The organism is Sphingomonas sp. (assembly GCF_031361285.1).
Taxonomy (GTDB): domain Bacteria; phylum Pseudomonadota; class Alphaproteobacteria; order Sphingomonadales; family Sphingomonadaceae; genus Sphingomicrobium.
This window is the reverse complement of record NZ_JANMCO010000102.1, coordinates 1-46,847: the sequence shown is the minus strand read 5'-3', so window position 1 is coordinate 46,847 and position 46,847 is coordinate 1. Positions and strand designations below refer to the sequence as shown.

Here is a 46,847-nt window from a genome sequence, read left to right as displayed (position 1 = left end):
GAGAATGCGAAGGGCTATTACGGCCGCCGCAAGAACACCATCCGCATCGCCCGCCAGGCCGTCGAGAAGGCCGGGCAATACGCCTATCGCGACCGCAAGGTGAAGAAGCGCAGCTTCCGCGCCTTGTGGATCCAGCGGATCAACGCCGCGGTCCGCGCCGAGGGGCTGACCTATGGCCAGTTCATCCACGCGCTGAAGCTCGCCGGCATCGACCTCGACCGGAAAGTCCTGGCCGACATCGCCATGCACGAAGGCGCGGCGTTCTCGGCGATCGTCGCCCAGGCGAAGGCGGCGCTGCCCAAGGAAGCCGCCAAAGCGGCTTAAACTTCCAGGCCACGAGACAAAAAAGGGCGCCCGGAGCAATCCGCGGCGCCCTTTTCGTTGACGTATGCGTGTCTACTTTGGGTGGGAAGCGAACGTTAGCCCGAGACGTTTTCGGCGACTGTGAGCAGCACGAAACACGCCACCGTCGCCGCACAAAAACCTAAATATGCAATCAGGTAGTTTCGCCGCGACCCACCGAACGACCTTCGCCAATAGGCGAACGAAAATACGGGAGCCCACAACAGCAGGCATGAGACGACGAGAATGACCAAGGCTTCTGGGAGGTTAAGGGTTAGATGGCCCATTGTTCGAATGTGCGCCGACTCTGGAACGTCCGCAATGGGTCGAAAGCGGACAGTAGGTTAGTCGAGCAGCTCGTAGGCCGGGAGGGTTAGGAATTCCTCAAACTCTGGCGCCGTCACCATCCGGCGGAACAGCGCGGCGGCTTCCTCGATATTCGGCACGTCGGCGAGGATGTGGACTTCGGTGTCGAACAGGCGGTCGAACAATGCGCGGGTGAAACGCTGGCCGTTCGACAAGGGCGCTTCGAACCGCAGCCATTGCCACAATTGCGAGCGGCAAATTTCGGCGGTCGCGGCGTCTTCCATCAGATTGTAGAGCGGCACCGCGCCTTTGCCGCCGAGCCAGGCGGCGAGATATTGGACGCCGACGCGGATGTTCTCGCGCGCGCCGGCTTCGGTCCGGTCGCCGGTGTGCAGTTCGAGCATTTCTTCACGGCCGGGGATGCGATCGGGGAATTTCGACAGCTGGTTGGGGCCGGTCATCACCGCGAAGGCTTCGAGTGCGACCGGCACCAGTGCGGGGTGGGCGACCCAGGTGCCGTCATGGCCGTTGCCGACTTCGCGCTCTTTGTCGGCGCGGACCTTGTCGAGCGCAGCAGTATTGGCGGCCTCGTCGCCCTTAACCGGGATGAAGGCCGACATGCCGCCCATCGCGAAGGCGCGGCGGCGGTGGCAGGTGGCGATCAGGCGCAGCGAATAGGCCGCGAGGAAAGCCTTATCCATGGTCATCGCCGAGCGATCGGGGGTCAGCCGGTCGGCGCTGCGGCCGAGGCGCTTGATGTAAGAGAAGATATAATCCCAGCGACCGCAGTTGAGGCCGACGATATTGGCCCGCAAGGCATAGAGGATCTCGTCCATCTCGAACGCCGCGGGGATCGTCTCGATCAGCACCGTCGCCTTGATCGTGCCGCGTTCGATCCTGAGCTTGCTCTCGGCGAAAGCGAAGACATCGCTCCACAGCTCGGCCTCGTGGCGGCTCTCGAGCTTGGGGAGATAGAAATAGGGGCCGGAGCCGGCGCTGAGCGCGGGCTTGGCGTTGTGCCAGAGGTAGAGGCCGAAATCGAACAGCGCGCCGGCGATTGGTTGGCCATCGACCGTGGCGTGGCGCTCGTCGAGATGCCAACCGCGGGGGCGGACCATCAGTACGGCAGGATTGTTGGCGATGGCATAATGCTTGCCGCTGCCGGGGTCGGTGAAGGCGAGCCGGCCGAGCCAGCGATCGCGGAGGTTGGCCTGGCCCTGAATGAGCTCGTCCCAGACTGGCGAGGTGGCGTCCTCGAAATCGGCCATGAACACTTTGGCGCCGCTGTTCAAAGCGTTGATGATCATCTTGGCATTGGTTGGTCCGGTGATCTCGACGCGGCGATCGAGGAGGTCGGCGGGAATGGCAAGAATGGTCCATTCGGAATCGCGGATATGCTGGGTTTCGGCAAGGAAATCAGGGAGTTCACCGGCATCGAAACGCTTCTGGCGCTCGACCCGCTTTTCCAGCAGCGCGCGGCGGCGGGTGTCGAAGCGCTTGTGCAGTTCGGCGAGAAAGTCGAGCGCGTCGGGAGTCAGGACCTGTTCGGCGCCGCGAACCGAGGACGGCGCGACGGCCAGCCGCGATTGTTCGATGACGTTGTTCACCCCCGCGCTTCTTGCGTAATCATATAGCGGGTGGTCGCCAACACCCGGTCGCGGAAGGTCAGCCGCTGCCATTCGGTGCGCGCCCGCACCGCGTCGGGGAACGGGCCGGAGATTTCTTCGGTCCCGGGCACGACTTCGTCAAATTGGCAGTTGCGATATTCGCCGCCGATGACCCAGTAACGTTGTCCCATCGTCCTGCTCCTTATTCCGCCGCCACGAACTGGGCGGCTTCGGTGGATTCGGTCAGCGCCACGGTCGACGCCTGGCCAGCCGAAATGGCCGTTGCGATCGCATCGAAATAGCCGGTGCCGACCTCGCGCTGGTGGCGGGTCGCCGTGTAACCGGCGGCTTCCGACGCGAATTCGGCCTGCTGCAGCTCGGAGTAAGCCGACATGCCGTGGTCGCGGTAACCGCTGGCAAGTTCGAACATGCCATGGTTGAGGCTGTGGAAGCCGGCCAAAGTGACGAACTGGAACTTGTAACCCATCGCGCCCAATTCGCGCTGGAACTTGGCGATCGTCTCGGCATCGAGCTTGGCCGCCCAGTTGAAGCTAGGTGAGCAATTGTAAGCGAGCAGCTTGCCTGGATATTGGGCGTGGACCGCTTCGGCGAAGGCACGCGCGTCGTCGAGATCGGGGTGGCTGGTTTCCCACCACAGCAAATCGGCATGGGGCGCGAAGGCGAGGCCGCGGGCAATGCAATGGTCGAGGCCGGTGCCGTCCTTCAAGCGGAAGAAGCCCTCGGCGGTGCGCTCGCCGGTCAGGAAGGGTCGGTCGCGCTCGTCGACGTCGCTGGTGATCAGGCGGGCGCTTTCGGCATCGGTGCGGGCGACGAGCACGGTCGGCACCCCGCAAACGTCGGCGGCGAGGCGGGCGGCGTCGAGGTTGCGGATCGCGGCCTGGGTCGGGATCAAGACCTTGCCGCCCAAGTGGCCGCACTTCTTCTCAGACGCGAGCTGGTCCTCGAAGTGAACCCCGGCGACGCCCGCTTCGATATAGGCCTTCATGATTTCAAAGCAGTTCAAGGGGCCGCCGAAACCGGCCTCGGCGTCGGCGAGGATGGGCGCGAACCAATCCCGTTTCGCACCGCCCTCCAGATGCTCGATCTGGTCGGCGCGGCTCAAGGTGCGATTGATCCGCCGCGCCAGCTCGGGGCCGGTGTTAGCGGGATAGAGCGACTGGTCCGGATACATCGCCCCGGCGGTGTTGGCGTCGGCGGCGGCCTGCCAGCCCGAGAGATAGATCGCGCTGAGTCCGGCGCGGACCATCTGCATCGCCTGGTTGCCGGTGACGGCGCCCAATGCGCGCACCGGCTCATCGGCCTGGAGCAGCTCCCACAAGCGGAGCGCGCCGCGCCGCGCCAGCGTATGTTCAATCGGAAACGACCCGCGCAATCGCAGCACATCCTCGACCGTGTGGGGCCGCTCGATGGCGGCGAACCGTCCGGTGGGGGCGCTAACAATCTGGCTGAAATCGGACATCGCTGGACCCCTTGGCTGGCTCGATGCCGCAGCTAAGCCCATCCAATTTTAAAAATATGCAGCGATAAAGGCCAAGCTGTCATTTTGTGACTTGTGCACTTTGTAAATATCTTCACAATCTCGCCATGACTCAACGCAAGCTCCTGCTCGGCGCCCGGCTCAAGCGCCTCCGCCGCGACCGCGGCCTCAACCAGAGCGCGATGGCCGAGCAGCTCGGCATTTCCCCCTCTTATTTGAACCATCTTGAACGCAATCAACGCCCAGTCACCGCCGGCATATTGCTGCGGCTGGCCGAATCGTTCGACGTCGATGTGAAAACCTTCGCGTCCGAGGGCGGTGAAGTGGCCGGCGCCGACCAGCTGGCCGAAATCTTTGCCGACGGGATTTTGTCCGACCTCGGCGTCAGCCGCGCCGAACTGATCGAGCTGTCCGACAATGCACCGACGGTCGCCGAGGGGATCGCCCGGCTCTACACCGCGCTGCGCGAGCTTCACCGCCAGCCGGCCGGTGAGGAAGGCGCCGATCCGCGGGTGCTGATCACGCCCGAAACCTGGGTGCGCGATTATATCCAGGCGCAGCGCAACCATTTCCCCGAACTTGAGGAGGGCGCCGAGACGCTCGGCCAGGGCCTGAGCGATCCGCTTTCGGTGGCCGAGCCACTGCGGCGCCGGCTGAAAGAGGCTTTTGGCGTCGACGCCAAGGTGGTGCCGCCGGAAATGCTCGACGATGCCAGCCAGCATTATGATGCCCAGCGGCGCACACTCCTCCTGTCGGGATTGCTGCGGCCCGAGAACCGCACCTTCGGCCTCGCCTATCAGCTCGCCTTGCTCGAGTTTGGGTCGCTGATCGACCGTATGGTCGGCGTCGCGCGGCCGCCCGACGCCGGCAGCCGCAGCCTGCTTCACATGAGCTTCGCCAATTACGCCGCCGGCGCGATCATGATGCCGTACGGCAAGTTTCTGCGCGCCGCCGAGGAGCATCGCTATGCGATCGACCGGCTGTGCGGCCAGTTCGGCGCCAATGTCGAGCAGGTCGCGCATCGCTTCACGACGCTCGGCCGGTCGGGTGCGCGGGGCGTGCCCTTTTTCATGCTGCGGGTCGATCCGGCGGGGAACATTTCGAAACGCTACGCCGGCGAAAGCTTCCCCTTCTCGCACTTTGGCGGCACCTGCCCGAGGTGGAATTTGCACGCCGCGTTCCAGACCCCCGGCCAGACCATCCGCCAGATCATCGAGACGCCCGACGGCCAGCGCTTCTTCACCATCAGCCGGACGATCGAAAGACCGATCCGCCCTGACCTGCGCGACGACAGCCTGCTGGCGATTGGCCTGGGTTGTGACCTCAAGCACGCTGGCCGGATCGCTTATTCGGACGGGCTCGATTTGCTCAACACCCCGGCAACCCCGGTCGGGCCAGCCTGCGCGATCTGCCCGCGGATGCAATGCGCTTATCGCGCTACCCCGCCCGCCGGGCGGATGCTGGCGGTGCACGAGAACCGCAAGACGATCTCGCCTTACCCGTTCATCCCGGCCTGAGCGCTCTTTCGTCGTTGCGAGGAGCCCCCGGGGTCTGGCTTCGCCAGCCCGAGGACGGGCTACGCGACGCGGCAATCAAGATATTTCACACGAAGGCACGAAGGCACGAAGAAGCGGTCCGCCGAGCTAAACCCCTTCGTGTCCTTCGTGCCTTCGTGTGAACCCAGCTTCTGGATTGCCGCGCTGCGCTCGCAATGACGGTGGGCGTCAGGGCGCGATGGGGTCGTGCTCGAGGGCGGGGCGGACCCATTTTCCAAGGTCGGCGGCGGCGGCGTAGGTCGATTGCAGGAAGTCCGCGAGCATGCCGTCCGGATCGCTCGACGCGCGCACATCGGCGTACGGCAGAACGAACTCGCCATAGGTGTCGTCATACTGGCCGGCGGCGATTTTCGCGGCGCGGAAGCCGGCTGGCTCGGGGTAGGCGTAGCTGTAGAAGAAGGACGCGATCGGCGTGACGCCACCGGCCCAGAAACCGGCGCTCGACACTTCGTGGCTATAGGCTTCGCGGGTGATGCGGTCGGGCAGGCCGGGGACGCCGCCGGGATGTTGCGGCGCGGGCCGGCCGGAAAAGCGAGTGACGGCTAAGTCGAAGCCGCCCCACCAGAAATGTACCGGGCTCGACTTGCCAATAAAGCCGGCGCGGAAATGATCGAACACGGGGAGCATCGCCGCCAGCGCCTCACGCAGCCGGTCGGCGGAGTCGCGGTCATAGGGGCGCGGGGCGCGGTCTTCGGCGAACGGCACCGCCCCTTCGATCTCGCTCGGCATACCGTTGAAATTGGACGGCAGGCCATTGCGGGCGAGCATGGCGACCAGCCGCGCATGCAGCGCCGCGATGCTGCCGGCATTCAAAGGCAATTCGTCGCGCGATTCGTCGCTGACCCACAGCACGATCGCGTGGCGGCAGAGGTCGAGCACCAAAGTGAAGGTGCGGCCGTCGCCGGCGGCGGTGGGCAAGGTCTCGAGCCCGTTGGCCCGCGGCTGGAGCGCAACGTGCCAGCCGTGGTTGGTCCAGGGCGCGTTGGCGATGCGGATCTTGCCGAGCATCTGCGCGGCGAGGTGCAGCAAAGCGAACGTCGGCGAATCGCGCGCAACGTCCAGCTGTGGCCAGGCTTTTGCGTCCATCGTCATCCTCCATACTCGTCATTGCGAGCATCGCGAAGCAATCCAGTCCTGTGCTGCTGGATTGCCGCGTCGCTACGCTCCTCGCAATGACGGGTTTCATTTTGCGGCGCAGCGCGGCTAGAGCCGCTGGTGATGACCCGTCCCTACAACCTCCCTGCATTCAAAGAGGCTGAAGAAGCGCGCTCACTAGAGGAGCTCGAACTCGTTCGTGTGCGAGCGCTCGGAAAAAACGGTGCAATCACCGCGCTAGTAAAGACGCTTGGGCAAATGACACCGGAAGAGCGGCAATCCAAAGGCATATTTTATCAAGCGATGAAGAGCGAATTCTCTCGACTTGTCAGCGAACGCAAAGCGGCGCTCGAAGCGGCCGATCTCGACCGCCGGCTGGCGACCGAGCGGCTCGATCTGTCGCTGCCGGCTAAGGACAGTCCACAAGGCACGATCCACCCGGTCAGCCAGGTGATGGACGAGCTGGCCGAAATATTCGCCGACCTTGGCTTCGCCGTCGCCGAAGGGCCGGAGATCGAGGAGCAATGGTATAATTTCACCGCGCTCAACATGCCCGAGAACCACCCGGCGCGGGCGATGCACGACACCTTCTATTGCGAGCCGCGAGACGGGCAGGCCGAGCCCCGGGTCCTGCGCACCCACACCTCGCCGGTGCAGATCAGGGCGATGCAGGCGCAAGGCGCGCCGATCCGGATCATTGCGCCCGGCCGCGTCTATCGCTCCGACAGCGACGCGACGCACACCCCAATGTTCCACCAGATCGAGGGGCTGGTGATCGACCGCAGGATCCATTTGGGCCATCTCAAGTGGACGCTGGAGACATTCTTGAGGGCGTTCTTCGAGCGCGACGACATCACCATCCGCATGCGCCCGTCCTACTTCCCGTTCACCGAGCCGTCGGCCGAGGTCGACGTCGGTTGGTCGATGGAAAAGGGCCGCCGCGTGGTCGGCGGGAGCGAAGGCTGGATGGAAGTGCTGGGCAGCGGCATGGTCCACCCGCGGGTGATTGCCGATTGCGGGCTCGACCCCGACGAATGGCAGGGCTTCGCGTTCGGCACCGGCGTCGACCGGCTGGCGATGCTCAAATATGGCATGGACGATCTGCGCGCCTTCTTCGACGCCGATTTGCGCTGGCTCAAGCATTACGGATTTAGGGCGCTCGACGTGCCGACGCTATCGGGCGGGGTCGGGGCATGAAGTTCACTTTGTCCTGGCTCAAGGAGCATCTCGACACGTCGGCGTCGGCGGCCGAGATCGCCGACAAATTGACCGCGATCGGGCTCGAGGTGGAAAGCCTGACCAACCCGGCCGAGGCATTGGCGCCGTTCAAGGTCGCCAAGGTGCTGACCGCCGCCAAGCATCCGCAAGCCGACAAACTCCAGGTGCTGACGGTCGATGCCGGCGACGGTCCGGTTCAGGTGGTCTGCGGCGCGCCCAACGCGCGGGCCGGGATGCTCGGCGTATTCGGGCCGCCGGGCGCGACCATCCCCGGCAACGGCATGGTGTTGAAAGTGGCGGCGATCAGGGGCGTCGAATCGCACGGCATGATGTGCTCGGTCCGCGAGCTCGAGCTTGGCGACGAGCATGACGGGGTGATCGAGCTTGCCGCCGACGCGCCGGTGGGGGCGAATTTCGCCGACTTTGCCGGGCTAAACGATCCGCTGTTCGACGTGGCCGTGACCCCCAACCGGCCCGACTGTTTGGGCGTCGACGGCATCGCCCGCGACCTTGGCGCGGCGCAAATCGGCCATTTCAAGCCCAGGAGCTACGCCGTCATCGAAGGCCAGTTCGCGCCCGAGCCCAAAGTCGTCGTCGAACCGGATTCGGGTTGTTTTGTTTTCTGGCGGCGAGTGATCCGCGGGGTCAAGAACGGGCCGAGCCCGGACTGGCTACAGCAGCGCTTGCGGTCCGTCGGGCTGCGGCCGATCTCGGCGCTGGTCGACATCACCAATTTCTATTCGATCGACCAGTCGCGGCCGCTGCACGTCTACGACATCGCCAAGCTGTCCGGCGGCATTACAGCGCGTCGCGGCAAGAAGGGCGACCGTTTCCTCGCCCTCAACGGCAAGGACTATGCGCCAACGCCCGAGGATTGCGTGATCGCCGACGCCAGCGGCGCGATCGGGCTGGGCGGGATCATCGGCGGCGACAGCACCAGCGTCGACGCCGGCACCACCGACGTGCTGCTGGAATGCGCCTGGTTCGACCCGGCGCGGATTGGCGAAACCGGCCGCCGCCACGGCATCAACACCGACGCCCGGGCGCGGTTCGAGCGCGGCGTCGACCCGATGAAACTGTCGAGCGCGATCGAGAGCGCTACGCAGATGATCCTCGAATTCTGCGGCGGCGAGCCGTCGGAGCCGCGGATCAGCGGCACTTTCCCCGACGACGGCTATCCCACGGTCGATAATGTCGTGGCTTATCGCCCGCAGCGGCTGGCCGATCTCGGCGGCATCGACCTCGACCCCGAAGCGCAAGCGGCGATCCTCGCCCGGCTCGAATTCTTCCGGCTCGATCCCGATGATGCCGAGGTGTGGCTCAACGACGCGCGGCGCCAGGCGATGATCGCGCGCGCCGGACCAACGGGGGAGCATTGGTTCATCCGCGCGCCGACCTGGCGGCCCGACATCGACGGCGAGGCCGACATCGTCGAGGAAATCGCCCGCATCCACGGCTATGAGTATGTCCCATCAACGCCGCTCGACCGCGCGCCCGGGGTGGCGCGGCCGACCGCGACGCGGGCGCAGCGGATCGAGCGGCAGGTCCGCCGCACCGCCGCCGCGCGCGGGCTCGACGAAGCGGTCACCTGGAGCTTCATTTCGGACGAGGAAGCGGCGGCGTTCGGCGGCGGTGACTGGCGGCTCCAAAACCCGATCAGCGAAGAGATGAAGGTGATGCGGCCGTCGCTGCTGCCAAGCCTGATCGCGGCTGCACGCCGCAACATGGATCGCGGGCAAGCGTCGGTGCGATTGTTCGAACTCGGCCGCCGCTATCTTGCCGACGTCGAGCACCTGACCGTCGCGGTGCTGCTGGCCGGGGACAAAAGCGCGCGAGCCTGGCAAACGGGCAAGGCGCAGGGCTTCGAGGCGTTCGACGCCAAGGCCGAAGCGCTGGCCTTGCTCGAGGCGGCGGGCGTGCCGATCGCCAACCTCCAGCTGTTCCCCGACGCCGGGCCGACCTGGCACCCCGGCCGCTCGGCGACTCTGCGGCTGGGGCCGAAGACCGTGCTCGCCGCGTTCGGCGAGCTGCACCCGCGTTTGGGGCCGCTGCTCGATGCGCCAACCGGCGCGGTGGCGGCGGAAATCTATCTCGACGCGGTCCCGGTTGCGCGCGACAGCGGCCGCGCCCGGCCCGCGTTCACGCCTCCGACGCTGCAGCCAGTCACGCGCGACTTCGCCTTCCTGGTCCCGGCCGACCTTGCCGCCGACCAGCTGGTCCGCGCGATCCGCGGCGCCGACAAAGCGGCGATCGTTGCGGCGCGCCTGTTCGACCGGTTCGAAACCAAGGACGGCCTGTCGCTGGCGGTCGAGGTCACGCTCCAGCCCGGCGACAAGAGCTTCACCGAGGATGAAATTGGAGCGATCTCCAAACAAATTGTCACGGCGGCCGAAAAGCTCGGCGCCCAGTTACGGAGCTGACGTTTCCAGCGCGTTGATCGCGGCGTGGACGCGCTGCTCGATCTCTTCGCGCCGCAAACCCGCTGGAATGACCTCGCCGATTTTGAAATGGATGGTGCCGCTGCGCTTGAGCAAGCCGCGGGGGAACAGACGCCCGCTGTCGAGCGCGACCGGCACCACCGGCAGGCCAAGCGCGCGGTACAAGCCAGCGAATCCGGCGCGCAGGGGCGGCGTCGTGCCCGGCGTGACCCGGGTTCCTTCAGGGTAAATGACGACGGGGCGACCGGTGGCCTTTGCCGCTTTCGCGTCGGCCAGCATTTCACGCAGCGCCTTGGCGCCCGCCTCGCGGTCGACCGGGATGACGCCATAACGTCGCGTCAGCCGGCCAAACAACGGCAGGTCGGCCAGCTCGCGCTTCAGGACGATGATCGGGATCCGCGCGACCAGCAGCATCTCGATGGTTTCGAACATCGACTGGTGCTTGACCGCGATCAGAAAAGCGCCTGGCGGGACGGTGCCTACGATCTCGGTGCGGATCCCGAACAGGTCTTGGGCGAGCCAATGGTGAAAATGCGCCCAGCCGTAGACTACCTTTAGCATCGGCGGCGTGCCGACCGCGCCGGCGACGATGCCGGCAAGCACGAATAGCAAGGTTCCCGGGTAAAAGATCAGCGCAAACAGCAGCGAGCGAAGAAATTGCATCAGATATCCAGCCACACCGCCAGGCGGCGCAGCACATATTTGTTATATTCGCCGAACAGAGTGAGGAACCGCGGCGAGCTGCGCACCGCGTCGGGCACGATGGTATATTTTTCGCCGAGAACCTGGCGGAAATCGTAGCGCGCGCGGCGCATGTGCCAGTCGCTGGTGATCAGCCGGAACGAGCGATAATGATGCTTCGCCAGCCAGCGCGACGCTTCCTCCGCGTTGGAGCGGGTATCGACCGATTCGCTACCAAGATCGACGCAGCAATTGACCAGTTTGGCGCTGCCGCCGAGGCGGCGGATCAAATCCTTTTTGGTGACGGCGGGATCGGCGCCGGCGACCAGCAGCCGCTTAACCTGCCCGGCCTTGAGAACATCGACACCATGCTCGATACGCCCGACCCCGCCGGTGATCACCACCGCGGCCTCGGTCCGCGCCGAATCATTGGCGGCGGGCTTGCCGAGCGTGATCGCGAACAGGATGAAGCCCAGCGCATAGAGCAACGCCACCAGTGAGGTGAAGCGGACGATCATGTCGCCTGCCGCAGCGTCGACAGCACGGCGGTGCGCGCCACCCAAGTGGCCAGCACCACCAGCACTAGTGGCAACATCCCAAGCATGACGAAGTCGAAGCCGTGCAACGGCGACCGGCCCATCATGTCGCCGGCGAACGCGGTTCCTCCGCCGGCTAGCAAGAGCAGCACCAGCACCGCGGCAAGCGCGCCGGCCAGCGCCCCGGCCAGCGAGTCGAGCGCGATCTTGCGCTGGAACAGGTTGGTGACCTGAACGTCGGTGGCGCCAATGCCGTGCATTACCTCGATCGTCGAGCGGTGGGTATCGAGCGCCCCCCGCGCCGCCAGCACCACCGCCGCGGAGGTCGCCGCCGCCATCAGCGCGACCAAAGACAGGGCCAGCCATTGCAACACCCAGATCGCGCGCAACAAAGGCTCGAGCACTTCACGATGGGCGATGAAGCGCGCGCCAGGCGCGGCGGCTTCGACCCGCGCGGCAATCGCGGCGAGGTTGGCGTTGGCGGCAATATCCAGGGTGATCAGCGCCGGCACCGGCAATTGGTCGTCGACACCCGCCGGACCGAGCCAGTTTTCCAGCGTCTTGCGCATTTCCGCTTCGGGCACCGGATCGGCCTTGATGACGCCAGGCGCGGACCGGGCGGCGGCGAGCGCGCGCGGCAGGCGGTCGCTGCCGGCCGGAATTTGCACCGCGTACCGGTTCTCGATCCCTTGCATGACCAACCCGGCGGCGTTGGACAAGGCCAGTCCCGCCGCCGCCACCGTCATCATGGCAAAGGTCATGATCGCGATCACGAATGGGGTCGGCCCGCGGAAACGCCCGCCGGGGAGCAAGCGACGCTCGGCGGGGGAGGCGAACAGCCAGCCGAGCATCAGCCTCGCCCCTCTGAGGCCGGATGGATTGGCGGCGGCGGATTGCGCAGCGAGCCGGTCGGATCGACCATCGAGCCATGCTCGAGCCGGACCATCTGCGCCCCAGGGGTCGCGGCGATCAGCCCGACATCGTGAGTCGCAACCACCACCGTGGTGCCGAGACGGTTGAGGGCGACGAACAGGTTCATCAGCCGCGAGGCCATTTCCGCGTCGACGTTGCCGGTCGGTTCATCGGCGACGAGGATTTCGGGCTGGCTGATCACCGCGCGCGCGATCGCCACCCGTTGCTGTTCGCCGCCCGACAGCGTCGCCGGCCGCGCGCTGGCCCGGTCGGCGAGGCCCACCCAGGCCAACATTTCGCGCACCGGGCCTTCGACCTCGACCTCGCTTTTGCCGGCGATCCGGAGCGGGAGCGCGATATTATCGAACGCCGACAAATGCCGGATCAGGCGGAAATCCTGGAACACGACCCCGATCCGGCGGCGGAAACCGGGCAGCACGTCGCGCGGCGCATCGGTCAGTTCCTCGCCAAACAAGCGAATGCGCCCGCGGGTCGGCCGCTGCGCCAGATAGAGCAGTTTCAACAGTGACGTCTTGCCGGCACCCGACGGTCCGGTGAGAAAATAGAAGACGCCGCGGCCGAGGCGGAAATCGAGATCGCGCAGCACTTCGGCGCCGGTGCCGTAGCGCAGCCCAACACTATCGAATTCGACTATGGCCGACAGCGCCCGTTCCCTTCCCGCTCACTCGCGGCTTGTCGCACAGCGTTCGCTGCCTTGCCAATGCCCGCGCATTCCTGTTTACCGGGCCGGATTACAGGGCGTTAGTCGTCCGAATAAGGGCTATTGCCGATGATCCTCACCTGCCCATCCTGCGGCACCCAATATGTGGTGAAGGACGGGGCGATCCCGCCACACGGTCGCCAGGTCCGCTGCGCGTCGTGCAAGCACAGCTGGCACCAGGACGCGGAACCGCCGGCCTTTGTGGAAGATGGCGAGGAGTCGCTCGCCGAAGCGCTGCAGATCGATCCAAGCAGCGGCCCCGAAGCCGAAGAACGTGCGTATGAAGAAGCGGCGCTGGCCGCCGAAATCGCCGGCGAGGCTGGAGAGGCTGGCGAGGCGCCCGCCGGATATGCGCCGATTTCGCCGCCGGACTTTGGCGATGAATTCGCGGCCACCGAGGAGCCGGAGGGAACGATCCGGGAGTCCGAGACCATCCCCGTCGAGTCGGAACTGGATGCCATCGCTCGAGAGGCGCAGGCCAATGGTGGCGAGCCGACGCCGGCGGTGGAACAACCGACCGAGGACGATGAATTCAGCCCGTTCGTGCTGCGCGAGCCCGATGAGCCGGAGTCACGCGGGCCGTTGTTCAAGATCCTGCTGGCGGCCTTGTTGATTGCCGCGGTGGCAGCGGCATTCTGGTTCCTGGCGCCGGCATCGTGGAAAGAGCGAGTCGGGATCGCCGATGCAGGCGAGACGCCGCTACAGCTGATGATGACCCACAGCGACCGCCAGAAATTGGCCAGTGGCAATGAATTGCTCGCCGTCAGTGGTCGCGTCATCAACCCGACCGACGAGAATCAGAACGTCCCGCCAATCCAGGCGCAATTGCGCAACCAGAAGGGCAAATTGGTCTATAGCTGGACGATCGCTCCGCCGGCGCGGATCCTGCCGCCGGGCGCCAGCGCGACGTTCAACAGCGCCGAGGTCAATGTCCCGGCCGGCGGCGACGAGCTGACCATCACCTTGGGCGATGCCAAGACCTGAGGCCTATTCGAATTCGACCAGCTTGACCGTTTGCACCGAGCCATCCGCCGCCCGAATGAGGGTTTCGCGCAGCTTTTTGGGGTGATCCCGGGCGATGTCGGAGAATCGTAGCGACGCGCTGGCGAGGATGGTCACTGTCGCTTGCGCCTGACGCCCGGGGGAAACCGGCGTCGGCGCTTGCGGCACTAGGGTTGCGGCAAGCGCGGCTAGAGCGACAATGACCATCCCGATGGCGTAACGCACCAGGGGCGATATGGTAAATGGGGTCTTAACCATGCGTCCCGAAGCGGGACGATCGGAGGCAGGGCAGGCGCCATTGCCTGCCCCCATGCCCTTTGCTAGACGCCGCGCCTCTCCAGTGGGTGGGTGTCCCATCCTGGCTTTTCATGACGTGCGGTCGTGGCGGAACTGGTAGACGCGCAGCGTTGAGGTCGCTGTGGCCGAAAGGCCGTGGAAGTTCGAGTCTTCTCGACCGCACCAGCCCCACAAAGTCTCGTTTATGCGAGGCATTATCAATCGGCCAACGACACGCCGTAAAGTCGTGCCAGACAACTAAGCCATGGGTGGCCATTCCCGCGCGACGACGTTTATTCGCGCGACGCGATCCTGGGGGGCGGCTCGACATGGATCGAGCCCAGCCGAACGATCGATTTTGCCGCGCTGACCGAGACGGTGACGTTGAGGTCGCGCGCCAGGTGCGCCGCAGCGGCGGAATCGCTGGACAAGCGGATGCGATAGTCGCCGTAGGGCACGCGTTCGAACAGGAAGAAACCGTCGAAGTCGGACTGGGCCGTGGCCATCACCTTGCCCGAAGCATCGACCAGCTCAAGCCCGAGGCCTTCGAAGCCGAGCCCGCCGCTTTTGACGATCGCGCCTTCGATATCACCACCGCCGACGAGGCCGATTTCGACCGAGGCTGGAACCCCGGGCCGCGGGACCACCACTTGCAGCGCTGTTCGCGGAACCAGCATCGGATCCGCAAGGCTGCTCTCATCAATGCCGACGGTCACCGGAGTGAAGGTGGCGAGGCCGCCGACCAACACCGAGCCTGTGGCATCCGTGGCTTTTTCCGACAGGCGGCGGCCGGTGGTGACCAAAGCGCCCTTTTCGAACGGCTCCGACGGGTCGTGGATGCCATTATCGTTGAGGTCGCGGTAAACCTGCGCGTTGACGGCGCCGGCGGCGGCCAGTGGCTGGCGCGACAATTTGAACCCGCCGCCCGGATCGAGCGAGAAGTTGAGGTTGAAGCCGACCGCCAGCGAGCCATCGGTGGCCGCTTCGCCGGTGACGGCGATGGCCATCGAATTCAACCGGCGGATATGCGTAATCCGGGCGTTGCCGCGATGGGCCGCCGCGTCATAGACTAGGCCGCCTTCCCAATCGACGGTGTCCGACGCCGACCAATAGGCCGACAGCTCCGCCGTGCGGAACCGCGCCTGGGGGGCGACATCAAAGCTGCTCGATCCGCGCAAACGGACACTGCCGACGCGGCCGGTGCCGATCAGAGCCACATTGAATTCGCCAGGCGGCGACGGTCCAGAGTGGAGATATTGTTTGCGGTAGCGCAAGTCGGTGGCGAGATTGAAGCGGTCAAGGTTGGCCGACAGCCGCGCCGCCGCCTCCAGCTGCTTGGTGCCGTCAAGCCGGTCGGTCAGGTGCAGATCGGCGTGCGCGGGCAGCACCGTGCGCCCCAGTCGAATCGGGGCATCGAGCGCCACGCGATAGTCGCGCAAGCTTGACGCGCGGCTTCCCTGCAAATGAAAATCATTCGCAGCAACGATCTCCGCGCTGACGTTGACGCTGCCAAATTTGGCCAAAAGCTGGGCCCGCGCGGCCTTTCCGCCCGAAGTTTCGCCAGCCACCCCGACTTCGATCATCGCCTGGCCGATTGAGCGCCGCACGGTGCCTTCGACAAAAGTCAGCCGCTGGTCGTCGATCAGCATCATGCGCGCCATCGCCCCGACCGAGGTGCGCTGGTCGAGACCATGTTCAATGGCAATGGCGGCTTGGGCTTTCGGCAGGCCGGTGCCATCGGGCGGGTGCTCGAAAGATATCAAATCGCGACCCGGTTGGTTGGCGCCGGCCCAATACCAGGTCTTGCCGGCCGGCACATTGTCCTGGCCGACGTTGATCATTTCCTCGCGGTTCCGGATCTGACCCTGGGGACCGTAAAGGACGATAGTAATTCGGTTCTCGCCGTAGAGAAGCTGAACGTCTTCAAAGTGATAGCGTTGATCGGAAGTCGGCTTGGCAAAGGCCAAAAGCTCGTCGTTGCGATAGATTTCCGCGTCCCAGCCAATGGGCAGGTCGCCCTCGAAGCGGGTGCGGTCAAACGCCGTCGGGGCGAACAACGGGCGATTGGTGACCACCACGCCGCGGCCGCTGGTCGACGACCCGGTCAACCGGCTGTCGAGCCCGGCGACATCGCCAAAGCCGAAATGCGTGGCCTTGAGCGGCCCAAGCAGCCCGCCTTCGGGGTCGGAGCGGTAAGCGCGCAGGCGCAAAGCGTTGGGAATGCCCTTCTGGGTCGTCGACAACTGCGCGTCATAAGACAGATGGGCGATCTCACCGGCGGCATAGACCGCGGTATGGCGATCCACCTTAACGCCGTCATGGGCGCGATAGGTAACGCCGCCGCTGACCACGAAGTCGAGCGCCGGCGCGCGCCACATGCGATAGGGCAGGCGCACCTGCGGCAACGTCGACAGGTCGAATTTGGCCGGTTTGATCTGGGCGGCGCGCAACTGGCGTTCGACCGCCAGCTCGACCGGCAATTTTGCCGCGGATTCGAGGAACACCGCCGAGCCCGAGGTCATCGGCTTGACGCCGATCCCGAACCAGCGGGCCAAGGCCGCGGTCTCGACGCACCAGCCCTGCGGCGTTTCGCGCACCGTCCCGGCGGCGATCGGTTCACTGGTGCCGCGATAGGTCGCGACCTGGGCGGCGAGGTCGATGGCGATGCGATTCTGCTCCTTGAACGCCCAGCCACTGGCCTTTTTGGACGTCAGGTCGATCTTCATCGGTACATCGAGCGTGCTCAAGAAGTCGCCGAAGACGATGCAGGTGCCTTCGGGCGTGGCGTAGGCGCGCACGCCATCGCCGAGCCGCAGCTGGCGGATGTGCACTTCGAGTAGGAACTGGTCGTCGGGATCGGCGGTCCAGCCGCTGGCCGCGGGTATCGACGTCGAGGCGCCGACCGCCGCCGTGCAGCCGAGCGCCGCCAGCGTCGCCAGCCGGCTCAGCCATTTGGCGCCGGGGAGCATATTATTAGCTCTCGAACCCCCGCCCGCCCTTAGCGCAACACCGCCTGGATTTCGGCGATCATATGCGAGCCATCGTCGTAGGTTTCGACATACTGGACCGTCACCGGGCCGCTCAATGCGCCCTTGAATGCCTCATCGACCGGGATCGACACCTTCCGGCTCGCCACTTCCTTATAAACGGCGACGGCTTTCTGGATGGCGATCGGGTTCTTGACCCCGGCCTTGAGCACGCGGACTTCGCCGAATGTCGAGCGGTCGCCCGACCGGCTGAGGTCGAGCGCCACCGCTGGCTTGCCGTCCCTGGTTTCGAGATGGACATTGGCGATCCCCGCCTGTGCCTGGAGATTGCCAAAGCGGACGATGACCGGGATGGTGACACCATAGATTGGGGTCAGGGCGAAGCTGACGCCCTTGGGGGCCGCGGCAAGTTGCGTGGCCGACACCGGCCGAGAGGGCGGTATCGCCCGGAACAGCAGATGGACTCGATATTCGCCATCCGGCAGCCCTTGCGGCGCCCGGGCCGACACCCGCACCGATTGCGGCTGGTGCGGTGCCAGCGTCACCCGGCGCGGCGCAAAGACGATCATGTCTTCGGCGAGCTTATCCTCGGCGGTCGGCTCGGCGACATCGGCCAGGCCACCGTCCGCCGTCATCCGGCGGAATTCGACCGAAATGCGGTAAGTGGCGGGCTCATCGCCAATATTGTTGAGAATGACCTCGGCGCCCTTGCGGCCGTCGAGCACCAGGCGGGTCGGCGCGACGAGCAAGTCGCCGATGCCGGCGCGGGCGGGCATGGCAACAGTCAAAAGAGACGCGGCAAGCGCAGTCGCGGCCAGCGTCGGCTTCGCAGAAAACATCATCGTGGCGATCCCCGGTTTTGCTCCGAAGTGGAGCGACCGCCTCGTCTTGCCTCCGGAATGGTTATTATTCGGTCAACCATAACGATTGAAATTCATCTGCCCCTCTGCCGTAAGTGCGCAACGAAAAGGGGCCGCCGTTGCCGGCGACCCCTCCATTTGGCCCACTTTGATGAGCGTTGACCCGATAAGATCAATAATCGACGGTCACGTTGAAGGTGCCCGAATAGACGCCGTCACCGGTCGTCGACGCGACCGTGATCGAACCGCCGAGGTTGAAGTCGTTGCCCGGCGCACCCGAGTTGGTGAGCAGGACCGATCCTGGGCTGCTGACGGTCATCAACAGCGTATCCAGGGGATTGTTGGCGTTGGTCAAAGTGACGTTGGGCGCGGTGATGGTCACCAGCTGGTTGTTGGTGCCGCGAACGTTGTAGCGCGCCGCCTGCACGGCACCCGAGCAGGTGACGTTGACGTTGGCGCAGCTAAGGACGCCCGCTTGCGAAACGCCGACAACCGCACCGCCCCACGCACCAGCGCCGGACAGCAGGATCGTGCCGAGATCGAGATTTTGCACCCAGGTCAGGGTCAGCGGCTTGACGATCTTGGCGGTCGCAGTCGCGTTCTGGTTGGGCGAAGTCGGAGCAGCGAACGCCGGCGTGGCGGTCAGTGCAAGGGCGGCAACGGCCGCAACGGTACGAAGAAGTTTCATATGTTTAATCCCCACTGGTCGAAATGTCAGCGGCTGTCCCGAGCGGTGGGTCATCCGTGGAGCCGTCATTAACCGCGTGCGCTTACGGCTTTGCTCAAGAAAATGGTTAACGGTCCGTTGGGGATTGGTCCTAACTGGGGCCTATCGTCCCGAGAGGCGGCTAGAGATACTCGACCGTAATGGGCACATCACCGCGATACTCGCCCTCGGCATCGCCGGAAATGTGCAAGCGGCCGCCGAATCGGAACGCCAGGGTACCAGCCGAATCGAGTTTGGCGCCGGCCGGCAGGTCGCTGACGATGTCTTCGATGGTGATTCGCGCGCCGCTGAGCGAATAGAGTTCGATCCGCGTCGGCAGCTCAACCCGCACCGCGCGGCCGGCTTCACCATGAACCAGGGCGCTGCCGACCATCGCCCGGCCGCTCATGTCGCCAATCATGCCGCTGACGCTGCGCTGGCCGTTGGGCAGCAGAGTCGCCGAACCTTCGCCGTCGCCAAGCATGATCAGGCGGTCGAAATCGAGGCTGGCCTCGATCTCCAGGCTGACCGGGCCGTCGCCCGACGGATCCTCCCGCGTCGTGGTCGGCGTATCGCACAGCCGGCATTGCGCCCCGGCCGGCGCGGCCAGGGTGGACATCCCCGCGGCGAGCGCAAGGACCGGCAAGAGGAGCAGTTTTCGCCTCATTGACCGTCACCCTATTGGGGACAGGCTAAAACAGGGTTAATCCCCGGCTAACCCAATTCCGACGATAGGTGGGCAATGATCACTTTATGGCTCAACCGGGGCATCAAATCCGCCGCTTTATCGTTTGCCAAAGATGACAGTGGCAAGACCGACAGCCCAGCATAGCTATTGTCGCCCGGTGTTCGGCTACCTATCCGCAACTTGATGCCGCCCATTCCCACTGCCCCCCGCCGGCCGTTCGTCACCGCGGCCAAGGTTCTGGCCTATACCGGCTTGGTCACGCTCCTGGCGCTGATCGTCGCGGTCGCGGTGGCGGTGGCGTCGCTGCCAAGTTACGGCGACCTGTCGAAGCGGGCCGATCTCGGCCAGATGATCCGTGTCCGATCCAGCAATGGCACTGTGTTGGTGTCGCTGGGGCCAAGCTTCGGCCAGTGGCTGCGCTACGACCAGATCCCGCCGCAGATGCGAGCGGCGATGATCGCTGTCGAGGACAAGCGCTTCCGCAACCACATCGGCGTCGATCCAATCGGCGTCGCCCGCTCGATCAAGGTGCGCTTCGACACCGGGCGATGGAGCCAGGGCGGCTCGACCATCACCCAGCAGCTGGCACGCAACATCTTCCTCACCAATAGCCGCACCTTCGGTCGCAAGGTCAAGGAAGCCATCCTGGCACTCGCGATCGAGCGCAAGTTCAGCAAGGACCAGATCCTCGAACTCTATTTGAACCGGGTCTATTTCGGCGGCGGCGCTTACGGCATCGACGCCGCGTCCCGGCGCTTCTTCGGCCACAGCGCGGATTCCTTGTCGCTGGGCGAGGCGGCGATCATCGCCGGACTGGTCAAGGCGCCATCGAATTATTCGCCGACCGCCGACGCCGAAGCGGCGCGGCAGCGTTCCGGCGTGGTGCTGCAATCGATGGTCCAGAACGGCTTTGTCAGCGCCGCCGCCGCCGCCTCGGTCGATCCAGCCACCATCCGGTTACAACCGACCAGCAAGCAGAACAGCGTTCGCTATTTCACCGACTGGGCGCTGCCCCAGCTCGAAACCCTGATCGACGAGAGCAGCGAGCCAATCGACGTCTGGACGACGCTCGACACCAACATGCAGGCGGCGGCCGACCAGGCGATCGCCGCCAACGCCCCGGCCGGCGCGCAAGGGGCTTTGGTCGCACTCGATCGCGACGGCGCCGTGCGAGCGATGGTCGGCGGCCGCGATTATGTCGATTCGCTCTACAACCGCGCCACTCAGGCCGAGCGGCAGCCGGGCTCGGCGTTCAAGCTGTTCGTTTATTTGTCGGCGCTCGAATCGGGCATGAAGCCGACCGACACAATCGTCGACGAGCCGATCACGATCGACGGTTGGAGCCCGCGCAATTCGACCCGCACCAACGTCGGGCCGGTCACCTTGCGCGAAGCGTTCTCGCGCTCGATCAACACGGTTAGCGCCAAGATCGGCGCGCAACTGGGTTTCGCCACCATCGCCGATATGGCGCGGCGCTTCGGCATCAGCGGCAAGATTTCGACGTTCCCGTCGATGGTCTTGGGCACCAGCGATGTCCGGCTGGTCGACATGACCCGGGCGTTCGCGTCGGTCGCCAACCATGGCGTCGCGGTTTCGCCTTACGCGATCCGCAAGGTCGTGACCGCCGACGGTCGGCAACTCTATCAGCATGAGGCGACCGAGGAGCGGGTGCTGGTGGCGCCCTGGGTCGCGGCGGAGATGACCGACCTGCTGCAGTCCGCGGTGCTGACTGGCACCGGCCGCGCGGCGCAGATTGGCCGTCCGGTGGCCGGCAAAACGGGCACGACAAGCTCCAACAAGGACGGCTGGTTCATCGGCTTTTCGAGCGGCATTACGGCCGGCGTGTGGATGGGCCGCGACGACGCCCGCCCGATTGCGGGTTTGCAGGGCGGTACGGCGCCGGCCCGGGCGTTCCACGACTTCATGATCAGTGCCGTCGCGCGACGACCCGTTGAACAGTTCGAAACCGAGGTTCCGGTGCCCGACTGGCAACTCGAGCCCGACGAAGAAACCTGGGGCTTGCCGCCGGTGGAAAATGGCGTTGCGCCACTGGTCGATGCCGACGGCAATCCATTACCAGGCGATGCCGGGACCGGTCAGCCGCTTGGCCAGCCAGGCCAGCCCGGCGCCATTCGTCCCGACGGTACCGGCGTCGAAGGGCAGTGGCCCGAGGAAATCCTGAAACGCGGCAGCGAACGTGCCCCGCGGCAACCACCGCCACAGACGGCGCCGCTGGTAACGCGCTCACCGCCACCGCGGCAGCCAGAGCTGCGTTCAGCCCCCGCGCCCGATCCGCTTCAGCCGCGGCCCGACGGCGCGCAATAGGGTCCGCGCCGTATCCACGTCACCTTCGAATAGCTCGGCGAACAAGCGCTTCTCCAGTTTCCGGAATGCGGGCCCGTGATCGAGATGGACGAGGTGGGCAACTTCGTGGGCGACGACGTAGCGGCGCGCCGGCGGCGGCGCGAGAATCAGTCGCCAACTATAGCGGATGCGCCGCTCGGCCGAACAGCTGCCCCACCGGGCGTTGGCGTCGCCGACGGTAACGGAACGGGGCGATACGCCGGCCGCAGCGGCGACCGCGGCCGTTTCACATGACAGCGTGTCAATCGCGAGCCGCGTGAGGAAGGTTTCGACGCGCCGCGGGACCATGCTTTCGGGGCCGCCGCAACGCAGCGCCCCGTCGGCCAAGCCAGGGATCCGGGATTCGCCTGCTGTCCATATGAGCCGGGTCTCCCGCCCGTCGATTGGTATTGTTGCGCCGGGCGCAAACGGTTCGCCCGGCAGCACGTCGGCGATCTGGGCGTCGACCCAGTCGCGTTGCTCGACCGCCCAGGCCATTGCGTTGCGGCGACTGGTGCGAATTGGGCAGGTCAGCTTGAGGACGCCGCGACGCTCGTCGAACCGTAGCCGCAACCGCCGCGCGCCGCGCACCGGGTGGATTTCCACCGGCACCGGTAGCTCGGGATGGACGACGAGCTCCTTAGAGCGCGCGCTCGACGACATGAAATTCAAGATTGTCCCCCGCGTCGACTTCGCTGACGGTCCAGCCGCGGGTCGACTGGCCCGCTTCGTGAACGCTCTCGCGGCTGCCCGAAATCAGATAATGCCACGCCCGCAGCGGCTCGCCATTGGCGCGCAGCCGGTAGGCGCAGGTTTCCGGAAGCCAATCGAGCGACCCGATTGTCTTGCGATCGAGCACGACGCAATCGGCAACGAGCCCCTTGCGATGCTTATAATCGGTGCAGCGGCCGTGCTTCCGGTCGAGCAATTTGCAGGCCACGTTGGTCGGATACAGAATGCCGGTTTCCTCGTCCTCGAGCTTGTGCAAGCAGCATCGGCCGCACCCGTCGCACAAGGCTTCCCACTGACCGCGGTCCAACGACGCCAATGGCTGTTCCCAAAAAGGCGCCTGATTCGAGGATGGATGGGCATCGTTCATGACAAGCTTATCAGTGGTCTGCTATCGGGCGGCGATCAAGTCGGGGCGAAAGAGTGTGATGACGGGTAAGCAAGCGTTTCTGGCGATGGTGATTGCGATAGGTTTCTCGGCAACGCCAGTTGGGGCTCAGGTCAATCAAGGCTTCGACGGCGACAAGTTCGTCGCCGCGGTGCGCGCTCGCGATAGCGGCAAGGCGCTGGAGCTGTTGGAAAGCCGCCCGACCATCGTCAATGCCCGCGATGGGCTGGGTGATACCGGGCTGATCGTCGCGATCACTGAGCGCGATCCGGACTGGACCGGCTATTTGCTCAACCACGACGCTGATGCCAACCTCCCGGCGCGCAATGGCGACACGCCACTGATCACCGCGGCCCGGGTCGGTTTCGAAGACGCCGCCCATTGGTTGATTTCGCGGGGCGCGAAAGTCGACGCGGCCAATCGCATGGGCGAAACCGCGCTGATTCTCGCCGTCCAACAGCACCAAATTCCTCTCGTCAAGTTGCTGCTCGGTTTGGGAGCCAACCCGGACAAGACCGATTCCGCGCAAGGATATTCGGCGCGCGATTATGCCAAGCGGAATAGTCGCGGCGGTGAAATGCTAAAGCTGATCGAGGCCAAGAAACCGAAGCCAGCAGCCGCGGCCCGCTAGCTTCCATCCCCAAGCGTCGGATCGATTTGCGCCGACAAGCGCCGCGCCGCGCGGCGGGCAAAACGCAGCAACTCCGCTTTACGGCGAGCCGGCGCCAACGGCCGGTGCAAAGCGTCCCGCATGATCGCGGCATCGTAACGGTCGGCGACGATCAGGCCCGCGGCTCCCGGAAGATAGCGCTCCTGCTCGAGGATCGCGGCCAAATACGGTGGCACCGCCCAGAAGAAGTGATCGCAATATTCAAGATAGTCGGTCCATTTGGCATCGTTGACCAAATCGGCTTTGGCGACCTTGATCTCGACGATGGTGAGACCGCCCTTGGCATCGATCGCCATCATGTCGGCCCGTCGCCCATTGGGCAGCGGCACTTCGCAGATGGCGAACAGATCGCGCCGGCAGAATAGCCGGGTGACTCCGCGGGCGACATCGCCAGCAATCGGCGACGCCTCGGCGAAGCAAGGGGAATCAACGACGACTTCCATCGCCGCTGATTAGAACATAAGGGGAATGAACGAAAGCCGCCCTAGCGGTAGAAGATGTGATTGCCGATCGAAGCGACGCGCGTCAGTTTCCAGCCCGGGGAAACCCGGCGAGCATGAAAGAACAATGCCCGGGGTGCCGCCGAGGCCTTCAGGTCGCGGTCGACGATCTGGGCAATCGCGACGGCGGTCTGCCATTGGCGGCTGGCCCGGGGCACCGCCGGCAGCGCATGGCCGCGAACGAACGAAAACTGGCCGCGCTGGAATAGGACGCCACAATAGGATGGCGGGAAGCGACCCTTGGAATTGGCCCGGTTGGCGATCACGTCACCGACCGCGAGCTGGCCGGACAATGGTTCGCTCTTGGATTCGAAATAGATTCCGACCGCCAGGCAATTGAGCTCATGGCTTCCGGCTTCGGACGCGCGCAGTTGCGCGACCATCGACGCCAAGTCGCCCGTCGGCTTGGCCGGCAAGGGGACCAGTTCGTCGGATTGGGAATCAGCGGTATCGACCGTTTGAGCTGGCCGGGCCGGGTCCACCGACAGAATCTGCGGCACGACCGTCTGGGGCAGCACGGCGCTGTTCAGCGGAATCATCATCGGTTCGGACGCCGGGCCGACCTGGGCCGGCGCAACCGAACTCCCGCTAAGCGCGGCAATCACCAGCAGCGCTGTACGTAACGAAGGCAACATGCATACCGTATTTTATGCGGTTAACCGCCCCACTGGTAAGCCGCTACTGGCGGACAATCCGCTCCTGGCTACCTGGGAAGTTCCCCGTCTCGCGCGCCATATTTCGCCGAGGATTCGGCCAAAATATGCTCCCCGCTCTCCGTTCAGAAACCCGCTTGTCCGGGGCCGGAACGATGCGGTCAACCCAAAGCGGTCGTTTCAGCGATGAATCGTTCCGCGTCCGCGACGTCCAGTTCAATTGTCCACAAATCCGCGTCGAAACGAGTGCGTTTCGCGAGGAATTCGCGGATTTCATCGGAACCAGATGATTCTGGCGGCCCAACGCTTTGCCACAGATAGGCCCCGTCCAGGGTCAGCGTGCGCTCGAGACAGCCGGCATGGCGACCCCGGCTGCTGATCACCAGCAAGAGCGCGCCGCGGTCCTGATCGCCTTTCTTGATGATGGTCGCGAAGTCACCGTTGGCGGCCACGCGCCGGATCAAACCCGCCGCTTCAACCGCCGACGGCAATCGCTCATTGCTCATGGCTTGGCGCGATAACCGGCGAGTCCGCTCAACGCGATGTGCGACCGAAGGAAGGTGCCGGTGCCGCGCGCGCACTCCTCGCCCTCGGCATCGATGATCCGCGCTTCGGCGACCAGCACACGCCGTTTGCCACTAATCCAGCGACCTTCCGCGATCGCTTCGCCGCCGCGCATCGGCTTGGTGAAGTGGAGGTTGAACGCGGTGGTCAACAGGAAGCGGTCGCTGATGAGGCTGTTGGCGGCATAAAAAGCCGCGTCGTCGAGCATCTTGAAATAGATCGTGCCATGCGCCGCATTGGCCGCATGAAAGCTGGTTTCGTCGACGGCAAAACTGATCTCCGACCGCCCAGGGCCGGTGATGGTCAGCGCCGACCGATATTGGCGATTGATCGGAGCCGAGCGGTACAGTGCTTCCAGACTGCGGAAGTGCGCGTCCTCGCCGGTTGCAGCTTTAGGCGACTTCGCGCTCATCAGCCCCCAGCAATACCGCTGCCAGCGCATCGCGGCTGCGCGCCCCACGCATCTTCTCGAGCGTCGGCGCATAACGGGTCACGCGGCTGATTGCGGCCAGCGCTTTCAAATGCTCGGCGCCCGCTTCGGGGGGCGACAGCAGCAGGAAGACGAGATCGACCGGGACCTTGTCGAGCGCCTTGAAATCGACCGGTTCGCCCAACCGCACAAACAGGCCATAAATCCGCGTCAGTCCCTGGATCTTGCCGTGGGGCAAGGCGACGCCTTGGCCAAACCCGGTCGAGCCTAGGCGCTCGCGTTCGGCGAGGCTCGCCAGGATGGCGGCGGAGTCCAGCCCCAGCCGTTGCCCGGCCAAATGGGCGAGCTGTTGCAGGAGCGAGCGTTTGCTGCCGCCGGGGAAAGCGGATTTGATCGCATCGAAATCGAGGAACTCGGAAAGCTGCATGGCTGCACTCTACAAAGGAAACGCACTTTAAGAACGGTCAGTGCATCGCACGCCGGCCGCAATTGGAAATGGGGGTCAGACCTCGTGCGGCTCAACCCAGCCGATGTTTCCATCCTCTCGTCGGTAAATCATGTTGAAGGCGCCCGACGCCGAGTTTTTGAACATCAGCGCATTGGTGTTGCGAAGGTCCATCAGCATCACCGCGTCGGATACGCTGGCTTCCGGAATGTCGGCCCGGGTTTCGGCAATGATCGCCGGGTTGGTCGAAACTTCGTCATCGTCCTGTGGCGCCGCCAGAACCGTGTAGCCGGCATTCTCGACATAGGGCTGTTCGCCGTCGGCCTTATGTTCGCGCAGCCGCTTCACGTAGCGGCGAAGCTGCGTTTCGATGCGGTCGGCGGCGCCGTTAAACGCCAGCTGAGCCTCGGCCCCGCGGTTCGATGCCTTGAGCACGACACCTTGGGCGACGGGCGCGACAATGTCGCAGGTGAAGTCATTGTGCGGCCCGCGGCCGAACGTCACATTGGCGGCAATCGCCCGCGAGAAATATTTCTCGGTCATTTCTTCCATGCGGCCGATCGCATGCTCGCGCAGCGATTCGCCGGTGTCGACCTGGTGACCTGCGACCCGAACGTCCACTTGGACTGGCTCCTCTCGATGGTTGGGCGGCGCGGCTTAGTACCCGCGCCGAACTTTCGTCAACTTAACCCGTCAGCCGGCCGGGGCGAAGCGCGCCCACAGCGGGTTGACCAGCTTGGCGATAAACGCGCGATGGCGCTCGATCTCCTCGGGCGCGGCATGATGCGGGCGTGGCTCGCGTGCTTCGCGCGCCACCACCGTCTGGCCGTTGCCGACAACGTCGACAGCCCGGGTATCGGCGACCAGGCCAAGGCCGATCTGCCGGCCGCCGGTCAGCTCGACATAGACCTGCGCCAGCAATTGCGCGTCGAGCAAGGCGCCGTGCTTGACCCGCTGGCTGCGATCGACGCCGAACCGCGTACACAAAGCGTCGAGGCTGTGCTTGGCGCCCGGATGGCGCGTGCGAGCGAGGACCAAGGTGTCGACCATCCGGCTGGTGCACACCCGGGGTCGGCCGCAATGTTCCAGCTCGTGATTGAGGAAGCCGAAATCGAAGCTCGCATTGTGCGCGACCAAAGGCGAATCTTCGATGAAAGCGAGCAATTCTTCGGCCCGTTCGCCGAACCGCGGCTTGTCCGACAGGAAGATATTGCTCAGCCCGTGAACCGCTTCGGCCTCGCTCGGCATCGGCCGTTCGGGATTAAAATAGGCGTGGAAGTGGCGACCGGTTTCAACCCGGTTGAAAATTTCGATGCAGCCAATTTCAACAATGCGGTCGCCGCCGGCCGGATTGAGGCCTGTGGTTTCGGTATCGAAAATAATCTCCCGCACCGCTCTCCTATTCACCCGCCGCCAGTCCGAGACAAGCCAGAATTTGCTCTACTTGGCGCTCGGTCTGTTCGAGCGGTCCGCTGGTATCGATGACGAAATCGGCGCGCGCGCGCTTGTCCTCGTCGGGCAGTTGCCGGGCGAGCAGGGCGTCCAGTTTCTCGGGCGTCATGCCGGGCCGCGCCAGTACCCGCTGGCGCTGAATGTCCGCTGGCGCCGAGACTACGATGACCTTGTCGAACGCGCCATCACCGCCGGTTTCGAACAGCAAGGGGATGTCGAACAGCAGCGCCGGCGAGTCGCCATGATCGAGGATGAAGCGGGTTCGCGCGTGGTGCACCGCCGGGTGGACGATCGCTTCCAGCGCGGCGAGTTCATCGGCCTGACCCAGCACCAATACCGACAGCGCTTCTCGATCGACCGCGCCATCGCGCACGCTGCCGGGAAAGCGCTTGCCAATTGCCGCGACCAGCGCCCCGCCCGCCCCCTGCAGCCGGCGCACTTCGGCATCGGCATCGAACACCGGGACACCGGCACGTTCGAACATGCCAGCGACCGTTGACTTGCCCATGCCGATCGACCCGGTGAGTGCGATTGGGATCATGCGGGTAACGCCCCACGATCACGCAGCGCGCCGAGAAGCGGGATCAGCGGCATGCCGAGGATGGTGAAATGGTCGCCTTCGATGCTGCTGAACAATTGCACGCCGCGCCCTTCCATCCGAAACGCGCCGACGCAATGGCCGACGGCGGGCCATTCCGCGTCCAGATAGCCAGCGATAAACGCTTCGGACAGCGACCGGACTTCCAGCGCGGCGGTCTGGGCATGGGTCCACTCGATCGCATTACCACGAGCAAGGGCGACGGCGCTGGTCAGTTGAATGGTCTTGCCGGAGAAGAACTGCAGATGCTCGGCGGCCTGGCTCCGATCGATGGGCTTATCGAACTGGCGACCCTGGACACTGACGACTGAATCGCTGCCAATCACCCAGTCGCCGACACGCGCCTGGCTGATACTCAACGCCTTGGCCTGGGCGAGATCGGCAGCAAGATCATCGGTCAGCAAAGCTGCGGCTTTGAGCGCGGCCTCGTCGACTTGCGGCGAAGCGACGTCGAAATCGACCCCCGCAGCCGCGAGCATCGACTGGCGGATGGCGCTTGAAGAGGCGAGCACGATGCGCACGGCATAACCTTGTGGAAAACTGCTGATCTGTCCTAGCCCGCCGGTGGGGACGGGCTCAATATCCGGCTTATGCCCAATTGGACTCGGCTTGTCCGATGATTCATCCCCGGGACAACCAGATAACCCCCAGCCTGTGAATCGTGGGCACGGTTGGCATCGACTCGGCGGATTCCTGCGACCGGGATTGCGCCTCGCTTGTTGGCAATTTCGGGAGGCGCGCCTAAACCCCACGACCCGCTGACCATCATCATCAACTATAGAATCTTATATATATAATAAGGGAGAATAAGAGGGTGGCCATGACGTCCCGTAAGACCCCGGACGACCGAGCCAAGCCCTTGCTTGCCGTTCTCAAAGGCGAACGGCGCGACCCTCCACCCGTCTGGATGATGCGCCAGGCTGGTCGTTATCTTCCCGAATATCGTGAACTGCGAGCGGCCAAGGGCGGTTTTCTCGACCTGGTTTATGACAGCGAGGCCGCGGCCGAGGTTACGCTTCAGCCGCTCAAGCGATTTCCGCTCGACGCCGCGATCCTGTTTTCGGATATTCTCATCGTCCCGTTCGCGCTCGGCCAGAATCTGAGCTTTGTCGCCGGTGAAGGGCCGCGCCTGACACCGCCACTTGCCAGTGCGGCGCTTGAGGATCTCAATCCGTTTCCGGCTCGGCTCGAGCCGATTTACGAGACCGTCGCGCGGGTCAAGGCCAGGCTCGATCCGGCGACCACGTTGATTGGCTTTGCTGGCGCGCCATGGACGGTAGCCACCTACATGATCGCTGGCGAAGGCAGCCGTGATCAGTCGCCGGCGCGGCGGCTGGCCTATGGCGATCCCGGCCGCTTCGCCGTGATCATCGAGCGGATCGAAGCGGCTACATTCGATTATCTCAGCGGCCAGATCCTTGCCGGCGCCGACGCTGTGCAATTGTTCGACAGCTGGTCGGGAAGCCTGGCGCCGGTGGAGTTCGAACACTGGGTCATCGGACCCACGGCGCGCCTGGTTGAGCGGTTGAAAGCCCGTCACCCGGGGGTTCCGGTGATCGGCTTTCCCAAAGGTGCCGGCGGCAAGCTTGGCGCTTATGCGCGCGAAACTAAAGTCTCGGCTATTGGCCTCGACGAAACCGTCGACCCGGCGTGGGCGCACAAGGAATTGCCCAAGCGACTACCGGTCCAGGGCAATCTCGATCCACTCGCTTTGCTCGCCGGCGGTGACGCCTTGAAGAGTTCGGTGCGTCGCATCCTTGACGCGCTGGCCGAGCGCCCGCACATCTTCAATCTCGGGCACGGCATCTTGCAGGAAACCCCGATCGCGCATGTCGAGGAGCTGATGGCGATGCTGAAGGGGGGCAAATGACCGGCGTCAATCTCACCGGTTTTCTCGGCGATGCCTACCCATGGGTGAAGGCGGCGCACGTCACCTTCGTGATTTTCTGGATGGCCGGGCTGTTCCTGCTGCCGCGCTTCTACGTTTACCACCACGCGACCACCCCGGGGTCGGCCGAGGATCGGGCCTGGATCGAGCGCGAGGACCGCGTTCGCACGATCATCCTGATGCCGGCAATGCTGATCGTCTGGGTGTTGGGGCTGATGCTGGCCTTTCACCTCAATGTCTTCGGGCAGTGGTGGTTTTCGGCCAAGCTGGCATTAGTCGTCGGGCTGACTGGCTATCAGGGTTGGCTCGGTTCCTACGGAAAATCGCTCGCCGCCGGCAAGCGCGAGCTCGAGAATCGCACACTGCGCATCATGAACGAAGTCCCTGGTATTGCCGCCGCCTTGATCGTCGTGCTGGTGATTGTTCGTCCGTTTTAGCCGCTTTCGTGGCGCCGCGCTGATTGACACGGGGCCTTCGCGTCCATACTTCAGATCAGGCGGCTTCCATCGGCCAGTTTCTTTAAATCGCCGGTGCCCGTTTCCCATGGTGCAGCGTCCTGCCGCATCCGCTTTGCTTTAAAAGCCCAGGCTTCCAACCCAAGAAAAGACTCCCAATGCACCTCAAAGACCTCAAGCTGAAAACCCCCGCCGAGCTCGTCACCATGGCTGAAGAGCTGGGCATCGAGGGCGCGTCGACCCTGCGCAAGCAGGACATCATGTTCTCGATCCTCAAGGTCCGCGCCGAAAGCGGTGCCGAGATCATGGGCATGGGGACGATCGAAGTTTTGAACGACGGCTTCGGTTTTCTCCGCAGCCCCGAGGCCAATTACCTCGCCGGCCCGGACGACATCTATGTCGCCCCCAATCTCGTCCGCCGCTTCGGCCTGCGCACCGGCGACACGCTGGAAGGCGAGATCCGTGGCCCCAAGGACGGCGAGCGCTATTTCGCTTTGACCCGCGTCACCCAGATCAATTTCGACGACCCCGAAGCGGTCCGCCACCGGGTCAATTTCGACAATTTGACGCCGCTTTATCCCGATAGCAAGCTGACCCTCGACAGCGCCGACCCGACGATCAAGGACAAGTCGGCGCGCGTGATCGACATCGTCGCGCCGCAGGGCAAGGGCCAGCGCGCGTTGATCGTCGCCCCGCCCAGGACCGGCAAGACCGTGCTGTTGCAGAACATCGCCCGGGCGATCACCGACAACCATCCCGAAGTGTTCCTGATCGTGCTGCTAATCGACGAGCGGCCCGAGGAAGTCACCGACATGCAGCGGTCGGTCAAAGGCGAGGTGATTTCCTCGACCTTCGACGAGCCCGCCAGCCGCCACGTCCAGGTCGCCGAAATGGTGATCGAGAAGGCCAAGCGCCTGGTCGAGCATAAGAAGGACGTCGTCATCCTTCTCGATTCGATCACGCGCCTCGGCCGCGCTTACAACACCGTCGTGCCAAGCTCGGGCAAAGTGCTGACCGGCGGCGTCGACGCCAATGCGTTGCAGCGGCCCAAGCGCTTCTTCGGTGCCGCTCGCAATATCGAGGAAGGCGGGTCGCTGTCGATCATTGCCACCGCGCTCATCGACACCGGCTCCAAGATGGATGAAGTCATCTTCGAAGAGTTCAAGGGCACCGGCAACTCCGAAATCATCCTCGACCGCAAGGTCTCCGACAAGCGCATCTTCCCGTCGCTGGACGTCGGCAAGTCCGGTACCCGCAAGGAAGAATTGCTGGTCGACCAGGCGACACTCACCAAGATGTGGGTGCTGCGCCGGATACTGATGCAGATGGGGACCATCGACGCGATGCAGTTCCTGCTCGACAAGATGAAGGACGCCAAGTCGAACGAGGATTTCTTCGCGAGCATGAATCAATAGCTGAGCCGGCAAATCCGGCACGCTTGATGCGTGTCGGTTTGCCGATGCTGGAGTCGTAAATGCCCGCAGGCATGTTCAACTTCGCCGACATCTTCACCGCGGCCGGGCTGGTGACGCTCGGCCAGGTGATCCTCATCGACCTCACCATGGCCGGCGACAATGTCGTCATCATCGGCACGCTTACCTCGGGCTTGCCGGAGCGCGAGCGCAAGCGGGTGATCATGTTCGGCGTCGGCATGGCGCTAATATTCCTGATCGGCTTCGCGCTGATCGCCACCCAATTGCTGCAGATAACCGGCCTGCTGGTTGCCGGGGGCCTGCTGCTGCTGTGGGTCGCCTACAACATGTACCGCGAGTTGACGCCGACGAAGATTGTCATCGCCGACGACCCGTCCACCGCCGCGATTGAGGGACCGCCGCGGACCAAGAGCTTTCTCCGCGCCGCGATCCAGGTGACTGTTGCCGATCTCTCGATGAGCCTCGACAACGTGCTAGCGGTCGCGGCTACGGCGCGCGAGCATCCGGCGGTGCTGTTCATCGGCCTGACGCTGTCGGTAACTTTGATGGGCCTGGCCGCCAATCTCGTTGCCCGGCTGGTACAGCGCTATCACTGGATCGCCTGGGCCGGACTGGTGATGATTCTCTACGTCGCGCTGACCATGATCTATGAAGGTTGGGTCGGCGGCGAGCATGTGCTGGGCTTGAGGAACGCGATGGGCCTCGGCTAGGATCGGCCCATGGACCTGACTGCTTTCCTGACGCCGCAAGCGATTGGTGTCTTTTTCGAAATCCTGATGATCGACATCGTCCTTGCCGGCGACAATGCGATCGTCGTTGGCGCGCTCGCCGCTGGCCTGCCAGCGGAGCAACGCAAGCGGGTGATCCTGATCGGCGTGCTGGCCGCTTTGGTGCTTCGGATTGCTTTCGCCTTGCTGGTTACCCAGCTGCTGCAGATCGTTGGGCTGATCCTCGCTGGCGGGTTGTTGCTGCTGTGGGTCGCGTGGAAGATGTGGCGCGAGCTGCACCACAGCGGCGAATCGCGCGGGTCGTCGGAGGTCGCCGGCGACGAACATTCGGGGGTAAGATCCGCCAAGACCTTCGCCGCGGCCGCCTGGGGCGTCGCCATTGCCGACGTCAGCATGAGCCTCGACAATGTTTTGGCGGTGGCCGGCGCGGCCCAGGACCATCCGTGGATCCTGGTCTTCGGCCTGATCCTGTCGGTGATCCTGATGGGCGTCGCCGCCAATTTCATCGCCAAATATATCGAACGCTACCGCTGGATCGCCTACGTCGGCCTGGTGGTGATCGTCTGGGTGGCTGGCAAGATGATCTGGGATGGTTGGCACGACGCCGTCCCGCACATCGGGCCGCTGTTGTCCTGAGCTTGCGCCTTGGGGCGTAGTCGCATCCGGCGTAGGGTTGGCTGGTGAACACCCAGACCATTTTTGCTTTGGCGAGCGGCCGGCCGCCGGCGGCGATCGGAGTGATTCGGGTCAGCGGGCCTAAGGCGCACGAGGCAGGGCAGGCGCTCTGCGGCAAGCTCCCGGGGCCGCGACAGGCGGCGTTGCGCGAGCTTCGGCATCCGCGTGAGCGCACCTTGCTCGATCGCGGCCTGGTCCTGCGGTTCGATGGCCCGGCCAGCTCGACCGGCGAGAATGTCGTGGAATTTCAAATCCATGGTGGCCGCGCGGTTGCTGAAGCGTTGCTTGACGCCTTGGCGTCACTCGACGGTTTGCGGCTTGCTTTGCCTGGGGAGTTTACCCGCCAGGCGCTGGAGAACGGGTGTATTGACCTGACCGAAGCCGAAGGGCTCGCCGATTTGATCGAGGCCGAGACCGAAAGCCAACGCCGCGCGGCGTTGGCGTTGGCGAATGGCGGCCTCAAGCGGCAGATCGAGCAGTGGCAGGCCCAGCTGCTGGGCTTGGCGGCCAGAGCCGAAGCGGCCATCGATTATGATGAGGAAGATGACTCAGGTGCAGTTCGCGCGCTTTCTAACGACTGCGGCGCATTAGCATTAATACTTGATAGCTGGCTTGGGCGGCCCCGGATCGAGCCGCTGCGGGATGGCGTCCGAGTGGTTGTCGCTGGCCCACCGAATTCCGGAAAATCTAGCCTGGTCAATGCGATAGCGGGTTCAGAACGCGCCATCGTCACCAACATTCCAGGCACGACCCGCGACCATATCGAGGTACCGTTGGCAGTGGCGGGGATCCCAGTACTGCTGACGGACACCGCCGGATTGCGGACCGCAGACGAACTGGTCGAACGCATTGGCGTCGAGCGGTCGCTCGTCCTGATCGAGGGCGCCGACATCCTGCTCTGGCTGGGCGACCCGGGCGAGGCTCCGGCGCATGCGCGCGTGATCCGCGTTCATGCGAAGTCTGATTTGTCCGAACGCGCGGCTGCGCCGGCTGATTCGTTGCCCGTCTCCTCACGCACCGGCGACGGCATTGCCCGCCTGCTCGATCAGGTCGGACAACTCGCCGCCTCCCTGTTGCCGGGTGAGGATGCGTTGGCGCTCAATCGGCGGCAGGCGACCCATCTCGCCGAGGCCCAGGCCGCGCTCGCACGCGCCGCGGAAGCCGAGGATATCGTTACGGTGGCGGAAGACCTTCGCCTGGCGCGCGGTGCATTCGACCGGCTCACCGGACGCGCCGGAGTCGAAGACGTGCTGGACGCTTTATTTGCAAGGTTTTGCCTCGGAAAATAGCTGTTTCACGTGAAACACCACTTGGTCATTCCCGCGAAAGCGGGAATCCCGTAGGGACTGCAAATGTACGATGTCATTGTCATTGGTGCGGGTCATGCCGGGTGCGAGGCGGCCGCTGCGGCGGCACGGCGCGGTGCGCGCGTCGGCCTGCTGACATTCCGCGCGGAAGATCTTGGCCAGATGTCTTGCAACCCTTCGATCGGCGGGGTCGGCAAAGGCCATTTGGTCCGCGAGCTCGACGTATTCGACGGTCTGATGGCCCGCGCCGCCGACCGCGCCGCGATCCATCGCCGAATGCTCAACCGGAGCAAGGGAGCCGCCGTCCAGGGGCCACGAGTCCAGGCCGACCGGCACCTGTATCGTGCTGCAATCGCCGACTTTATCGCCGGGAGCGGCGTCGAGGTGATTGTTGCCGAAGCGCTCCGCTTGCAGATTGAACGTGGACGAATCACTGGCGTCGAGACCAGCGTTGGGAGGTTGGATTGCCAAGCGCTGGTCGTGGCCACTGGCACTTTCCTCGACGCGCGCATCTTCGTCGGCGAAGAAGTGAGCAAAGGCGGACGTCGCGAGGAAAAAGCCTCGGTGCCACTCGGGCAGCAGCTGCGCGAAATCGGCCTTGGTCAGGGGCGGCTCAAGACCGGCACCCCGCCGCGGCTCGACGGCCGCACCATCGATTGGGCGCGGCTTGAGGACCAGCCGAGTGACCCCGAGCCCTGGGCCATGTCGGCGATCGACGATGGCCATCGTCCGCCGCAGCTGCGTTGCGCAATTGCCCGGACCAATCACCAAACCCACGATGTCATCCGCGCCAATTTTGATCGTTCACCGCTGTTCGCCGGCGCCATCGCGGGCCGTGGGCCGCGCTATTGCCCGTCGATCGAGGATAAGGTGAAGCGCTTCGGCGATCGCGACGGCCACCAGATCTTCCTCGAGCCCGAGAGCCTGACTGACTCTCTCGTCTATCCCAATGGCATTTCAACGTCGCTGCCGGTTGATGTCCAGCGCGACTTTGTGCGCAGCATCGCCGGACTCGAACGGGTCGAAATCGTGCGGCCCGGCTATGCAGTCGAATATGAGTATGTCGACCCACGGCGTCTCAACTCAACCCTGCAAACACGTGAGATTTCCGGGCTTTTCCTGGCCGGCCAGATCAATGGCACGACCGGTTACGAGGAAGCGGCGGCGCAAGGGTTGGTGGCTGGTCTTAACGCCGCAGCGCAGGCGCTTGATTTGGTTAACGTCCGCTTCGATCGCCGCACCAGTTACATCGGCGTAATGATTGACGATCTCACCCTTCAAGGGGTCAGTGAGCCCTATCGGATGATGACCGCGCGCGCCGAATATCGCTTGTCGCTGCGCGCCGACAACGCCACCACAAGACTCGGCGAAGCGGCGCTTGGCGCGCATTGCGTGTCGCCGCGGCGCTGTAGCCAGATCGCCGAGCATTTGAAGTTGCGCGGCACGACTGGCTGGGCGGAGACGGACGAAGGCCGCGCCGATGCGCTCTATGCGCCATATGTCGAGCGGCAGCAGCGCGAGTGGGCCGCGGTCCAGCGCGATTCGGCCGTGTGGATCCCGCGCGACCTCGACTATGCGGCGGTGCCCGGACTGTCGACGGAAATGGTCGAGCGTCTGGCCGCCTCGCACCCCGAAACTCTCGATCAGGCGTCGCGCATCCATGGCGTGACTCCGGCGGCGCTGTCCGCTGTCTACGTCGCCGCCAGTCGTCGCGCCGCGGCATGATCGAGGCGCTGGAGCGCGCCGCCGGCCGCTTTGTTTCACGTGAAACATTCAGCCTTCTCGAGCGCTATATCGACCTGCTGAACGCGGCCAGTAGCACCCAGAACCTGATTTCATCTTCAACCCTCGACAACATCTGGGAGCGACACATCCTCGATTCGGCGCAGCTGGTGCGCCTGGAGCCGCACGCGGGAGCGTCATGGGTGGACATCGGCTCGGGTGCAGGCCTGCCCGGTGTCGTCATCGCCGCGCTAACCGAGGGGCCGATGACACTGGTCGAGCCGCGGCGGCTTCGTGCCGAATTCCTCAACGCGACGGTCGACGCGCTTGGCCTGGCCGCCCGAGTGCCGGTCCACCCGACGAAAATCGAAAATATCCGCGGCCAATTCCACGTCATCACGGCCCGCGCAGTGGCGCCGCTGGGCCGATTGCTTGGGCTCACGCACCATCTGGCCCATGACGAGACGATTTGGGTGCTGCCCAAGGGAAAAAACGCCAAATCGGAACTGGCCGAAGCGGAGCGAAGCTGGCAGTATGACGTGCGAAGCGAACCGAGTTGCACCGATCCGCGAGCGACCATCCTGGTGCTGAGCAAGGTGAGGGCGAAAAACGTGGGAGCGAAGTCGAACCGATGATCCGCGTTGTGGTCGCCAATCAGAAGGGCGGGGTGGGCAAGACCACAACCGCGATCAATTTGACCACCGCGCTGGCGGCGATCGGCGGGAAGGTGCTGCTGGTCGACATGGACCCGCAGGGCAATGCCTCGACCGGGCTCGGCGTCGGCCAGGCCCAGCGCGAGCGCTCAAGCTATGACGTGCTGATCGGCGGTGCCACCATCCTCGACAGTGTCGTCGCGACCCGCGTGCCGCGACTCGATCTGCTGCCGGCGACGGTCGATTTGTCAGGCGCCGAAGTTGAGCTGGTCGCGCTCGACGATCGCGCCCATCGGCTCGACAAGGCGCTCGACGCAGTGCCGCCCGGGCGCTGGGACAACTGCCTGATCGACTGCCCGCCGTCGCTGGGCCTGCTGACCGTCAACGCGCTCGTCGCGGCGCGTCATTTGCTGGTGCCGTTGCAGTGCGAATTCTTTGCTTTAGAAGGACTTAGCCAGCTTTTGCAGACCGTCGAGCGGATCCGACTGGCGTTCAATCCCGAGCTTGCGATCCTTGGCGTCGCGCTGACCATGTTCGACCGCCGCAACAATTTGTCGCAGGCCGTCGCCGAAGATGTCCGCGCTTGTCTCGGCAACGCGGTGTTCGAAACCGTCATCCCGCGCAACGTCCGCCTGTCCGAAGCCCCGAGCCACGGACTGCCGGCCTTGATCTACGACCTCAAATGCGCCGGGTCCGAAGCCTATGTCCGCCTGGCGCGTGAGCTGATGGCGCGTCTGCCGCAACGCGCTGAAGCGGCATGACCGGCAAGCGTCCGGTCTCCGGGCTTGGCCGCGGCCTGTCGGCATTGATGGACGAATCGGTCCGCTCAGGCAGCGAGACGTCGAGCGAGTCGCGCGGCGGCGTCCGCGAGATTGAAATTGCCCGAATCCGGCCCAATCCCCATCAGCCGCGCCTGATGTTCGCCGACGAAGCGATCAACGAACTTGCGGATTCCATTGCGAAACGCGGCGTGCTGCAGCCGATCCTGCTGCGTCCGAGCGGCGGGGGGTTCGAGATCATCGCCGGCGAGCGGCGGTGGCGCGCGGCACAACGGGCGCAGCTCCACACTATTCCCGCGATCGTCCGCAATGTGGATGACGCGGCGACCGCCGAGATCGCGCTTATCGAGAATATCCAGCGCGAGGATTTGAACGCGATCGAGGAAGCCGAAGGCCTCCGGCAACTGATCAGCCAGCACGGCCACAGCCAGGACGACGTCGGTCGGCTGGTCCACAAATCGCGCAGCCATGTCGCCAACCTGCTGCGTTTGCTAGATTTACCCGAGATCGTCCGCGAGATGTTGATCCATGGCGAAATCAGCATGGGCCATGCCCGCGCCGTCGCCACCGCGCCCGATCCCGAAAGCCTGGCTAAGGAAGTCATCGCCAAGGGCCTGTCGGTGCGCCAGACCGAAGCGCGGGCGCGCAAGATCAAGCGGCCGCCCGGGGAGCTGGTCCTGACCGAGCGCCGCGGCGATGCCGATCTGGAGGCGCTCGAGCGGCAGCTGGGCGACATGCTCGGGATCACGGTCAAGGTCGCGCATACTGGCGCCGGCGGGACGGTGACGCTGCACTACAACAGTCTCGACCAGCTGGACATGATCTGCCAGCGTCTGTCCGGCGAGCCGATTTAGCGCTTAACGGCGGCGCGACGCGCGGCGGGCGATCGCCGTCAGTTCTTCGCCCAAGGCCTCGGCCGGCGGCGGCGCATCGCCGCGCATCAGCTGCCGCTCAAGCTTGCCGGCGCGCTCGGCGACCGTCTCCAGCCCGCGCGCGTCCCAGGTGCCGAGCAATGTCTCGATCAGCGGCTTATCTTTCCAGAATAACGACTTGCCTAGTGACGCCATGACGGCACCTGAACGCTCACCGGAATCGACCCGGGCGCGCATTGGCGCCAACATCAACAAGCGGCGCTGGAGCGCGCGAATCACCGGTATGGCTTCGGTGCCCCCGGAGGAAAGCCTCGCAAGCTCCTGCGAAACCTGCGGCAGCTCGCCGGCCAGTGCCAAATCGGCAAGCTTGAGGAAATCGCCCTCGGGCACTTCGGCGCCGACCGCATCGACCGCGTCATGGTCGAGCTCCTTGGGCGCTTCGGGCGATGCGCCAACATAGAGCGCCAGCTTGGCAAGCTCCTGGCCGACGATCGCCTGGTCGTTGCCGCACGCATCGGCAATCCGCGCCGCCACCGATGCGGTCATGCGCAGACCGTGCATCCGCCCAACGCCGCTCACCATTCGCTCGGCGTCCTGCCCTTCGGGAATATAGGAAGCATGGACGACCGCCAGCGGGTGGGCCTCGGCAAGCTTTAACAAGGCCGAAGTCTTGCGCAGCGCGCCGGCAATGACGATCACTGGGCTTTCGGAGGCCGGCGCCGACAGCAAGGCATCGACCCCGTCGGCGATCTCGTCGCCGGCCGGCTCAACCCAGATCGCGCGCGGCTCACCGAACAGGCTCATCGCGCCCGCTTCATCGGCGAGCAAGGCCGGGTCCGATCGCACCGCCCCGGCATTGGCGATAAACCGGGTGGCGCCGAGCGCCTTCAGCCGCCGCTCGCCATGGCTGCGCGATTGCCCTTCGTCGGGTCCATAAAACAGGTACAGTCGGGTCGACCCATCGGGCTGATCGAGCGCCCGCCCGATGCCGCCTTTGGCCGCTTTCACCGCCCCGTCGCCGGGGCTGTGCGCGCCGCGAATAAGCCAAGCCGGGCGACGATTTGGTCGGCCAACAGGTCGGACAAGCGCTCGACTGCGCTCTGTTCGGCGGCGACGGTCGCATATTCGGAGCTGACGACATCGATCCCGGCGTCGGATCCGGCGGTGGCGTCGAGCACTACGCCGCCGCTCTGCGCGTTGATCAGTCGGTAGCGCGCGCGCAGTGTCCGCCGCTCGCGGGTCACGGCGCGGTCGCCGCGGATGCCGAAGCCAGTGATACTGTCGTCGAGTTCGACTTCAAGGCGATAAATCGGCGGTCCGCCGTTCGGCCCAAGACGTTCCATCAATTTGTTGTGCACCAGCCAGCCGACCTGGCCGTCGATCGGCGCCACTTCAACCGCGCGCAGCGTCGTCGCCACGCTGCTGCTGGAGCCGCCGCCATAGAGCGGTTGCAGCCCGCAGGCCGACAAGGCCAGGGCAGCTGCAGCAAGGGAAGTAAGGCGCATCATAGGACGATATTCACTAGCCGGTCGGGAATGACAATGACCTTGCGCGGGCTCGCTCCGTCAAGCTGTCGCTGGACCTTCTCCGATGTCATGGCCAGCGCTTCGGTCGCGGGCCGGTCGAGGCCGCGCGGCGCGGTCAATGTGTCGCGCAGCTTGCCGTTGACCTGCACGGCGATCGTCACTTGGTCGTCGACCAGCATCGCCGGATCGAACGACGGCCACGCGGCCTCGACGATCATGCCTGCCTCGCCCAGCGCGGCCCAGGCTTCCTCGGCGAGGTGGGGCGCCATCGGTGCAATCAGCTTGACCAAAGCGTGAACGGCCTCTGCCCGGCTCACTGATGGCTTGGCCTTTTCGATCGCGTTTACCAACTCATACAATTGCGCGACCGCTTTGTTGAACTGCAACCCCTCGATCGCGTCGCCCGTGGCGGCGATGGCGCGGTGCAGCTTCTTGTCGAGTGCAATGTCGCGTCCGTCTCCGCCTGTTTGCCCGGTGGCCAGCCGCCAGACACGCTGGACGAACCTGGCTGCACCCTCGATGCCAGCCTCCGACCATTCGAGGTCGCGCTCTGGCGGGCTGTCGGACAGCATGAACCAGCGCACCGCGTCGGCGCCATGTTTGGCGACGATTGGTTCCGGATCGACGGTGTTGCGCCGCGACTTGGACATTTTCTCAACGCGCCCCCGCTGAGCCGGGGCCCCGGTTGTGCGCTCGACGAACTTGCCGCCGTCACGCGCCTCGACTTCATCGGGAGCCAGCCAGCGGCCATCGGGTGACAGGAAGGTTTCGTGGGTCACCATGCCTTGGGTGAACAGGCCCTTGAACGGCTCGGCGATGCTGATTCGACCGATGTGCTGCAGCGCTCGGGTCCAGAATCGCGCGTAAAGCAGATGCAAGATCGCATGCTCGACGCCGCCGATATATTGCGCGACCGGGAGCCAGGCTTCGGCTTCGGCGCGATCGAACGGCCGATCCTTGGGCTGGCTAGCGAAGCGGATGAAATACCAGCTGGAATCGACGAATGTGTCGAGCGTGTCGGTTTCGCGCAGGGCCGCACCGCCGCACGATGGGCACGGCACCCGCCGCCAGGCGTCGTGGCGGTCGAGCGGATTGCCGGGCAACTCGAACGACACGTCTTCGGGCAGCACTACTGGCAACTGGTCGCGCGGCACCGGCACGGCGCCGCAGCCGGGGCAGTGGATGATCGGGATCGGTGTCCCCCAATACCGCTGGCGCGACACGCCCCAGTCGCGCAGCCGCCACGCAGTCGTTCCCTTGCCCCAACCCGCGGTCTCGGCCCGGCGGATGACCTCGGCGGTCGCTTCGACGGTCGTCAGGCCGTCGAGGAAATCGGAGTTGACCGCGATTCCGGGGCCGATTTCAGGCTCTCCGGCGAAGGGCAGCGAGGCGTCCTGGGGGCTGGTCGCGACGACTCGCTTGATGGGCAAATGATATTGCTTCGCAAACTCAAAGTCGCGTTGGTCATGCCCGGGAACGCCGAAAATCGCGCCGGTGCCATAGTCCATCAGCACAAAATTGGCGATGTAGACCGGCAATTTCCATGTCGGATCGAGCGGATGGACGGCTTCGAGGCGAATCCGGTACCCTTTCTTCTCGGCAGTCTCGATTTCGGCGGCGCTAGTGCCGCCCGCGCGGCATTCCTCTATGAACGTTTGCGCTTCGGGATCTGCCTCGGCTGCGGCCTGCGCCAATGGATGTTCGGGGGCGACGGCGACAAACGCGGCGCCGAAGATGGTGTCCGGCCGGGTTGTGAAGACCTCGATCGCTTTCAGCTCCGCCACCGGCTCGGCCAGCCGGAACGCGAATTGCAGCCCGCGGCTCTTGCCGATCCAATTCTCCTGCATCAGCCGGACCTTGTCGGGCCACTGGTCGAGCGTGGCCAGGCCGTCGAGCAGTTCCTCGGCAAAGTTGGTGATCTTCAGGAACCATTGGGCAAGCTTGCGCCGCTCGACCGGGGCACCCGACCGCCAGCCCTTGCCGTCGATCACCTGCTCGTTGGCGAGCACGGTCATGTCGACCGGGTCCCAATTGACCTCGCTCTCCTTGCGATAAACCAGGCCGGCGTCAAACAGGTCGAGGAACAGCGCTTGCTCGTGCCCATAATAATCGGGGTCGCATGTGGCGAGTTCGCGGCTCCAGTCGAGCGCGAAGCCGAGGCGTTTCAGCTGGTCGCGCATGGCCGCGATATTGGCCCGGGTCCACGTCCCGGGATGAACCTTGCGCTCCATCGCGGCATTTTCGGCCGGCATCCCAAACGCGTCCCAGCCCATCGGGTGCAGGACTTCGTGCCCTTGCATCCGGCGGAAGCGGGCGATGACGTCGCCCATCGTATAGTTGCGGACATGCCCCATGTGGATACGCCCCGACGGGTAGGGGAACATCTCGAGCACATAGGTCTTGGGCTTGGCGCTCTGGCTGTCGGCGACGAAGCTGAGCTGCTCGTCCCACCGTGCCTGCCAGCGCCGCTCGGCAGCCGCCGGGTCGAAGCGGCCCGTCATTGCTTGGGGGCCATCATCGCGTAAGGCCTAACCGCCGACGGCGGTGCGGCGAAGATCGCGGGCGCGGGTCAGGATGATGTCTTCCAGCTTCTGCACGGTCGCCGCGGCCACCGGCGCGTCGACCCATGTGCCCCCGCGGTTGACCTGGCGCGAGGCGGCAACGCGCAATGCATCGGCCCGCAAGTCCTGGTCGAGGATGGAGACGGTAAGCTTAACTCGCTCGCCGGGCGAATTGGGGCTGGTGTACCAGTCGGTGACGATAACCCCGCCGTTCGAGTCCGCCTGGAGCAACGGGGCGAACGACACCGTGTCGATCGACGCGCGCCACAAATAGCTATTGACCCCGATCGACGTGGTTCGCGACGGCGCTAGCTGGGACGGAATATCGCGGTTCCTGGTGCAACCTGGCGTGGCGAGCAGGAGAATGGTCAGCGCGGCGGCAGAGAGGTGCAGGCGGGGCATCGGTGTTCCTTGAAGCAAAGGGCCGGGTAGCGAGGGGCTGTCGATTGGGCTTATAGATACTGCCAGTTGCTCCGCAAGCTTGTCCCGCATCGGGCCGACATTGTTGTTCCTCGGCCACAGGGAGCTTGTGAATCGTTTCGAGTCATGGAACGTTGAGCCTCGGATAGCTATATCGAGTCGTGAACAGGGAGTTCACCAGACGTGCATACCATGGGTCGGTCAATTTCAGTCAAGCTGGTCGCGGCGCTTGCCGCGGCTGGACTCGTGCTGACTCCGGCCTTCGCCGCGGGTGAGGCCAAGAAGCGGCCCCCCATCATTGCCGTCAGTTTCGACCCCATTGCGACCTTCACTCCGGCCAATGCCGACCCGCGCCTCGCAGCCGCATTTGCCGGACGCACCGGTTCCCTGAGCGATTTCAAATTTACCCCAGCGGCAGCCAAGGGACGGCCGTCGCAAGTCCGCGTCGCGATTCGCGCGCGCGCCGAAACTGGTTCCGACGTCGCCGACGCTTCTGCGCTGACTGCCAGTGCGCTGACCCCAGCCAGTTACAATCTTGGCGTGGCGGTCGGCTGGCGCCAGTTCGCGATGTCCGGCGATGTCGCCAAGGTCAAAGACGCCAATTCGGCACTGGGCGGGCGCGAGAGTGCGGCACTGGGCGTGAGCTATTCCTTGAAGCGCTTTACCGCCCGCGTCGCCGCCGGCGCCGATCGCGGCGACGGACGCGCGCTGGCGGCGCTGCGCAAGGCCGATAATTATTCGTTCGATGTCGGCGGGGCTTACTCGCTGACCAACCACATCGCCCTGACCGGCGGCGTCCGTTATCGCATCGATCATGAGCGGCTGGCGGCGTTGAAGGACGAGCGGCGTGACAGCCAGGCCGTCTACGTCGGCACTGCATTCAAGTTCTGATCCAGCGATCATTTTAAGCTATGGCCCGGTGCGATGAGTGCCGCCGCCGATCGACTCCACCGAGTTCAAGCCGAAATTGCCAGCGCGGCCAAGCATGCCCAGCGCGATCCCGGCGACGCGACCCTGATCGCGGTGAGCAAGACCCGCAGCGCCGCGGAAATCGAAGCGCTGATCGCCGCCGGGCAACGCGATTTCGGCGAAAGCCGGGTCCAGGAAGCGCTCGCCAAATGGCCGCCAATCCTGGAGGCTCATCCAGGCGTCGCTTTGCACTTTATCGGCCGGTTGCAATCCAACAAAGCCGCCGAGGTGGTGGGTATGTTCGACGTGATTCACTCGCTCGACCGCGCCTCGCTGTTAACTGCTTTGGTCAAAGAGGCTGGCAACCAAAATCGGGCGCCTGCCGTTTACATCCAGGTCAATATCGGTGACGAGGCGCAGAAGGGCGGAAGCGCGATCGGCGAGGTCGGCGAACTGGTCGCCGCGGTGCGGGAATCGCCGCTGCGGCTTGCCGGGTTGATGGCCATACCCCCGCAAGACGTTGAGCCGGCACCGTTTTTCGCGCTGCTTGCCGAAATTGCGCGGCGTCATGGCGTCACCGGGCTCAGCATGGGCATGTCGGCGGATTACCAAGCGGCGGTGAAGCTCGGCGCCACTGCGGTCCGCGTCGGCAGCGCGCTGTTCGAAGACTGAGCTTTCCGTTGCCAGCGCTAATCATCGATTTCGACGGCGTCCTTATCGAAAGCGAATATGAGGGCAACCGTCATCTCGCCGAGTTGCTGACTGCCCTGGGTCACCCGACCACGACCGACGAGGCGCTCACCCATTTTACCGGCCTTAGCGGCGGCGACTTCATCGCGGCGGTCGAGGGGACGGTCGGCGCCAGGCTGCCGGCGGAGTTTCACGCGCGCCGCGCGGCCGAGGATGAGCGCGCCCTGCGCGACGGCGTGCCGGCGGTTGCAGGAGCAATTGCGTTCCTCCGCTCGCTGCCGCCGGCGTGGCCCAAGGCGGTCGCGTCCTCAAGCACAGTCCATTGGGTCCGTACGCACCTCGACAATCTCGGTCTGGCGGACGTGTTCGGCGATCACATCTACAGCGGCCGCGAGCATGTCGATCGCGGCAAGCCCGCCCCGGATTTGTATCTCTATGTCGCCGCCCAGTTGGGCGTGGTGATCGCCGGCTGCACGATTATCGAAGATTCGGCGGTCGGGGCGACGGGTGCGCTGGCATCGGGCGCGCGGGTGATTGGGCTGGTCGCCGGCTCGCATTGTCTTCCCGGTCACGAGGAACGGCTGCGGTCGCTCGGAGTACGCGACATTGCCCACAGCTTCGACGACGTCAGCCGGCTGCTCAACCTAGGCTAGGTGCCCGCTCTTGGCACGCTTGACGGCGAGATAGTCGGCGTTGTGGGGGTTGGCGGGCATGTGATGCGCGACCCGTTCGACCACCTTAATCCCGGCGGTAATGAGCCCGTTCGCCTTGGCGGGATTGTTGGTCAGCAACCGCACTCGATCGATCCCCAACGCGCGCAACATCGCCGCCGCGTGCGTGTAATCGCGCTCGTCGTCGGCAAATCCGAGGCGCGCATTGGCCTCGACAGTGTCGAGGCCGCGATCCTGGAGGGCGTAGGCGCGCAGCTTGTTGGCGAGCCCGATTCCGCGGCCTTCCTGGCGCAAGTAGAGCAGGACCCCACCCCCGGCCGCGCCAATCAGCCGCAGCGCTTCCTTCAATTGCGGCCCGCAATCGCATTTCAAGGATCCGAACACGTCGCCGGTGAGGCATTCGCTGTGCAGGCGCACCAACGGCGGCTGTCCGCCAAAGGCACCGATGATGAGCGCGACATGCTCCTCGCCGTCGGGGCTGCGGAAAGCGACGATCTGGGTCTCCGGCATGTCATCCAGCGGCAGCCGCGCGCGGGCGACCAAGGTGACATCGGAGGTGAGGCCAGCCAAATCTTCGGCTGTGATCGTGATCGCGGCCACGCTCGCGTCGAGCAGCCACACCGCCGGCAGCAGCCCCGCCGCTCTGGCCAGCTCCAGAGCCGCGCGCGCCAGACCTTCGTCGCTCAGCGCATCCGGCCGCAGTGGACCGATTGGCGCCCGCTCGAGATCCTGCCCGGGATCGGCGAGCGCCAGTGCTGCATCGGCATCGAGCCAGGCGCAGCGTTCAACCAATACCGGGCGCCCCGGATCGGCGGCTTCGCGCGCATTGCTCAGCGACAGCGTTGCAGCCCGGGCACCACTCAGCAGCAACGGCGCCTGGCCCTTTGGGTCGAGCATTTGCAGCAGTTCCTCAGTCGCGGTCTCGACCGGAAGCAGCGCCAGGGCGAACTCGCCATGCTCGATCCGCACTGGCCGCCCGGCCTTGAGCGCCGCGATCACGCGCCGGATCGTGCTCCCCGCTTTCAAAAGCTGATTTCGCAGATCAACGGGACATGGTCCGAAGGTCGCTGCCAGGCGCGGCAAGGCTCGAGCACGCGGTGGCCGGCGATTTGGTCGCCGAGCGAGGGCGACGCCCACATATGGTCGAGCCGGCGCCCGCGGTCGTTCTTCGTCCAATCCATCGACCGGTAACTCCACCACGTGAAGCAACGCGCGGGTGCGGGGACGAACTTGCGGCCGATATCCACCCAGTCATGCGCTTGCTGGAGGCGATCCAGCGCCTCCACCTCGATCGGGGTGTGGCTAACGACGTTGATCAGCGCCTTGTGGCTCCACACGTCGCATTCCAGCGGCGCGA

49 protein-coding genes, 1 tRNA gene and 1 pseudogene are annotated in these 46,847 nt (G+C 64.9%); 21 read left to right on the top strand and 30 right to left on the bottom strand.

Features of this window, described 5'->3' with window-relative positions; translation table 11 throughout:
• Nucleotides 1–324 (top strand): 50S ribosomal protein L20 (rplT, locus tag RMO25_RS09475; protein WP_309662357.1); only part of this gene is annotated, 324 nt, incomplete at its 5' end.
• A 362-nt stretch (nucleotides 325–686) separates the two neighbouring features.
• Here the strand turns inward: rplT and aceB are convergent.
• Genes aceB through aceA form a run of 3 tightly spaced genes read right to left on the bottom strand, consistent with a single transcriptional unit; the run spans nucleotide 687 to nucleotide 3,735 of the window.
• Nucleotides 687–2,255 (bottom strand): malate synthase A, encoded by a 1,569-nt coding sequence (gene aceB, locus RMO25_RS09470; protein WP_309662356.1) that lies wholly within the window; start codon nucleotides 2,253–2,255, stop codon nucleotides 687–689.
• Entirely contained in the window at nucleotides 2,252–2,446 is a 195-nt protein-coding gene (locus RMO25_RS09465; protein ID WP_309662355.1) for a hypothetical protein, read from the bottom strand. Before RMO25_RS09465 ends, aceB begins: the two co-directional genes overlap by 4 nt.
• A gap of 11 nt (nucleotides 2,447–2,457) precedes the next feature.
• On the bottom strand, nucleotides 2,458–3,735 hold the full coding sequence (gene aceA, locus RMO25_RS09460) for an isocitrate lyase (RefSeq protein WP_309662354.1): 1,278 nt from the start codon (nucleotides 3,733–3,735) through the stop codon (nucleotides 2,458–2,460).
• A gap of 125 nt (nucleotides 3,736–3,860) precedes the next feature.
• Between aceA and RMO25_RS09455 the strand changes: the two genes are divergently transcribed.
• Nucleotides 3,861–5,270 carry a short-chain fatty acyl-CoA regulator family protein gene (locus tag RMO25_RS09455; protein ID WP_309662353.1) on the top strand — a complete coding sequence of 470 codons (1,410 nt, stop codon included), beginning with the start codon at nucleotides 3,861–3,863 and terminating at the stop codon, nucleotides 5,268–5,270.
• Between the two features lie 207 nt (nucleotides 5,271–5,477).
• Here the strand turns inward: RMO25_RS09455 and RMO25_RS09450 are convergent, their stop codons facing one another.
• Nucleotides 5,478–6,401, bottom strand: a complete 924-nt coding sequence (locus RMO25_RS09450) for a DUF5996 family protein (protein ID WP_309662352.1) — start codon at nucleotides 6,399–6,401, stop codon at nucleotides 5,478–5,480.
• Between the two features lie 126 nt (nucleotides 6,402–6,527).
• Between RMO25_RS09450 and pheS the strand changes: the two genes are divergently transcribed.
• Nucleotides 6,528–7,601 (top strand): phenylalanine--tRNA ligase subunit alpha, encoded by a 1,074-nt coding sequence (gene pheS / locus RMO25_RS09445; protein ID WP_309662351.1) that lies wholly within the window; start codon nucleotides 6,528–6,530, stop codon nucleotides 7,599–7,601.
• Complete coding sequence (ytpR, locus tag RMO25_RS09440) at nucleotides 7,598–10,042, top strand: YtpR family tRNA-binding protein (RefSeq protein ID WP_309662350.1); 2,445 nt, start codon at nucleotides 7,598–7,600, stop codon at nucleotides 10,040–10,042. The genes pheS and ytpR overlap by 4 nt, the downstream gene beginning before the upstream one ends.
• Here ytpR and RMO25_RS09435 read toward each other — a convergent pair.
• From RMO25_RS09435 to ftsE, 4 genes are read right to left on the bottom strand one after another with little or no spacing between them, the layout of a single operon-like run.
• A complete protein-coding gene (locus RMO25_RS09435) occupies nucleotides 10,031–10,723 on the bottom strand; it encodes a lysophospholipid acyltransferase family protein (RefSeq protein ID WP_309662349.1) in 693 nt (230 codons plus the stop codon). The two genes, ytpR and RMO25_RS09435, sit on opposite strands and share 12 nt — an antisense overlap.
• Nucleotides 10,723–11,259, bottom strand: a complete 537-nt coding sequence (locus tag RMO25_RS09430; RefSeq protein ID WP_309662348.1) for a YdcF family protein — start codon at nucleotides 11,257–11,259, stop codon at nucleotides 10,723–10,725. Before RMO25_RS09430 ends, RMO25_RS09435 begins: the two co-directional genes overlap by 1 nt.
• Nucleotides 11,256–12,128 (bottom strand): hypothetical protein, encoded by an 873-nt coding sequence (locus RMO25_RS09425; protein WP_309662347.1) that lies wholly within the window; start codon nucleotides 12,126–12,128, stop codon nucleotides 11,256–11,258. The genes RMO25_RS09430 and RMO25_RS09425 overlap by 4 nt, the downstream gene beginning before the upstream one ends.
• Nucleotides 12,128–12,853, bottom strand: a complete 726-nt coding sequence (gene ftsE / locus RMO25_RS09420; protein ID WP_309662359.1) for a cell division ATP-binding protein FtsE — start codon at nucleotides 12,851–12,853, stop codon at nucleotides 12,128–12,130. The genes RMO25_RS09425 and ftsE overlap by 1 nt, the downstream gene beginning before the upstream one ends.
• 126 nt (nucleotides 12,854–12,979) lie before the next feature.
• Here ftsE and RMO25_RS09415 point away from each other — a divergent pair, with 126 nt between their 5' ends.
• Entirely contained in the window at nucleotides 12,980–13,894 is a 915-nt protein-coding gene (locus RMO25_RS09415; protein WP_309662346.1) for a zinc-ribbon domain-containing protein, read from the top strand.
• Nucleotides 13,895–13,897: 3 nt separating this feature from the next.
• On the opposite strand, the gene RMO25_RS09410 is transcribed toward RMO25_RS09415, so the two are convergent.
• The gene (locus tag RMO25_RS09410; protein WP_309662345.1) at nucleotides 13,898–14,170 is read right to left on the bottom strand and encodes a hypothetical protein; all 273 of its coding nucleotides are present in this window, start codon (nucleotides 14,168–14,170) and stop codon (nucleotides 13,898–13,900) included.
• Nucleotides 14,171–14,287: 117 nt separating this feature from the next.
• Here RMO25_RS09410 and RMO25_RS09405 point away from each other — a divergent pair.
• Nucleotides 14,288–14,374: transfer RNA gene (locus RMO25_RS09405), tRNA-Leu, on the top strand.
• Between the two features lie 107 nt (nucleotides 14,375–14,481).
• Here RMO25_RS09405 and RMO25_RS09400 read toward each other — a convergent pair.
• The 4 genes from RMO25_RS09400 to RMO25_RS09385 all read right to left on the bottom strand — a co-directional run bounded on the left by RMO25_RS09400 (nucleotide 14,482) and on the right by RMO25_RS09385 (nucleotide 19,360).
• Nucleotides 14,482–17,157, bottom strand: a complete 2,676-nt coding sequence (locus RMO25_RS09400) for a carboxypeptidase regulatory-like domain-containing protein (protein ID WP_309662344.1) — start codon at nucleotides 17,155–17,157, stop codon at nucleotides 14,482–14,484.
• A gap of 29 nt (nucleotides 17,158–17,186) precedes the next feature.
• On the bottom strand, nucleotides 17,187–18,017 hold the full coding sequence (locus RMO25_RS09395) for a molecular chaperone (RefSeq protein WP_309662343.1): 831 nt from the start codon (nucleotides 18,015–18,017) through the stop codon (nucleotides 17,187–17,189).
• A gap of 190 nt (nucleotides 18,018–18,207) precedes the next feature.
• Nucleotides 18,208–18,723, bottom strand: coding sequence for a DUF4402 domain-containing protein (locus RMO25_RS09390; RefSeq protein WP_309662342.1), 516 nt, complete (start codon nucleotides 18,721–18,723; stop codon nucleotides 18,208–18,210).
• A gap of 160 nt (nucleotides 18,724–18,883) precedes the next feature.
• Nucleotides 18,884–19,360, bottom strand: coding sequence for a DUF4402 domain-containing protein (locus RMO25_RS09385; protein WP_309662341.1), 477 nt, complete (start codon nucleotides 19,358–19,360; stop codon nucleotides 18,884–18,886).
• Between the two features lie 252 nt (nucleotides 19,361–19,612).
• Here RMO25_RS09385 and RMO25_RS09380 point away from each other — a divergent pair, with 252 nt between their 5' ends.
• Nucleotides 19,613–21,754 carry a PBP1A family penicillin-binding protein gene (locus RMO25_RS09380; protein ID WP_309662340.1) on the top strand — a complete coding sequence of 714 codons (2,142 nt, stop codon included), beginning with the start codon at nucleotides 19,613–19,615 and terminating at the stop codon, nucleotides 21,752–21,754.
• Here RMO25_RS09380 and RMO25_RS09375 read toward each other — a convergent pair.
• The gene (locus tag RMO25_RS09375) at nucleotides 21,704–22,435 is read right to left on the bottom strand and encodes a YgjP-like metallopeptidase domain-containing protein (RefSeq protein ID WP_309662339.1); all 732 of its coding nucleotides are present in this window, start codon (nucleotides 22,433–22,435) and stop codon (nucleotides 21,704–21,706) included. The two genes, RMO25_RS09380 and RMO25_RS09375, sit on opposite strands and share 51 nt — an antisense overlap.
• Entirely contained in the window at nucleotides 22,413–22,871 is a 459-nt protein-coding gene (locus tag RMO25_RS09370) for a YcgN family cysteine cluster protein (protein ID WP_309662338.1), read from the bottom strand. The genes RMO25_RS09375 and RMO25_RS09370 overlap by 23 nt, the downstream gene beginning before the upstream one ends.
• Between RMO25_RS09370 and RMO25_RS09365 the strand changes: the two genes are divergently transcribed.
• Nucleotides 22,870–23,520: an ankyrin repeat domain-containing protein gene (locus tag RMO25_RS09365; protein WP_309662337.1), complete on the top strand. Its 651-nt coding sequence runs from the start codon at nucleotides 22,870–22,872 to the stop codon at nucleotides 23,518–23,520. The genes RMO25_RS09370 and RMO25_RS09365 overlap by 2 nt on opposite strands.
• On the opposite strand, the gene RMO25_RS09360 is transcribed toward RMO25_RS09365, so the two are convergent.
• The 9 genes from RMO25_RS09360 to RMO25_RS09320 all read right to left on the bottom strand — a co-directional run bounded on the left by RMO25_RS09360 (nucleotide 23,517) and on the right by RMO25_RS09320 (nucleotide 28,722).
• The gene (locus RMO25_RS09360; protein ID WP_309662336.1) at nucleotides 23,517–24,002 is read right to left on the bottom strand and encodes an MmcB family DNA repair protein; all 486 of its coding nucleotides are present in this window, start codon (nucleotides 24,000–24,002) and stop codon (nucleotides 23,517–23,519) included. The genes RMO25_RS09365 and RMO25_RS09360 overlap by 4 nt on opposite strands.
• Before the next feature lie 41 nt (nucleotides 24,003–24,043).
• Complete coding sequence (locus tag RMO25_RS09355; RefSeq protein WP_309662335.1) at nucleotides 24,044–24,601, bottom strand: cell wall hydrolase; 558 nt, start codon at nucleotides 24,599–24,601, stop codon at nucleotides 24,044–24,046.
• Between the two features lie 272 nt (nucleotides 24,602–24,873).
• Entirely contained in the window at nucleotides 24,874–25,218 is a 345-nt protein-coding gene (locus RMO25_RS09350; RefSeq protein ID WP_309662334.1) for a DUF1491 family protein, read from the bottom strand.
• The gene (locus RMO25_RS09345; protein WP_309662333.1) at nucleotides 25,215–25,688 is read right to left on the bottom strand and encodes a PaaI family thioesterase; all 474 of its coding nucleotides are present in this window, start codon (nucleotides 25,686–25,688) and stop codon (nucleotides 25,215–25,217) included. Before RMO25_RS09345 ends, RMO25_RS09350 begins: the two co-directional genes overlap by 4 nt.
• Nucleotides 25,669–26,133, bottom strand: a complete 465-nt coding sequence (locus RMO25_RS09340) for a PTS sugar transporter subunit IIA (RefSeq protein ID WP_309662332.1) — start codon at nucleotides 26,131–26,133, stop codon at nucleotides 25,669–25,671. The genes RMO25_RS09345 and RMO25_RS09340 overlap by 20 nt, the downstream gene beginning before the upstream one ends.
• Before the next feature lie 75 nt (nucleotides 26,134–26,208).
• A complete protein-coding gene (gene hpf, locus RMO25_RS09335; RefSeq protein WP_309662331.1) occupies nucleotides 26,209–26,772 on the bottom strand; it encodes a ribosome hibernation-promoting factor, HPF/YfiA family in 564 nt (187 codons plus the stop codon).
• A 72-nt stretch (nucleotides 26,773–26,844) separates the two neighbouring features.
• The gene (gene dnaQ / locus RMO25_RS09330; RefSeq protein ID WP_309662330.1) at nucleotides 26,845–27,543 is read right to left on the bottom strand and encodes a DNA polymerase III subunit epsilon; all 699 of its coding nucleotides are present in this window, start codon (nucleotides 27,541–27,543) and stop codon (nucleotides 26,845–26,847) included.
• A gap of 7 nt (nucleotides 27,544–27,550) precedes the next feature.
• Nucleotides 27,551–28,144, bottom strand: a complete 594-nt coding sequence (coaE, locus tag RMO25_RS09325; protein WP_309662329.1) for a dephospho-CoA kinase — start codon at nucleotides 28,142–28,144, stop codon at nucleotides 27,551–27,553.
• Nucleotides 28,141–28,722, bottom strand: coding sequence for a nucleoside triphosphate pyrophosphatase (locus RMO25_RS09320; RefSeq protein ID WP_309662328.1), 582 nt, complete (start codon nucleotides 28,720–28,722; stop codon nucleotides 28,141–28,143). Before RMO25_RS09320 ends, coaE begins: the two co-directional genes overlap by 4 nt.
• A 299-nt stretch (nucleotides 28,723–29,021) precedes the next feature.
• On the opposite strand from RMO25_RS09320, the gene hemE reads away from it, so the two are divergent.
• The 10 genes from hemE (at nucleotide 29,022) to RMO25_RS09270 (ending at nucleotide 38,695) form a co-directional block, all read left to right on the top strand.
• A complete protein-coding gene (hemE, locus tag RMO25_RS09315; protein ID WP_309662327.1) occupies nucleotides 29,022–30,071 on the top strand; it encodes a uroporphyrinogen decarboxylase in 1,050 nt (349 codons plus the stop codon).
• Nucleotides 30,068–30,526, top strand: a complete 459-nt coding sequence (locus RMO25_RS09310) for a CopD family protein (protein WP_309662326.1) — start codon at nucleotides 30,068–30,070, stop codon at nucleotides 30,524–30,526. Before hemE ends, RMO25_RS09310 begins: the two co-directional genes overlap by 4 nt.
• Nucleotides 30,527–30,702: 176 nt before the next feature.
• A complete protein-coding gene (gene rho, locus RMO25_RS09305; RefSeq protein WP_309662325.1) occupies nucleotides 30,703–31,959 on the top strand; it encodes a transcription termination factor Rho in 1,257 nt (418 codons plus the stop codon).
• Nucleotides 31,960–32,018: 59 nt separating this feature from the next.
• Nucleotides 32,019–32,687 carry a YjbE family putative metal transport protein gene (locus tag RMO25_RS09300; RefSeq protein WP_309662324.1) on the top strand — a complete coding sequence of 223 codons (669 nt, stop codon included), beginning with the start codon at nucleotides 32,019–32,021 and terminating at the stop codon, nucleotides 32,685–32,687.
• Between the two features lie 9 nt (nucleotides 32,688–32,696).
• Complete coding sequence (locus tag RMO25_RS09295; RefSeq protein ID WP_309662323.1) at nucleotides 32,697–33,341, top strand: TerC family protein; 645 nt, start codon at nucleotides 32,697–32,699, stop codon at nucleotides 33,339–33,341.
• A gap of 44 nt (nucleotides 33,342–33,385) precedes the next feature.
• A complete protein-coding gene (gene mnmE, locus RMO25_RS09290) occupies nucleotides 33,386–34,669 on the top strand; it encodes a tRNA uridine-5-carboxymethylaminomethyl(34) synthesis GTPase MnmE (protein WP_309662322.1) in 1,284 nt (427 codons plus the stop codon).
• Nucleotides 34,670–34,732: 63 nt separating this feature from the next.
• Nucleotides 34,733–36,412, top strand: coding sequence for a tRNA uridine-5-carboxymethylaminomethyl(34) synthesis enzyme MnmG (gene mnmG / locus RMO25_RS09285; RefSeq protein WP_309662321.1), 1,680 nt, complete (start codon nucleotides 34,733–34,735; stop codon nucleotides 36,410–36,412).
• Nucleotides 36,409–37,044 (top strand): 16S rRNA (guanine(527)-N(7))-methyltransferase RsmG, encoded by a 636-nt coding sequence (gene rsmG, locus RMO25_RS09280; RefSeq protein ID WP_309662320.1) that lies wholly within the window; start codon nucleotides 36,409–36,411, stop codon nucleotides 37,042–37,044. Before mnmG ends, rsmG begins: the two co-directional genes overlap by 4 nt.
• Nucleotides 37,041–37,823: a ParA family protein gene (locus tag RMO25_RS09275; protein WP_309662319.1), complete on the top strand. Its 783-nt coding sequence runs from the start codon at nucleotides 37,041–37,043 to the stop codon at nucleotides 37,821–37,823. Before rsmG ends, RMO25_RS09275 begins: the two co-directional genes overlap by 4 nt.
• The gene (locus RMO25_RS09270; protein WP_309662318.1) at nucleotides 37,820–38,695 is read left to right on the top strand and encodes a ParB/RepB/Spo0J family partition protein; all 876 of its coding nucleotides are present in this window, start codon (nucleotides 37,820–37,822) and stop codon (nucleotides 38,693–38,695) included. The genes RMO25_RS09275 and RMO25_RS09270 overlap by 4 nt, the downstream gene beginning before the upstream one ends.
• A 3-nt stretch (nucleotides 38,696–38,698) precedes the next feature.
• Here RMO25_RS09270 and holA read toward each other — a convergent pair whose 3' ends face one another.
• Genes holA through RMO25_RS09250 form a run of 4 tightly spaced genes read right to left on the bottom strand, consistent with a single transcriptional unit; the run spans nucleotide 38,699 to nucleotide 43,202 of the window.
• Nucleotides 38,699–39,721: a DNA polymerase III subunit delta gene (gene holA, locus RMO25_RS09265; protein ID WP_309662317.1), complete on the bottom strand. Its 1,023-nt coding sequence runs from the start codon at nucleotides 39,719–39,721 to the stop codon at nucleotides 38,699–38,701.
• A complete protein-coding gene (gene lptE, locus RMO25_RS09260; RefSeq protein WP_309662316.1) occupies nucleotides 39,718–40,221 on the bottom strand; it encodes an LPS assembly lipoprotein LptE in 504 nt (167 codons plus the stop codon). The genes holA and lptE overlap by 4 nt, the downstream gene beginning before the upstream one ends.
• Nucleotides 40,218–42,740: a leucine--tRNA ligase gene (leuS, locus tag RMO25_RS09255; RefSeq protein ID WP_309662315.1), complete on the bottom strand. Its 2,523-nt coding sequence runs from the start codon at nucleotides 42,738–42,740 to the stop codon at nucleotides 40,218–40,220. Before leuS ends, lptE begins: the two co-directional genes overlap by 4 nt.
• Before the next feature lie 27 nt (nucleotides 42,741–42,767).
• Nucleotides 42,768–43,202, bottom strand: a complete 435-nt coding sequence (locus tag RMO25_RS09250; RefSeq protein WP_309662314.1) for a DUF3576 domain-containing protein — start codon at nucleotides 43,200–43,202, stop codon at nucleotides 42,768–42,770.
• A gap of 210 nt (nucleotides 43,203–43,412) precedes the next feature.
• On the opposite strand from RMO25_RS09250, the gene RMO25_RS09245 reads away from it, so the two are divergent.
• Genes RMO25_RS09245 through RMO25_RS09235 form a run of 3 tightly spaced genes read left to right on the top strand, consistent with a single transcriptional unit; the run spans nucleotide 43,413 to nucleotide 45,472 of the window.
• Nucleotides 43,413–44,111 carry a porin gene (locus RMO25_RS09245; RefSeq protein WP_309662358.1) on the top strand — a complete coding sequence of 233 codons (699 nt, stop codon included), beginning with the start codon at nucleotides 43,413–43,415 and terminating at the stop codon, nucleotides 44,109–44,111.
• Nucleotides 44,112–44,144: 33 nt separating this feature from the next.
• Nucleotides 44,145–44,801, top strand: coding sequence for a YggS family pyridoxal phosphate-dependent enzyme (locus RMO25_RS09240; protein WP_309662313.1), 657 nt, complete (start codon nucleotides 44,145–44,147; stop codon nucleotides 44,799–44,801).
• A gap of 8 nt (nucleotides 44,802–44,809) precedes the next feature.
• A complete protein-coding gene (locus tag RMO25_RS09235) occupies nucleotides 44,810–45,472 on the top strand; it encodes an HAD family phosphatase (RefSeq protein WP_309662312.1) in 663 nt (220 codons plus the stop codon).
• Here the strand turns inward: RMO25_RS09235 and ribA are convergent.
• Together ribA and RMO25_RS09225 are read right to left on the bottom strand one after the other, a co-directional pair.
• Nucleotides 45,464–46,516, bottom strand: coding sequence for a GTP cyclohydrolase II (gene ribA / locus RMO25_RS09230; RefSeq protein WP_309662311.1), 1,053 nt, complete (start codon nucleotides 46,514–46,516; stop codon nucleotides 45,464–45,466). The two genes, RMO25_RS09235 and ribA, sit on opposite strands and share 9 nt — an antisense overlap.
• Nucleotides 46,513–46,847, bottom strand: a pseudogene (locus RMO25_RS09225) (exodeoxyribonuclease III); the annotation flags it as partial. The pseudogene RMO25_RS09225 and the gene ribA, both read right to left, overlap by 4 nt.

Coding starts and splice junctions, on each gene's coding strand:
- RMO25_RS09465 (WP_309662355.1), bottom strand. CDS start 2,446: ATGGGACAACGTTACTGGGTCATCGGCGGCGAATATCGCAACTGCCAA.
- aceA (WP_309662354.1), bottom strand. CDS start 3,735: ATGTCCGATTTCAGCCAGATTGTTAGCGCCCCCACCGGACGGTTCGCC.
- RMO25_RS09455 (WP_309662353.1), top strand. CDS start 3,861: ATGACTCAACGCAAGCTCCTGCTCGGCGCCCGGCTCAAGCGCCTCCGC.
- RMO25_RS09450 (WP_309662352.1), bottom strand. CDS start 6,401: ATGACGATGGACGCAAAAGCCTGGCCACAGCTGGACGTTGCGCGCGAT.
- pheS (WP_309662351.1), top strand. CDS start 6,528: ATGACCCGTCCCTACAACCTCCCTGCATTCAAAGAGGCTGAAGAAGCG.
- ytpR (WP_309662350.1), top strand. CDS start 7,598: ATGAAGTTCACTTTGTCCTGGCTCAAGGAGCATCTCGACACGTCGGCG.
- RMO25_RS09435 (WP_309662349.1), bottom strand. CDS start 10,723: ATGCAATTTCTTCGCTCGCTGCTGTTTGCGCTGATCTTTTACCCGGGA.
- RMO25_RS09430 (WP_309662348.1), bottom strand. CDS start 11,259: ATGATCGTCCGCTTCACCTCACTGGTGGCGTTGCTCTATGCGCTGGGC.
- RMO25_RS09425 (WP_309662347.1), bottom strand. CDS start 12,128: ATGCTCGGCTGGCTGTTCGCCTCCCCCGCCGAGCGTCGCTTGCTCCCC.
- RMO25_RS09415 (WP_309662346.1), top strand. CDS start 12,980: ATGATCCTCACCTGCCCATCCTGCGGCACCCAATATGTGGTGAAGGAC.
- RMO25_RS09410 (WP_309662345.1), bottom strand. CDS start 14,170: ATGGTTAAGACCCCATTTACCATATCGCCCCTGGTGCGTTACGCCATC.
- RMO25_RS09400 (WP_309662344.1), bottom strand. CDS start 17,157: ATGCTCCCCGGCGCCAAATGGCTGAGCCGGCTGGCGACGCTGGCGGCG.
- RMO25_RS09395 (WP_309662343.1), bottom strand. CDS start 18,017: ATGATGTTTTCTGCGAAGCCGACGCTGGCCGCGACTGCGCTTGCCGCG.
- RMO25_RS09390 (WP_309662342.1), bottom strand. CDS start 18,723: ATGAAACTTCTTCGTACCGTTGCGGCCGTTGCCGCCCTTGCACTGACC.
- RMO25_RS09385 (WP_309662341.1), bottom strand. CDS start 19,360: ATGTCCACCCTGGCCGCGCCGGCCGGGGCGCAATGCCGGCTGTGCGAT.
- RMO25_RS09380 (WP_309662340.1), top strand. CDS start 19,613: ATGCCGCCCATTCCCACTGCCCCCCGCCGGCCGTTCGTCACCGCGGCC.
- RMO25_RS09375 (WP_309662339.1), bottom strand. CDS start 22,435: ATGTCGTCGAGCGCGCGCTCTAAGGAGCTCGTCGTCCATCCCGAGCTA.
- RMO25_RS09365 (WP_309662337.1), top strand. CDS start 22,870: ATGACAAGCTTATCAGTGGTCTGCTATCGGGCGGCGATCAAGTCGGGG.
- RMO25_RS09370 (WP_309662338.1), bottom strand. CDS start 22,871: ATGAACGATGCCCATCCATCCTCGAATCAGGCGCCTTTTTGGGAACAG.
- RMO25_RS09360 (WP_309662336.1), bottom strand. CDS start 24,002: ATGGAAGTCGTCGTTGATTCCCCTTGCTTCGCCGAGGCGTCGCCGATT.
- RMO25_RS09355 (WP_309662335.1), bottom strand. CDS start 24,601: ATGATGATTCCGCTGAACAGCGCCGTGCTGCCCCAGACGGTCGTGCCG.
- RMO25_RS09350 (WP_309662334.1), bottom strand. CDS start 25,218: ATGAGCAATGAGCGATTGCCGTCGGCGGTTGAAGCGGCGGGTTTGATC.
- RMO25_RS09345 (WP_309662333.1), bottom strand. CDS start 25,688: ATGAGCGCGAAGTCGCCTAAAGCTGCAACCGGCGAGGACGCGCACTTC.
- RMO25_RS09340 (WP_309662332.1), bottom strand. CDS start 26,133: ATGCAGCTTTCCGAGTTCCTCGATTTCGATGCGATCAAATCCGCTTTC.
- coaE (WP_309662329.1), bottom strand. CDS start 28,144: ATGATCCCAATCGCACTCACCGGGTCGATCGGCATGGGCAAGTCAACG.
- hemE (WP_309662327.1), top strand. CDS start 29,022: ATGACGTCCCGTAAGACCCCGGACGACCGAGCCAAGCCCTTGCTTGCC.
- RMO25_RS09310 (WP_309662326.1), top strand. CDS start 30,068: ATGACCGGCGTCAATCTCACCGGTTTTCTCGGCGATGCCTACCCATGG.
- rho (WP_309662325.1), top strand. CDS start 30,703: ATGCACCTCAAAGACCTCAAGCTGAAAACCCCCGCCGAGCTCGTCACC.
- RMO25_RS09300 (WP_309662324.1), top strand. CDS start 32,019: ATGCCCGCAGGCATGTTCAACTTCGCCGACATCTTCACCGCGGCCGGG.
- RMO25_RS09295 (WP_309662323.1), top strand. CDS start 32,697: ATGGACCTGACTGCTTTCCTGACGCCGCAAGCGATTGGTGTCTTTTTC.
- mnmG (WP_309662321.1), top strand. CDS start 34,733: ATGTACGATGTCATTGTCATTGGTGCGGGTCATGCCGGGTGCGAGGCG.
- rsmG (WP_309662320.1), top strand. CDS start 36,409: ATGATCGAGGCGCTGGAGCGCGCCGCCGGCCGCTTTGTTTCACGTGAA.
- RMO25_RS09275 (WP_309662319.1), top strand. CDS start 37,041: ATGATCCGCGTTGTGGTCGCCAATCAGAAGGGCGGGGTGGGCAAGACC.
- RMO25_RS09270 (WP_309662318.1), top strand. CDS start 37,820: ATGACCGGCAAGCGTCCGGTCTCCGGGCTTGGCCGCGGCCTGTCGGCA.
- lptE (WP_309662316.1), bottom strand. CDS start 40,221: ATGATGCGCCTTACTTCCCTTGCTGCAGCTGCCCTGGCCTTGTCGGCC.
- leuS (WP_309662315.1), bottom strand. CDS start 42,740: ATGACGGGCCGCTTCGACCCGGCGGCTGCCGAGCGGCGCTGGCAGGCA.
- RMO25_RS09250 (WP_309662314.1), bottom strand. CDS start 43,202: ATGCCCCGCCTGCACCTCTCTGCCGCCGCGCTGACCATTCTCCTGCTC.
- RMO25_RS09245 (WP_309662358.1), top strand. CDS start 43,413: ATGGGTCGGTCAATTTCAGTCAAGCTGGTCGCGGCGCTTGCCGCGGCT.
- RMO25_RS09240 (WP_309662313.1), top strand. CDS start 44,145: ATGAGTGCCGCCGCCGATCGACTCCACCGAGTTCAAGCCGAAATTGCC.